General features: G+C 76.2%; 54 protein-coding genes and 1 pseudogene (2 of these 55 running past the window's edge). 24 read left to right on the top strand and 31 right to left on the bottom strand.

Annotated elements, in window-relative coordinates; genetic code table 11:
* From ACYQBY_RS12960 to ACYQBY_RS12950, 3 genes are all read right to left on the bottom strand, one after another.
* On the bottom strand, positions 1-433 hold the 5' portion of the coding sequence (locus ACYQBY_RS12960) for a metal ABC transporter ATP-binding protein (RefSeq protein WP_459644262.1). The gene continues 314 nt to the left of window position 1, outside the view; only the first 433 of its 747 coding nucleotides appear in the window; its start codon is at positions 431-433; its stop codon lies beyond the left edge, outside the window.
* Positions 430-1,392, bottom strand: a complete 963-nt coding sequence (locus ACYQBY_RS12955) for a metal ABC transporter substrate-binding protein (RefSeq protein WP_459644261.1) — start codon at positions 1,390-1,392, stop codon at positions 430-432. Before ACYQBY_RS12955 ends, ACYQBY_RS12960 begins: the two co-directional genes overlap by 4 nt.
* Positions 1,393-1,587: 195 nt before the next feature.
* Positions 1,588-2,574 (bottom strand): NADP-dependent oxidoreductase, encoded by a 987-nt coding sequence (locus tag ACYQBY_RS12950; protein WP_459644260.1) that lies wholly within the window; start codon positions 2,572-2,574, stop codon positions 1,588-1,590.
* 125 nt (positions 2,575-2,699) lie between these two features.
* Here ACYQBY_RS12950 and ACYQBY_RS12945 point away from each other — a divergent pair, with 125 nt between their 5' ends.
* The 3 genes from ACYQBY_RS12945 (at position 2,700) to ACYQBY_RS12935 (ending at position 5,623) form a co-directional block, all read left to right on the top strand.
* Complete coding sequence (locus ACYQBY_RS12945; RefSeq protein ID WP_459644259.1) at positions 2,700-3,065, top strand: winged helix-turn-helix transcriptional regulator; 366 nt, start codon at positions 2,700-2,702, stop codon at positions 3,063-3,065.
* Positions 3,066-3,125: 60 nt separating this feature from the next.
* Positions 3,126-4,244 carry a GGDEF domain-containing protein gene (locus ACYQBY_RS12940; RefSeq protein WP_459644258.1) on the top strand — a complete coding sequence of 373 codons (1,119 nt, stop codon included), beginning with the start codon at positions 3,126-3,128 and terminating at the stop codon, positions 4,242-4,244.
* Positions 4,245-4,345: 101 nt separating this feature from the next.
* Positions 4,346-5,623 carry an NYN domain-containing protein gene (locus ACYQBY_RS12935; RefSeq protein ID WP_459644257.1) on the top strand — a complete coding sequence of 426 codons (1,278 nt, stop codon included), beginning with the start codon at positions 4,346-4,348 and terminating at the stop codon, positions 5,621-5,623.
* 6 nt (positions 5,624-5,629) lie between these two features.
* Here ACYQBY_RS12935 and ACYQBY_RS12930 read toward each other — a convergent pair whose 3' ends face one another.
* Complete coding sequence (locus tag ACYQBY_RS12930) at positions 5,630-6,175, bottom strand: PadR family transcriptional regulator (protein WP_459644256.1); 546 nt, start codon at positions 6,173-6,175, stop codon at positions 5,630-5,632.
* 54 nt (positions 6,176-6,229) lie between these two features.
* Between ACYQBY_RS12930 and ACYQBY_RS12925 the strand changes: the two genes are divergently transcribed.
* Together ACYQBY_RS12925 and ACYQBY_RS12920 are read left to right on the top strand one after the other, a co-directional pair.
* Entirely contained in the window at positions 6,230-6,640 is a 411-nt protein-coding gene (locus ACYQBY_RS12925) for a hypothetical protein (RefSeq protein ID WP_459644255.1), read from the top strand.
* A 73-nt stretch (positions 6,641-6,713) separates the two neighbouring features.
* On the top strand, positions 6,714-7,580 hold the full coding sequence (locus tag ACYQBY_RS12920) for an alpha/beta hydrolase family protein (protein WP_459644254.1): 867 nt from the start codon (positions 6,714-6,716) through the stop codon (positions 7,578-7,580).
* A gap of 12 nt (positions 7,581-7,592) precedes the next feature.
* Here ACYQBY_RS12920 and ACYQBY_RS12915 read toward each other — a convergent pair whose 3' ends face one another.
* A complete protein-coding gene (locus ACYQBY_RS12915; protein ID WP_459644253.1) occupies positions 7,593-8,093 on the bottom strand; it encodes a winged helix-turn-helix transcriptional regulator in 501 nt (166 codons plus the stop codon).
* Between the two features lie 60 nt (positions 8,094-8,153).
* Here ACYQBY_RS12915 and ACYQBY_RS12910 point away from each other — a divergent pair, with 60 nt between their 5' ends.
* Together ACYQBY_RS12910 and ACYQBY_RS12905 are read left to right on the top strand one after the other, a co-directional pair.
* Positions 8,154-8,669 carry a nuclear transport factor 2 family protein gene (locus ACYQBY_RS12910; protein WP_459644252.1) on the top strand — a complete coding sequence of 172 codons (516 nt, stop codon included), beginning with the start codon at positions 8,154-8,156 and terminating at the stop codon, positions 8,667-8,669.
* Positions 8,670-8,751: 82 nt separating this feature from the next.
* Positions 8,752-9,636 (top strand): aldo/keto reductase, encoded by an 885-nt coding sequence (locus ACYQBY_RS12905; protein WP_459644251.1) that lies wholly within the window; start codon positions 8,752-8,754, stop codon positions 9,634-9,636.
* Positions 9,637-9,684: 48 nt separating this feature from the next.
* Here ACYQBY_RS12905 and thyX read toward each other — a convergent pair whose 3' ends face one another.
* Complete coding sequence (thyX, locus tag ACYQBY_RS12900) at positions 9,685-10,500, bottom strand: FAD-dependent thymidylate synthase (protein ID WP_459644250.1); 816 nt, start codon at positions 10,498-10,500, stop codon at positions 9,685-9,687.
* 141 nt (positions 10,501-10,641) lie between these two features.
* Here thyX and ACYQBY_RS12895 point away from each other — a divergent pair, with 141 nt between their 5' ends.
* From ACYQBY_RS12895 to ACYQBY_RS12880, 4 genes are all read left to right on the top strand, one after another.
* Complete coding sequence (locus ACYQBY_RS12895) at positions 10,642-10,983, top strand: MmcQ/YjbR family DNA-binding protein (protein ID WP_459644249.1); 342 nt, start codon at positions 10,642-10,644, stop codon at positions 10,981-10,983.
* Between the two features lie 324 nt (positions 10,984-11,307).
* A complete protein-coding gene (locus tag ACYQBY_RS12890; RefSeq protein WP_459644248.1) occupies positions 11,308-12,114 on the top strand; it encodes an ABC transporter ATP-binding protein in 807 nt (268 codons plus the stop codon).
* Positions 12,084-13,664 carry a hypothetical protein gene (locus tag ACYQBY_RS12885; RefSeq protein ID WP_459644247.1) on the top strand — a complete coding sequence of 527 codons (1,581 nt, stop codon included), beginning with the start codon at positions 12,084-12,086 and terminating at the stop codon, positions 13,662-13,664. Before ACYQBY_RS12890 ends, ACYQBY_RS12885 begins: the two co-directional genes overlap by 31 nt.
* A 136-nt stretch (positions 13,665-13,800) precedes the next feature.
* Complete coding sequence (locus ACYQBY_RS12880; RefSeq protein ID WP_459644246.1) at positions 13,801-14,565, top strand: ABC transporter permease; 765 nt, start codon at positions 13,801-13,803, stop codon at positions 14,563-14,565.
* 95 nt (positions 14,566-14,660) lie between these two features.
* On the opposite strand, the gene ACYQBY_RS12875 is transcribed toward ACYQBY_RS12880, so the two are convergent.
* The 8 genes and pseudogenes from ACYQBY_RS12875 to ACYQBY_RS12840 all read right to left on the bottom strand — a co-directional run bounded on the left by ACYQBY_RS12875 (position 14,661) and on the right by ACYQBY_RS12840 (position 24,929).
* Positions 14,661-14,864 carry a cold-shock protein gene (locus ACYQBY_RS12875; protein WP_459644245.1) on the bottom strand — a complete coding sequence of 68 codons (204 nt, stop codon included), beginning with the start codon at positions 14,862-14,864 and terminating at the stop codon, positions 14,661-14,663.
* Positions 14,865-15,115: 251 nt separating this feature from the next.
* A complete protein-coding gene (locus ACYQBY_RS12870) occupies positions 15,116-16,018 on the bottom strand; it encodes an MSMEG_6728 family protein (RefSeq protein WP_459644244.1) in 903 nt (300 codons plus the stop codon).
* Between the two features lie 193 nt (positions 16,019-16,211).
* A complete protein-coding gene (locus ACYQBY_RS12865) occupies positions 16,212-17,096 on the bottom strand; it encodes a metal ABC transporter permease (protein ID WP_459644243.1) in 885 nt (294 codons plus the stop codon).
* Positions 17,093-17,974 carry a metal ABC transporter ATP-binding protein gene (locus tag ACYQBY_RS12860; RefSeq protein ID WP_459644242.1) on the bottom strand — a complete coding sequence of 294 codons (882 nt, stop codon included), beginning with the start codon at positions 17,972-17,974 and terminating at the stop codon, positions 17,093-17,095. The genes ACYQBY_RS12865 and ACYQBY_RS12860 overlap by 4 nt, the downstream gene beginning before the upstream one ends.
* 11 nt (positions 17,975-17,985) lie before the next feature.
* Positions 17,986-19,104, bottom strand: a complete 1,119-nt coding sequence (locus tag ACYQBY_RS12855; protein ID WP_459644241.1) for a metal ABC transporter solute-binding protein, Zn/Mn family — start codon at positions 19,102-19,104, stop codon at positions 17,986-17,988.
* Positions 19,105-19,828: 724 nt separating this feature from the next.
* Positions 19,829-22,027 (bottom strand): annotated as a pseudogene (locus tag ACYQBY_RS12850) (heavy metal translocating P-type ATPase); the annotation flags it as partial.
* Positions 22,028-22,197: 170 nt separating this feature from the next.
* The gene (locus ACYQBY_RS12845) at positions 22,198-22,476 is read right to left on the bottom strand and encodes a DUF1490 family protein (RefSeq protein WP_459644240.1); all 279 of its coding nucleotides are present in this window, start codon (positions 22,474-22,476) and stop codon (positions 22,198-22,200) included.
* A gap of 188 nt (positions 22,477-22,664) precedes the next feature.
* On the bottom strand, positions 22,665-24,929 hold the full coding sequence (locus ACYQBY_RS12840; protein ID WP_459644239.1) for a hypothetical protein: 2,265 nt from the start codon (positions 24,927-24,929) through the stop codon (positions 22,665-22,667).
* A 92-nt stretch (positions 24,930-25,021) separates the two neighbouring features.
* Between ACYQBY_RS12840 and ACYQBY_RS12835 the strand changes: the two genes are divergently transcribed.
* Positions 25,022-26,296 carry a glycosyltransferase 87 family protein gene (locus tag ACYQBY_RS12835; RefSeq protein ID WP_459644238.1) on the top strand — a complete coding sequence of 425 codons (1,275 nt, stop codon included), beginning with the start codon at positions 25,022-25,024 and terminating at the stop codon, positions 26,294-26,296.
* A 70-nt stretch (positions 26,297-26,366) separates the two neighbouring features.
* The gene (locus tag ACYQBY_RS12830; RefSeq protein ID WP_459644237.1) at positions 26,367-26,675 is read left to right on the top strand and encodes a WhiB family transcriptional regulator; all 309 of its coding nucleotides are present in this window, start codon (positions 26,367-26,369) and stop codon (positions 26,673-26,675) included.
* A 108-nt stretch (positions 26,676-26,783) separates the two neighbouring features.
* On the opposite strand, the gene larC is transcribed toward ACYQBY_RS12830, so the two are convergent.
* On the bottom strand, positions 26,784-27,992 hold the full coding sequence (gene larC, locus ACYQBY_RS12825; RefSeq protein WP_459644236.1) for a nickel pincer cofactor biosynthesis protein LarC: 1,209 nt from the start codon (positions 27,990-27,992) through the stop codon (positions 26,784-26,786).
* Positions 27,989-28,708: a nickel pincer cofactor biosynthesis protein LarB gene (larB, locus tag ACYQBY_RS12820; RefSeq protein ID WP_459644398.1), complete on the bottom strand. Its 720-nt coding sequence runs from the start codon at positions 28,706-28,708 to the stop codon at positions 27,989-27,991. The genes larC and larB overlap by 4 nt, the downstream gene beginning before the upstream one ends.
* Before the next feature lie 179 nt (positions 28,709-28,887).
* Between larB and cls the strand changes: the two genes are divergently transcribed.
* Together cls and ACYQBY_RS12810 are read left to right on the top strand one after the other, a co-directional pair.
* Positions 28,888-30,354 (top strand): cardiolipin synthase, encoded by a 1,467-nt coding sequence (gene cls / locus ACYQBY_RS12815; RefSeq protein WP_459644235.1) that lies wholly within the window; start codon positions 28,888-28,890, stop codon positions 30,352-30,354.
* Positions 30,355-30,435: 81 nt separating this feature from the next.
* Positions 30,436-31,344 carry an alpha/beta fold hydrolase gene (locus ACYQBY_RS12810; RefSeq protein WP_459644234.1) on the top strand — a complete coding sequence of 303 codons (909 nt, stop codon included), beginning with the start codon at positions 30,436-30,438 and terminating at the stop codon, positions 31,342-31,344.
* A gap of 21 nt (positions 31,345-31,365) precedes the next feature.
* Here the strand turns inward: ACYQBY_RS12810 and ACYQBY_RS12805 are convergent, their stop codons facing one another.
* Positions 31,366-32,598, bottom strand: a complete 1,233-nt coding sequence (locus ACYQBY_RS12805) for a YibE/F family protein (RefSeq protein ID WP_459644233.1) — start codon at positions 32,596-32,598, stop codon at positions 31,366-31,368.
* A 116-nt stretch (positions 32,599-32,714) separates the two neighbouring features.
* On the opposite strand from ACYQBY_RS12805, the gene pheA reads away from it, so the two are divergent.
* Complete coding sequence (gene pheA, locus ACYQBY_RS12800) at positions 32,715-33,713, top strand: prephenate dehydratase (RefSeq protein WP_459644232.1); 999 nt, start codon at positions 32,715-32,717, stop codon at positions 33,711-33,713.
* Between the two features lie 33 nt (positions 33,714-33,746).
* Here pheA and ACYQBY_RS12795 read toward each other — a convergent pair whose 3' ends face one another.
* Positions 33,747-34,418, bottom strand: coding sequence for a MerR family transcriptional regulator (locus ACYQBY_RS12795; RefSeq protein ID WP_459644231.1), 672 nt, complete (start codon positions 34,416-34,418; stop codon positions 33,747-33,749).
* Positions 34,419-34,503: 85 nt separating this feature from the next.
* Between ACYQBY_RS12795 and ACYQBY_RS12790 the strand changes: the two genes are divergently transcribed.
* Positions 34,504-34,971: a DUF6194 family protein gene (locus tag ACYQBY_RS12790; RefSeq protein ID WP_459644230.1), complete on the top strand. Its 468-nt coding sequence runs from the start codon at positions 34,504-34,506 to the stop codon at positions 34,969-34,971.
* A 23-nt stretch (positions 34,972-34,994) separates the two neighbouring features.
* On the opposite strand, the gene ACYQBY_RS12785 is transcribed toward ACYQBY_RS12790, so the two are convergent.
* Positions 34,995-36,074, bottom strand: coding sequence for a diacylglycerol/lipid kinase family protein (locus ACYQBY_RS12785; protein WP_459644229.1), 1,080 nt, complete (start codon positions 36,072-36,074; stop codon positions 34,995-34,997).
* 136 nt (positions 36,075-36,210) lie between these two features.
* Between ACYQBY_RS12785 and serS the strand changes: the two genes are divergently transcribed.
* Together serS and ACYQBY_RS12775 are read left to right on the top strand one after the other, a co-directional pair.
* Positions 36,211-37,497 (top strand): serine--tRNA ligase, encoded by a 1,287-nt coding sequence (gene serS / locus ACYQBY_RS12780; RefSeq protein WP_459644228.1) that lies wholly within the window; start codon positions 36,211-36,213, stop codon positions 37,495-37,497.
* A gap of 363 nt (positions 37,498-37,860) precedes the next feature.
* Positions 37,861-38,730: an endonuclease domain-containing protein gene (locus ACYQBY_RS12775; RefSeq protein ID WP_459644227.1), complete on the top strand. Its 870-nt coding sequence runs from the start codon at positions 37,861-37,863 to the stop codon at positions 38,728-38,730.
* Positions 38,731-38,986: 256 nt separating this feature from the next.
* On the opposite strand, the gene ACYQBY_RS12770 is transcribed toward ACYQBY_RS12775, so the two are convergent.
* Together ACYQBY_RS12770 and ACYQBY_RS12765 are read right to left on the bottom strand one after the other, a co-directional pair.
* On the bottom strand, positions 38,987-40,024 hold the full coding sequence (locus ACYQBY_RS12770; protein ID WP_459644226.1) for a polysaccharide deacetylase family protein: 1,038 nt from the start codon (positions 40,022-40,024) through the stop codon (positions 38,987-38,989).
* Positions 40,025-40,192: 168 nt separating this feature from the next.
* The gene (locus ACYQBY_RS12765; RefSeq protein WP_459644225.1) at positions 40,193-41,164 is read right to left on the bottom strand and encodes a helix-turn-helix transcriptional regulator; all 972 of its coding nucleotides are present in this window, start codon (positions 41,162-41,164) and stop codon (positions 40,193-40,195) included.
* A 62-nt stretch (positions 41,165-41,226) separates the two neighbouring features.
* Between ACYQBY_RS12765 and ACYQBY_RS12760 the strand changes: the two genes are divergently transcribed.
* Together ACYQBY_RS12760 and ACYQBY_RS12755 are read left to right on the top strand one after the other, a co-directional pair.
* Entirely contained in the window at positions 41,227-41,631 is a 405-nt protein-coding gene (locus ACYQBY_RS12760; RefSeq protein ID WP_459644224.1) for a RidA family protein, read from the top strand.
* 23 nt (positions 41,632-41,654) lie between these two features.
* Positions 41,655-42,101, top strand: coding sequence for an SRPBCC family protein (locus ACYQBY_RS12755; RefSeq protein ID WP_459644223.1), 447 nt, complete (start codon positions 41,655-41,657; stop codon positions 42,099-42,101).
* A gap of 138 nt (positions 42,102-42,239) precedes the next feature.
* Here the strand turns inward: ACYQBY_RS12755 and ACYQBY_RS12750 are convergent, their stop codons facing one another.
* A complete protein-coding gene (locus tag ACYQBY_RS12750) occupies positions 42,240-44,507 on the bottom strand; it encodes an immunoglobulin-like domain-containing protein (RefSeq protein WP_459644222.1) in 2,268 nt (755 codons plus the stop codon).
* Positions 44,508-44,709: 202 nt separating this feature from the next.
* Here ACYQBY_RS12750 and ACYQBY_RS12745 point away from each other — a divergent pair, with 202 nt between their 5' ends.
* Entirely contained in the window at positions 44,710-45,525 is an 816-nt protein-coding gene (locus ACYQBY_RS12745; protein ID WP_459644221.1) for an HAD family hydrolase, read from the top strand.
* Positions 45,522-46,376, top strand: a complete 855-nt coding sequence (locus tag ACYQBY_RS12740; protein WP_459644220.1) for an HAD family hydrolase — start codon at positions 45,522-45,524, stop codon at positions 46,374-46,376. Before ACYQBY_RS12745 ends, ACYQBY_RS12740 begins: the two co-directional genes overlap by 4 nt.
* Here the strand turns inward: ACYQBY_RS12740 and ACYQBY_RS12735 are convergent.
* From ACYQBY_RS12735 to ACYQBY_RS12720, 4 genes are all read right to left on the bottom strand, one after another.
* On the bottom strand, positions 46,357-46,599 hold the full coding sequence (locus ACYQBY_RS12735) for a hypothetical protein (protein WP_459644219.1): 243 nt from the start codon (positions 46,597-46,599) through the stop codon (positions 46,357-46,359). The two genes, ACYQBY_RS12740 and ACYQBY_RS12735, sit on opposite strands and share 20 nt — an antisense overlap.
* On the bottom strand, positions 46,596-47,588 hold the full coding sequence (locus ACYQBY_RS12730; RefSeq protein ID WP_459644218.1) for a chymotrypsin family serine protease: 993 nt from the start codon (positions 47,586-47,588) through the stop codon (positions 46,596-46,598). Before ACYQBY_RS12730 ends, ACYQBY_RS12735 begins: the two co-directional genes overlap by 4 nt.
* A gap of 370 nt (positions 47,589-47,958) precedes the next feature.
* Positions 47,959-48,375, bottom strand: a complete 417-nt coding sequence (locus ACYQBY_RS12725; RefSeq protein WP_459644217.1) for a hypothetical protein — start codon at positions 48,373-48,375, stop codon at positions 47,959-47,961.
* Positions 48,376-48,377: 2 nt separating this feature from the next.
* On the bottom strand, positions 48,378-49,007 hold the full coding sequence (locus ACYQBY_RS12720) for a proteasome activator (RefSeq protein ID WP_459644216.1): 630 nt from the start codon (positions 49,005-49,007) through the stop codon (positions 48,378-48,380).
* A 166-nt stretch (positions 49,008-49,173) separates the two neighbouring features.
* Between ACYQBY_RS12720 and ACYQBY_RS12715 the strand changes: the two genes are divergently transcribed.
* Entirely contained in the window at positions 49,174-50,637 is a 1,464-nt protein-coding gene (locus ACYQBY_RS12715) for an AI-2E family transporter (RefSeq protein ID WP_459644215.1), read from the top strand.
* A gap of 73 nt (positions 50,638-50,710) precedes the next feature.
* Here ACYQBY_RS12715 and ACYQBY_RS12710 read toward each other — a convergent pair whose 3' ends face one another.
* The 5 genes from ACYQBY_RS12710 to ACYQBY_RS12690 form a co-directional block, all read right to left on the bottom strand.
* Positions 50,711-51,760: a LacI family DNA-binding transcriptional regulator gene (locus tag ACYQBY_RS12710; protein WP_459644214.1), complete on the bottom strand. Its 1,050-nt coding sequence runs from the start codon at positions 51,758-51,760 to the stop codon at positions 50,711-50,713.
* Positions 51,757-52,791, bottom strand: a complete 1,035-nt coding sequence (gene yjfF, locus ACYQBY_RS12705; RefSeq protein WP_459644213.1) for a galactofuranose ABC transporter, permease protein YjfF — start codon at positions 52,789-52,791, stop codon at positions 51,757-51,759. Before yjfF ends, ACYQBY_RS12710 begins: the two co-directional genes overlap by 4 nt.
* Positions 52,788-53,825 (bottom strand): ABC transporter permease, encoded by a 1,038-nt coding sequence (locus ACYQBY_RS12700; protein ID WP_459644397.1) that lies wholly within the window; start codon positions 53,823-53,825, stop codon positions 52,788-52,790. The genes yjfF and ACYQBY_RS12700 overlap by 4 nt, the downstream gene beginning before the upstream one ends.
* A 20-nt stretch (positions 53,826-53,845) precedes the next feature.
* Complete coding sequence (locus ACYQBY_RS12695; RefSeq protein WP_459644212.1) at positions 53,846-55,420, bottom strand: sugar ABC transporter ATP-binding protein; 1,575 nt, start codon at positions 55,418-55,420, stop codon at positions 53,846-53,848.
* Between the two features lie 153 nt (positions 55,421-55,573).
* Positions 55,574-56,394, bottom strand: the 3' portion of a protein-coding gene (locus ACYQBY_RS12690) for an ABC transporter substrate-binding protein (protein ID WP_459644211.1). 166 nt of this gene lie beyond the right edge of the window; the window shows 821 of its 987 coding nt (coding positions 167-987); its start codon lies beyond the right edge, outside the window — the gene reads right to left on this strand; its stop codon occupies positions 55,574-55,576.

Genomic DNA, 56,394 nt, shown 5'->3' with positions numbered 1-56,394 from the left:
GCCCACCGGAGAGGGTGCCGATCCGGCGGTCGGCCAGGTCGGTGAGCTCCACCCGCTCCAGGGCCGCGTCCACGGCGGCGTGGTCCTGCGCGCGGGGCCGGCGGGTGAGGCCCTGGCGCCCGTAGCGCCCCATCATCACGACGTCGCGGACGCTGACGGGGAAGTCCCGGTCGATGTCCTCGTCCTGGGGGACGTAGCCGATCACCTGCGCCCGCCGGGCCCGCGCGGGCGCTGCGCCCTCGACGAGGACCTCCCCGCCCTGGGGGCGCACGAGGCCGGTGATGGTCTTCAGCAGCGTGGACTTGCCGGAGCCGTTCATGCCGATCAGCCCGCAGACGGTGCCGGGCCGCAGGCTGAGGCTGGCGCCGTCGAGGGCGAGCACGTCGCCGTAGCGGACGGTGACGTCGCGCACGTCGACGGCGGGCGCGCTCACGGCGCCCGCCCCGTCAGGCCGGCGACGATGGTCTGCGCGTCGTGGCGCAGCAGGTCCAGGTAGGTGGGCACCGGCCCCTCCGGCCCGGACAGGGAGTCCACGTAGAGGGTTCCGCCGAACTGCGCCCCCGACGCCGACGCCACCTCGCGCATGGCCTCGTCGGAGACGGTGGACTCGCAGAACACCGCGGGCACGTCCCGGTCCTCGACGAACCCGATGACCCGGGCGACCTGCTGCGGCGTCGCCTGCTGCTCGGCGTTGACGGCCCACAGGTAGCGCTCCTCCAGGCCGGCGTCCCGCGCCAGGTAGGAGAACGCCCCCTCGCAGGTCACCAGCGCGCGCTGGTCCTGCGGGACGGTGGCCAGCTCGGCGACCAGCTCCTCGTGCACCCGCCGCAGCTGCGCGCCGTACTCCCCGGCGTTGCGCTCGTAGTCCGCGGCGTGGGCGGGGTCGAGCTCGGCGAAGGCGCCGGCCATGGTCTCCACGTACTCCACGGCGTTCAGCGGGGACATCCACGCGTGCGGGTTGGCGCGGCCCTCGTAGGCGTCCTCGGTGATGGACAGCGGGTCGACGCCCTCGCTGACGACCACGTGCGGGACGTCGGCGTCCTCGACGAACTGCCCGAACCACGCCTCCAGCCCGAGGCCGTTGTCGAGGACGAGGTCGGCCCCGGAGACCTTGCGGATGTCGGCGGGGGTGGGCTCGTAGCCGTGGACCTCCGCGCCCGCCTTGGTGATGGACTCCACGCGCAGGTGGTCCCCGGCCACGTTGCGGGCCATGTCGGCCAGCACGGTGAACGTCGTCAGCACCAGGGGGCGGCCGTCGTCGGGCGGCTCCGCCGAGGCGCCCGGCCCGGAGGCGCCGCACCCGGCGAGGGCCGCGGTGCAGACCAGGGCCGACGCCGCAGCGAGCAGCGCGCGCACCACCGGTTCGGCCCGCCCGATCCGAGAGTTCGGCATGCCGAAACCATAGCTCCGATCTCCTCGCCAGGCAGGTGGGCTCCGGGGGGTCCCGCCGGGCGGAGGCGGGGGGACGACCCTCCTTCGGAGCCGCGCCCGCCACGGATGGCGGAGCACCGGGAACGGTGCTGCGGCGGGGGCGCGGACCGGCCGGCGGGCGCACCGGTCCGCGCCCCCCGCGGTGCCTCCGGGGTGTCAGCCGACCGACAGGACCAGCTTGCCGCGGGTGCGGCCGGAGGCGATCCGGCGGTGCGCCTCCGCGGCCTGCGCCAGCGGCAGGACGTCCTCCACCTCCACGCGCAGGTGCCCGGCGTCGACCAGCTCCGCGAGGCGGGTGAGCGCGGCCCCGTCGGGCTCGACGAGGAACGCGCTGGTGCGCAGGCCGCGCGCCCGCGCCTGCTCCGCGAGCTCGGGCGCCACGCCACCGGGGACGGCCACGAGCAGCCCGCCCGGGCGCAGCACGTCGAGGGAGCGGGCGCCCGTGCCGCGACCGCCGCCGGTGTCGGGCACGAGGTCGACCACGACGTCCACGTCCCGCACGGCCTGCTCGAAGGGCTGCGCGGTGTAGTCCACGACGTCGTCGGCGCCGAGGGAGCGCAGCCAGTCGTGCTTGTCGGCGCGGGCGGTGCCCGTCACCCGGGCCCCGAGGTGCTTGGCGATCTGCACCGCCAGGTGCCCCACCCCTCCGGCGGCGGCGTGCACGAGGACGTGCTGCCCGGGCTGCACGTGCGCGGCGTCCACCAGCACCTGCCAGGCGGTGAGCCCGGCGAGCGGCAGGGCCGCGGCGGCGTCGTGGCCGAGGGTGCGGGGCTTGCGGGCGAAGTGCCGGGAGGGGGCGGTGACGTACTGCGCGTAGGCGCCGGCCTGCCGGGGGAACCACGGCATGCCGTAGACCTCGTCGCCCACCGCGAGGGTGTGCACGCCGAACCCGACCTGCTCGACGACCCCGGAGACGTCCCAGCCCAGGACGAAGGGCGGCTCGCCGAGGACCCCGGCCATGCCGCCGCCCTCGCGGGTCTTGGCGTCGACGGGGTTGACGCCGGCGGAGACGACGCGGACGAGGACCTCGGTGGGCAGCGGCTCGGGGCGGGGCACGTCGGCCTCGCGCAGGACCTCGGGGCCCCCGAGGGAGTCCTGGACGAGGGCGCGCATGGTGGTGGCGGACTGCGCGGTGGCGGTCATGGATCTCTCCTCCTGCGGCCGGTGCCGGCCGCGTTCGACGACGCGGCCGACGCTATGCCGCGGATAGTGGTTACCCGCAAGGGCGACTACTATCCCAGGGATAGCACGACCATCCGGGAGGAACCGTGACCACCGCCTGCACCACCGGCCGGCACGACCACCACGACGTCTACGCGGCCCTGTGCCCCTGCCGCGACGTCCTCGACCTGCTCGCGAGCAAGTGGACCACCCTGGCCATCGGGGCGCTGGAGCAGGGGCCGCTGCGCTTCGGCGAGCTGCAGCGGCGCCTGGACGGCGTGAGCCCGAAGGTCCTCACCAGCACCCTGCGGCGGCTGGAGGAGCAGGGCTTCTGCGAGCGCACCGTCTACCCGGCGGTACCCCTGCACGTGGAGTACGAGCTGACGGACCTCGGGCGCAGCGTCGCCGAGCCGCTGCGCGCGGTGCGCGCCTGGGTGGAGGACCACCTCGACGACGTCCGCGCGCCCGGCTGAGGTTCCCGGTGCACCCGTCCGGGTGCTCCAGCGCGGCCCGCCCCCTGCCGATGCGCAGGTGTGCCGTCCAGAACCCGAGCCGCCGCGTGGGCCCGCACCCTCGCGCGCTCGCTGGGGCCCCGGCACCGGAAGCTGGCGCGCATCTGGGCCGCCGTCTTCCTGCTGGCCACCACCGCGACCTCCCTCCTCACCGCAGCGCTCGGCGCCGAGGGCCCGGGGACCGTCGACCTCGGCACCGCCCTCGTCCTCGGTGCCGTGGCCGGCGCGCTGCTCCTCGTACGCGCCACCTGGTCCGCGCTGCTGTGCGTCCTGGCACCCCTCATCGGCTCCGCCGCCGTCCTCGTCCTCGACCTCGCCACCGCCGACGCGACCATCACGGGGCAGGTGTTCTTCTGCCTGCCCGTCCTGTGGGCCGCGAGCCAGCTCCGCCTCGGCGGGGTGGTCCTCGTCACCGTGTTCACCGTGGTGTGCGAGGCCGTCGTGGTCCTCACGCTCCTGCCGAGGACCCAGGCGCTCACCGAGCTGGCGTTCCTGACGACCGTGATGGTCCTGGCCGCCGGGGTGCTGGGCCGCGCCGCGCACGTCCAGGACCGGCTCGTGGACAAGCTGCGGCGGCAGGCCTCGGTGGACCCGCTCACCGGACTGGCCACCCGCCGCGTCCTCGACGACGCCACCCGGTCCGCCCTCACCGGCGCGCAGGCGGGCGAGGGCACCGCCCTGGTGCTGCTGGACCTCGACCACTTCAAGACGATCAACGACACGCACGGCCACCTCGGCGGGGACGCGGCCCTCGCGCACGTCGCGGCCATCCTCGCCGCGTGCTGCCGGGAGCAGGACGTCGTCGCCCGCATGGGGGGCGACGAGCTGGCGGTGCTCATGCCGGGCTGCGGCCACGGCGGCGCCACCCGCCGCGCGGAGCGCCTCGTCGCCGCCGTCCGCGAGAGCCCGGTGCGCCTGTCCGACGGCGTCCGCGTCGCCCTCTCCGTCAGCGTGGGCGTCGCGCACGTCCCCGAGCACGCCGTCGAGGCGCGCGAGCTGTACGCGGCCGCCGACGCCGCCCTGTACGTCGCCAAGCGCGCCGGGCGCGGCCGGGTCGGGCACCCGCCCGCCCCCGGCGGCACCACCGCCGGGGGAGCCCCCGCGCCCGCCGCGCGGCGCGTGCCCGCCTCCCGGGCCTGAGGGTCCCCCGGGACCCCGGGCGTCCCGAGGACTAGGTTGTGGCGGTCCCGGAGGGTCCGGGTGCTCCCGCCGGTCGGCGGTGGCCGAGGAGGCGGTGCGGCGTGGGCAGCGACGACACGCCGGGCAGGGCGCGGCGCAGCGCCCTGTTCGTGGACTTCGACAACATCTACGCGGGGCTGGCCGACACCGATCGCCGGGCCGCGGAGGCGTTCGCGACGGACCCGGACCGGTGGGTGCGGTGGCTCTCCAGGGGGGCCGACTCCAGCGGCCCCTTCGAGCGGCGGTTCCTCGTGCGGCTCTGCTACCTCAACCCCGTCGCCTACGGGCGATTCCGGCCGTTCTTCACCCGCAACGGGTTCCGCGTCGTGGACTGCCCGCCCCTGACGCAGCGGCAGAAGAACAGCGCCGACATCCACATGGTCCTCGACATCCTCGACGCCCTGGACCACCGCGGCGGGTACGACGAGTTCGTCGTCGCCTCCGCCGACGCCGACTTCACCCCCGTGATGATGCGCCTGCGCGCCCACGACCGGCGCACGGCGATCGTCACCGCCGGGCCCGCCGCGGCCGCCTACCGGTCCGTGTGCGACACCGTCATCTCCCCCGACGAGCTGGCCGCCGTGGTGCTCGCCCCCGGCGACGGCGACTCCCGCTCCACCACCCGCACCCCGGGACCGGCCGAACCCCGCCGCGGTGCGGGGGCTCCCGCCGAGCAGGCCGCGCCGCGCCGCGCTCCCGCCCCCGACGAGCGCATCCTGGAGGCCGTGCGCACCGCCGTGCGCACCGCACCCCGCCCCCTCGTCACCGCCGCGGCGGCGCAGGCCGCGCTCGGCGTGGACCCGACGCTGTCCGAGCGCGGCTGGGACGGTGCGGGCAAGTTCGCGGTGTTCCTCTCCACGTTCCTGCCGGACCTGCGCTACGTCCCGCACCCGCAGCCCGGCTACGTGTTCGACCCCAGCCGCCACACCGAGGCGGACGTGCCGGCCGGGGCGACGGAGCTGGCCCGCGGGGACCTCGCGCCGCTGCCCGCGCAGGTGTGCCTCGTCACGAACGCCCCGGCGCTGTCCAGCGCGCAGTACGCCGTGTTGTTCGAGGAGCTCGCCGCGGACGTCGCGGAGAACGGTTTCGACGCCGGGACGTTCAAGCGGGTCCGCGACCGCGCCCACCTGCGGGAGCAGCCGATCCGCCGCGCGGTGGTCTCGACCGTCGTGCAGGGCCTCGTCTACGCGGGGGACCGTCCCCGGGCGGGGATGAGCGCGCAGGACCTCGCCCGGGCGTGGCTGGCGAACCTGCAGGAGCTGTGCGCCAACGCGCAGATGCAGCTGGAGCCGCACGAGAAGCAGCAGCTGGAGGAATGGATCCTCGGCGGGCTGCGGTAGGGGTTCCTACTCCTCGCGGGGGCCGTCCAGCAGTTCCAGCGCCTCGCGCGCCCAGTCGGCCCGGGCCCGCGCGCCGTGCTGCCCCGCCAGGACGGTCACCAGGCGGAACCTGCCCGTGGTGGCGGCGTCGGGCTCGGCCTCGACCCGGCGGCGCAGCTCCTCGTAGCGGGCGCCGTCGCGCTCGGCGCCGGCGAGGGCCTCGGTGAGCCAGCCGCGCAGGGTGCCGGGGTCGACGTGGGCGCCGAAGAAGACGCGCAGCAGGAGGGGGTTGCGGGGGGCGGGCTGCTGGAACGGCTCGGCCAGCAGTTCGCGCAGCCGCCGTTCCCCCGCGGCGGTGATGCGGAACAGGTTCCCCGGGGTGGTGCCGCCGGGGACGTGCTCGACCATCCCCTCCGCCCGCAGTGCGGCGAGGGTGGGGTAGATCTGCCCGAAGCTCTCGTGCCAGAAGTGGCCGAGGGTCTCGGTGATCTCCGCGCGGAGCCGGTAGCCGGTCATCGGCTCGATCGACAGGGCGCCGAGCACCGCGAGCTGCGTCTGGGACCGTCGTGCCACACCCGAACGGTATCTGCTAGAGACAACCGCCGCTCCGGTGGGTATCTTCCAGATATGTCTGGTACCGCGAGCACCGATCCCCTCCCCGCAGGACCCGCCCTCCTCGCCGCCGCGCTCGCGGGCGGGGTGGCCGCCTTCCAGGTCGCCCTCGCCGCCGGTGCACCGTGGGGTGCCGCCGCCTGGGGTGGCGGGAACCCCGGGGTCCTGCCGCCCGGCCTGCGCGCCGCCAGCGCCGGCTCGGCCGCGGTCTACGTGCTCCTGGCCGCCGCGGCCGCCTCCCGGCGCTTCCCCCCGCGCGGGCGGCGCCGGGTCCTCGGGGTGGCGAGCGGCGTGATGGTGCTCGGGACGGCCCTGAACCTCGCCTCGCCGTCCGGGGTGGAGCGGGCGCTGTGGACGCCGGTCGCCGCCGGCCTCGCGGTCACGCTCTGGCTCGCGCGGGAGGCCGGCCCCCGGCGGGCGGGATGACCGCGCGACCGGCCGCCGCCGGGTTCCGGGCGGTCCTCCCCGCGACCGGTCCGCCCGCGCCAGGATGCAGCCCGTGACGACCCCCCTCGCGCTCGACCTCGTGGACCCGGCGCGGAGCGGGTCCGGACGCCCGCGCCCGCTCCGCACGACCCTGTGGCGCCCCGAGCCCCTCGGGCACCCCGGCCCGCTGCCCGTCGTGCTGCTCTCGCACGGCACCGGCGGCTCCGCCCGATCGCTGGCCTGGCTGGCGGAGGCGCTCACCGCGGAGGGGTGGGCCGTGCTCGCCGTCGACCACCACGGCAACAGCGACACCGGGGGGTACCTCGCCGAGGGCTTCGTCCGCACCTGGGAGCGGCCGCGGGACCTGAGCCGGGCGCTGGACCACGTCCTCGGCGCGGGGTTCGACGTGGATCCCTCACGGGTCGCCGCCTGCGGGTTCTCCCTCGGCGGCTACACCGCCGCCGCGCTGCTGGGGGTGCGGCTGTCCCGCCGGGCGTTCGAGGCGGTCGTGTCCGGGCGCGTCCCGGTGCCGCCGGTCCCGGAGTACCCCGGCCTGCTGGCGGAGGTGCGGGAGCGCTGGGGGCACGACCTGGACGGCCTGCTCGCCGGCTGTGACGACGACCTCGCCGACGACCGGGTGCGTGCCGCCGTCCTGATCTGCCCGAGCACGGGCCGCTTGCTGGACACCGGGAGCGCGGGTGCGGTCCGCAGGCCGGTGCTGGTGCTCTCCGGTGGCGCCGACGACATCGCGCCGGTGGAGAGCGACGCCGCCGTCTACGCCGCCGGGATCCCCGGGGCCCGGCACGTGTTGCTGGGGCCGGCCGTGGGGCACTACGACCTGCTCGACGCCGCCACCCCGGCCACGCGCACCCCCGTCCACCGGCGGGCCGCGCACCTGGTGGTGGAGTTCCTCTCGCCCGTCCGTTCCGCCGGTGCCTGACCGGCCCCCGCCTCAGGTGGTGCGGGGCCGCAGCACCGTGCCCAGCAGCGCGGTGCCGGGGCCCGGGCGCGCGCCGGGCCCGGGGGAGACGGAGACCTCGTCCGCGGACAGCGCCCCGCCGCACCCCGAGCAGCACACCACGGCCGTCGCCGTCGCCCCGCAGGCCTCGTGGTGGACCAGCACGGGAGGTTCCCCGCCGGAGAGCCAGCGGTCCCCCCAGGCGGTGAGGGCGAGGAGCACGGGCACCAGCTCGCGCCCCGCCCCGGTCAGGACGTAGCGCGAGCGGGGCGGGTTGTCCTGGTACTGCTCGCGGGCCACGACGCCCCCGGCGACCAGGGTGTCGAGCCGGTCGGTCAGCAGGTTGCGGGAGATCCCGAGGTCGGCCACGAGCTGCTCGAACCGGTCGAGGCCGAGGAACAGGTCCCGCAGGACCAGGGGGGTCCACCAGTCGCCCACGACCTCCAGGGACCGGGCCAGGGAACAGTGCATCTCCGCGAAGCTCTTCTGCCGCACTCCCCCAGGGTAGTACGTTGCAGCATTGAACTCAGTTGCCGCGCCGACCCAGGGGGAACCGTGCCCGAGCAGGACGACCGGTCCGACGTGATCGACCGCTGGTGCCGCGCGGGGGAGGCCGGTGACGTCGACGCCGCCGCGTCCTGCCTCGCGCCGGACGTCGAGTTCGTCTCCCCCCTCACCGCCCGCCTCCGCTTCACCGGCCGCGGGGAGGTGCGGGACCTGCTCGCCGCCGCGTTCGGCGCCCTCGAGGGCCTGCGCTTCCACACCCGCCTCGACGGTTCCTCCCCGGACGGGAGCACCCACGCCCTGTTCGCCCGAGCCCGCGTCGGCGGCCAGGACCTCGAGGAGGCCCAGCTCCTCCGGCTCGACGGGGCGGGCCTCGTCCGCGAGATCACCGTCTTCGGCAGGCCTCTGCCCGCCCTCACCGCCCTGATGTCCACGCTCGGGCCCCGCCTCGCGCGCGGTCAGGGCCGCCCCGGCCTCGCCGCCGTCCTCACCGCCGCAACCCTGCCCCTGCACACCGGCGTCCTCCTGGGCGACCGGCGCGTCGTGCCCCTCACCGCCCCGCGCTGACCCGCTCCCGGCCCGGACCCGCCGTGCGCCGGGTTCCCGTCCGGGGGAGGCGTCCCGCGCGCGGCGGTGGTAGGAACCGTGCATGGAGACCCGGCGCCTCGGCCGCCTCGGCCACGACAGTTCCGTCCTGATCTACGGCGCCGCGGCGCTCGGGGCGGTGGACCAGGACACCGCCGACCGCTCGATCTCCCAGGCCCTCGCCGGCGGGATCAACCACTTCGACGTCGCCGCGAGCTACGGCGACGCGGAACTGCGCCTCGGGCCGTGGATGCCGCGCATCCGCGAGCGGATCTTCCTGGCCAGCAAGACCGGCGAGCGCGACGCCGACGCCGCCTACGCGCAGATTAACGCCTCGCTGGAGCGGCTCCGCACCGACCGGCTGGACCTCCTGCAACTGCACTCCGTCGGCGACGCCGCCGACCTCGACGCCGTCACCCGGCCCGGCGGTGCCCTCGAGGGCGCGGTGCGCGCGCAGGAGGAGGGCCTCGTCGGTGCCGTCGGCATCACCGGGCACGGCCCCGTCGCCGCGCGCACCCACCTCCAGGCCCTGCGGCGCTTCCCGTTCGCCACGGTCCTCACCCCCCTGAACCCCGTGCTGTGGCGCGAGGCCACGTGGCGGGAGGACTGGGCTGCCCTCGTGGAGGAGGTCCGGCGCCAGGACGCCGGGCTCATGACCATCAAGACGGTGGCGCGGCGCAACTGGCCGGGCCTGGCCCCCGGCGACGACGCCTCCGGCCAGGAGTGGTCCACCTGGTACGAGCCGTTCACCGACGACGGGCGCATCCGTGCCGCGGCGTCCTGGGTGCTCGCCCACGAGGAGGTCACCGGGCTCGCCACCGCCGGGGACGTGCGGCTGCTCGGCCCGCTGCTGCGCGCCGAGGCCGACCGCGTGGACCCCGCGCAGGCGGAGGAGCTCCTCGCGCAGGACCCCGCCTACGCCTCGCCGTTCGTCACGATGCCCTGGTGACCCCGCCGCCCCGCCGCTCCCGCCGCCGGGTCCGGTCCAGGGCCAGGTTCAGGGGGCGACCCGCCCGTACTCCGTGAAGGCCGCGTGGGTGAGCGGCATCAGCCGGGCCCAGTGCGCCTCCATCGCCTCCGCCACCACCTCGATCTCCCGCTGCGGGTACGACGGGAACGAGGAGTTCGGGTGGGTGGTCCGCAGGGACAGGAAGTTCATCAGGGCCCGCGCGTTGAGCGTGACGTACATCGAGGAGTACAGGTTCAGGGGCAGGACGATGCGCGCGACCTCCCGCGCCACCCCCGCCTCCAGCATCTCCCGGTACGCCGCGTAGGCCTGCACGGACTGCCGGTGCACCGCGCGGTGCACGACCTCCCGCTGCGCAGGGTCGCCCTCGACGAACGTGTAGTGGCCGGGCTTGCCGACCTGCACGAGCCTGCGGTCGTCCGCGGGCACGTAGAACACCGGCTGCAGCTCGCGGTAGCGGCCGGACTCCTCGTTGTAGGAGGCCATCCGGTGGCGCTGGAACTCGCGGAAGACGAACAGCGGCGCGCGCACGTGGAACGTCAGGGAGTTGTGCTCGAACGGCGTGCCGTGCCGCGAGCGCATGAGGTAGCGGATGAGCCCCGCGGACCCCGTGGCGTCCGCGTCGACGGCGGCCAGGCTGGCCTCCCCCTGGGTGGACACCCGCGCGGCGAACACGACGTCGGCGTCGCGCGCGGCGCCCCGGACGAGGTCGACGTCCACGTCGCTGCGGAAGGCGATCGCCGCGTCGGGCACGGGCGCGGGGTCGCCCGCGGTGACGTCCCGGGGCTCGGTGTCCTCGGAGGCGCCGGGCGGCACCGCACCGGCCACGGGGTCGCTCGTCGTCATGGCGCAGGCTCCTCGGGAGGGGACGGGGCGGGGACGGGGCGCCGGTGGCGCCGGCCGTCCGGACGGGTCGCGACCACCGTAGCCGCCCGGCACGACGGTCCCTGGCGCCGTGTCCGACCCGCGCGCCAGGATCGCCGTGTGATGACGGACGCGGAACTGCGCGAGCTCGCCCTCGGCCTGCCCGGAGCCGAGGAGGTCGAGACGTGGGACCACCCCACGTTCCGGGTGCGCGGGAAGATCTTCGCGATCAGCGGGCGGGACGGGACCAGCGTGAAGGCCTCCCGGGAGGACCAGGCCGCGCTCGTGGCGCAGGACCCGGCGACGTTCGCCCCCGCCCCGCACGTCGGCCGGTACGGCTGGGTGCTCGTCCGGCTCGACCGCGTGGATCCGGAGGAGATGCGCGAGCTGGTCGTCGACGCCTGGCGCAGGACCGCCCCCCGCGTCGCGGTCAGCGCGTACGACGCGCAGACCCCCGCCCGCTGACACCGGCACCGCCCGCCGGCACCGCCGCGGCGGGTGGCTGCGCGCGGGTGGAGACCCCCGCCCGTGCTGCCACCACCAGGCACACCAGCGCCGCCGCCGGCACCTCCCACGCCGCCGCCTCCAGCGCCCCCGGCGCGAGGGCGCCGCGCTCCACCGGACGGAGCACCGCCGTCCCCGTGCCGCGGGCCCCACCCGGGTGCGTGAGCCACGCCGTTCGTCGGATGGGCGCCCGCCCCCGCGCCGATAGCGTCGTGTCGTGCCGTGCTGGGCCGCGCCGTGCCGGGCGGAGCGGGGCGGGGACCGACGAAGGTGGACGGAGCGGGCATGGACGAGGCCACGACCACGACCCCGGGGGCCGGGCGCGCACCCGCCCTGAGCCTGCGGGGCCTCACGAAGCGGTTCGGCGCGAAGGTCGCCGTCGACTCCCTCGACCTCGACGTCCCCAGCGGCTCCTTCTACGGGGTCGTCGGGCCCAACGGCGCGGGCAAGACCACCACCCTGTCCATGGCGACGGGGCTGCTGCGCCCCGACGCCGGCCGCGCGGTCGTGCTGGGCGCCGACCTGTGGGCCGACCCCGTCGAGGGCAAGCGGCGCCTCGGCGTGCTGCCCGACGGGGTGCGGTTGTTCGACCGGCTCACCGGGGCCGAGCTGGTCCGCTACGCCGGTCTGCTGCGCGGCATGGACCGCGCCGTCGTCGACGGGCGCGCCGCCGAGCTGCTGGACGCCCTCGGGCTGCGCGAGGCCGGAGCCACCCTCGTGGCCGACTACTCCGCCGGCATGACGAAGAAGGTCGCCCTCGCGTGCGCCCTCGTCCACGCCCCCCGGCTGCTCGTCCTCGACGAGCCGTTCGAGGCCGTCGACCCCGTCAGCGGCGGGACGATCCGGGAGATCCTCACCGGGTTCGTCGCGGGCGGCGGCACGGTCGTGCTGTCCAGCCACGTCATGGAGCTCGTGGAGCGGCTCTGCGACCACGTCGCCGTCGTCAGCGCGGGCCGGGTCCTGGCCGCCGGCCCGCTCCGGGACGTGCGGGGCGACGGCACGCTGGAGCAGCGCTTCGTCGACCTCGTCGGTGGCCGGTCCGACCTGGCAGGGAGCCTCGCGTGGTTGCGCACCTCGTCCGCCTCAAGCTGACCCTCCTGCGCAACGGCTTGCGCCGCAGCCCGTGGCAGGTCGTCGCCCTCGTGCTCGCGGGCCTGTCCGGGCTGTGGCTCGTCGGGCTCGCCGGGGCAGGGCTCGTCGCGCTGCGCTGGGTCCCCGTGGACGTGGCCGCGGCCGTCGTGACCCTCGCCGGCAGCCTGCTCGTGCTGGGCTGGGCCGTGGTGCCGCTGCTGGCGTTCGGTGTCGACGAGACCCTGGACCCGGCGCGGTTCGCGACGTTCAGCATCCGCCGCGCCCCCTTCATGACGGGCCTGCTCCTCGCCGGTGTGGTCGGCGTCCCCGGCATCGTCACCCTGGTGCTCGGCCTGCTCACCGCGGTCACCTGGTCACGCTCCGGGCCCGCCGCCGCCCTGGCCGTGGTGTGCGCCGTGCTGGCCACCCTGACCGCCGTGGCGGCCTCCCGGGCGACCACGACGGCCGCCGCGGCGCTGCTGAGCACCCGCCGTGCCCGCGACGCCGTCGTGCTGGTCGTCGGCCTGCTCCTCGTCGGCCTGGGGCCCGCCCTCAACCTCCTCGGCGCGCGGGCCGTGCAGTACGTGGAGGTGTTCCGCACGGCGGCCGGCGTGGCGGGCTGGACGCCCCTGGGCTTCGCGTGGGCGGCGCCCGCCGACGCCGCCGCGGGGCGCTGGGGGAGCGCCCTGCTGCGCACCGCGCTGGCCGCCGCGACCCTGGCGCTGGTCCTCCTCGCGTGGTCGGCGGCGCTCACCCGTGCCGAGGGCAGGCCCGCCGTCGGCGGCCGCCGCGCCGGTGACGTGCGGGCCGGCAGCGGTGACCGGCTGCTGGCGCGGCTGCCCGCCACCCCGGCGGTCGCGGTCGCCGCCCGCTGCCTCGCCTACTGGCGCCGCGACCCCCGCTACCTCATGGCGGGCGCCTCGGTGCTCGTCCTCCCCCTGCTGCTGGTGGTGCTGCCCCTCGGCACCGGGATCCCCGTCGGGCCGGTCGTGACCTGGGCGGGGCCGGTGACCGCCTTCGCCCTCGGCTGGGCCCTGCACGACGACGTCGCCTACGACCACTCCGCGTTCTGGCTGCACCTGTCGGCGGGCCTGTCCGGGCGGGACGACCGGCTCGGGCGCGTGCTCGGCGCCGCCCTGTGGCAGGTGCCGCTCGTCCTCGTCGTCACCCTGGCGGGCACCGCCGTGGGGGGCCGCTGGGACCTGCTGCCCGCCCTGCTGGGGCTCGCCGGTGCCGTCTACTGCGCGGGCCTGGCCGTCTCCAGCGTCTCCAGCGCCCTCGCGCCGTACCCGGTGTCCGCCCCGGGTGCCAGCCCCTTCGCGACCCCGCGCGGGGCGGCGGTGGCCACCCTCGTCGCGCAGAGCATCACGACGGCCCTGGTGACGCTGCTCGCCCTGCCCTCGGCGGTGCTCGCCGTGCTGGCCGTGACCACGGGGGCGTGGCTGGGCTGGCTGGGCCTGCTCGCCGCGCTGGTCCTCAGCCCGGTCTGGCTGCGGCTCGGCGTGCGCCGCGGCGGCGCCCTCGTGGACCGCCGAGGCCCCGAGCTGCTCGCCGCCGTCAGCCGCTCCTGACCAGCCGCTCCTGATCAGCCGCTCCTGATCAGCCGCTCCTGATCAGCCGCTCCTGAGCAGCCGCTCCTGACCAGGCGGGCGGGCGGGGCGGGTGGGCGGCGTGGGCGGGCCGGAGGGGCACTGACAGCATGCGGGCGTGCCCGCCGGCAGCGCGCCCCTGGAGGACCTCTGGCCCCTGGCCGTCGCCCTGCTGCTCCTGACGGCCCTCACCCTGGTCGTCGGCCGGGCCGGCGGGCTGCGCCAGGAGCGGGACGTGGCCGTGGCCGTCGTGCGGGCCACGGTGCAGGTGCTGGCCGTGGGCCTGGTGATCGGCGTCGTGCTCGCCACGCCCGCGCTGGCGCCGGCGTACCTCCTGCTGGCGCTCGGCGTCGCCTCCGGCACCGCCGCGCGGCGCCTCGACGGCCTGCGGCGGACGTGGCCGCTCACCGCGACCGCGATCGGAGCCGGTGCCGCGGCGGCCGCCGTGCCGGTGCTCGCCGTGGGGGCCCTGGGGTGGAACGCCCGGGACGTCGTGCCGTTCGTCGCCCAGCTCGTCGGGGGCGCCATGACGGCCACCACCCTCGCGGGCCGCCGGCTGCTCGACGACGCCCGCCAGCAGTGGGACGTCGTGGAGGGCTGGTACGCCCTCGGCGCCACCGCCCGGCAGGCCACCGCGGACCTCGCCCGCACCGCTGCGGCGCGCTCCGTGGTGCCGGCCCTGGACCAGACCCGCAGCGTGGGCCTCGTCGTGCTCCCCGGCGCGTTCGTCGGGCTGCTCCTCGGCGGGGCGCACCCGCTGGAGGCCGCCCGCGTGCAGCTCCTCGTCCTCGTGGGGCTGCTGGCCGCCGAGACCGTGGCGGCGGTCCTCGTCACACGGCTGCTGGCCCGTCACCTGACCGTGCGCCCCGCGGAGCGGGACTGACGGACGGGAGCGCGGGCCGGGCCGCTGCAGGGGGCCGGGACGGCGAGAGGCCCCCGTCCGGTCGGACGGGGGCCTCTGCCAGGTGTGTCAGCTCGTCAGAGCGCGTTCACCTTGTCGGCCTGCGGGCCCTTCTGGCCCTGCGTGACCTCGAACTCCACGCGCTGGTTCTCCTCCAGCGAACGGTAGCCGTTGCCCTGGATGGCGGAGTAGTGGACGAAGACGTCGGGGCCCCCACCGTCCTGCTCGATGAAACCGAAGCCCTTCTCGGCGTTGAACCACTTGACGGTGCCCTGAGCCATGCTGATCTCCATCTGTCTTGCCGGTTGTATCAGAGCCGCCTTCTGCGGCTCCGGGCTGAGTGGGTACGCCACCCTGCTCCCGGCCGTACCGAGTGCAGATGACGCCCGCAACACACTCCGCGGGCGTACGAAACGATCGAGGAGCTGCGCTAGCTGCAGCCAATTGGACGCTAGCACAGCGATCCGGGCTGCGCGAGGTGTCGGAAGGGCTGCTTTTCGTCACCGGATCACCTGTTCAGCTGATCTCCACCTCAGGCGTCCACGAGCACCGGGAAGAGCGAGCGCGGGTCCTGCAGCGCCGCCGGGGGCACCACCTGGGAGCGCTCGGCCCGCCCCAGCCAGCGCACCGCCCGCCGGTGCGGCGGCCACCCCGCCCGCGGGTCCACGAAGGAGTAGTCGCCCACCACCTCGCCCAGCAGCAGCGCCTGCTCGCCCTCGATCGGCACCGCCACCTCGTCGCCCGGCGCCAGCTCCTGCACGAACGTCGCGAGCTGGCGCAGCTCCTTGCCCGGCCGGCGCTTCGGCTCCCGCTCCCGCAGCAGCGCCCGCAGGCCCTCCGCGTCCAGGCCCGAGGCGTCGCTGTCCACACCCGAGCCGTCGCCCAGCCCCACCACGCCCTCCACCAGGAACGTCGCCAGGACCGCCAGCTGGTCCGGTCGCACCACCCACACCGCCCGGCCCGTGCGCTCGCGGGCGGGCGGCTCGGGGCCGGGTTCGGGCCAGAAGTAGTCGAGGTCGTCGGCCTCCTCGTCGCCGAAGACGGGCCGGTACAGCTCCGGGGCCTTCTGGATCAGCTTGGAGCGGTGGCTGGCGTGGACCCGCTCGTCCCCCAGCCACACCGGCATCAGGCCCTCGTCGGCCAGCTCCCGCTGCGGGCGGCCCACGACCTCCGGGGCGAACTCCGCGATGAGCCGCTCCGTGGAGTCGGCGTGCCCGAACCTGGACCACGCCTCGACGCACGCCAGGCCGTAGGCCACCAGCGCGGGCGTGCAGCCCCGCCACATCCGCACCGCCGGGTGGTTGGCCCAGCCGTAGTCCGGCAGCTCCAGCGCCCGCAGCACCTGGAGGGTCTCCACCCGCTGCTTGCCCAGGCGCGGCTTGTCCAGCACCGCGGCGCTGCGGGCGAAGTCGGGGTAGGGGAGGAACGTCTGCACCCCGCCACCCTGCCGCGCCCCGCGCCCGGCCGCTCGGCGGACCTGGCGGGCCCCGGGTGCGCCCCGGGCGTGCCCTTCTCCGGGTTCGGGTGGGCTCAGGAGGGCCCGGCTGCGCCCATACCCGGAGAAGGGCGGGCTGGACGTGGCCCGGGAGCGCCCGAACCCGGAGGAGGGCGGGGACAGGTGGGGCGGGTCAGGCCGGCCGGCCCGCGGGCAGCACGACGGTGCGCGGCACGCTCCGGCGTTGCGCCCGGCCCACCACGCGGCACACCACGTAGATCAGGAACGACACGGTCGTCACGTACGGGCTGATCGGCACCGAGGAGCCCAGCGACAGCAGCGTCCCGCCCAGCATCGCCGTCAGCGCGAACAGCACGCTCAGCACCGGCACCACCACCGGGGAGGCGCTCACCCGCACCGCCGCCGCCGCCGGCGTCACCAGCAGCGCCAGCACCAGCAGCGCCCCCACGACCTGCACGGACATCGCCACCGCCAGGCCCAGCACCACCATGAACGCCGGGGCCAGCGCCCGCACCGGCACGCCCCGGGCGGCGGCCACCTCCGGGTCCAGGCTCGCGAACAGCAGGGGCCGCCACGCCAGCGCCAGCGCCAGCACCACGACGGCGCTGATCCCGCCCAGCCAGTACAGCTGCGGCTCGGCCACGGCGACGACCTGCCCCGTCAGCAGCCCGAACTTGTTCGCCGCCCGCCCCGGGTACAGCGCCAGGAACAGCACGCCCAGGCCCAGCCCGAACGGCATGAGCACCCCGATCGCGGAGTTGCGGTCGCGGGCGCGCACGCCCAGCACCCCCAGCAGGACCGCCGCGACGATCGAGCCGACCACCGAGCCGAGCACCACGTCCGCGCCGACGAGCAGCGCGAACGCCGCCCCCGCGAACGACAGCTCGCTGATGCCGTGCACCGCGAACGGCAGGTCCCGCGCGAGGACCATCACGCCCACGAGCCCGCCGACGAGGCCGAGCAGCGCCCCGGCGACCAGGGAGTTCTGCACCAGCTCCAGCAGGGCCCCGTAGTCGGAGAAGTCGAACAGCGCGCCCCACACGCCCGCCGCGCTCACCGGCCGCCCCAGCCGTCGCCCGGCAGCTCGCCTGCGGCCGGCGGCAGCCCGCAGTGCGGGTGCTCCGACGGCGCGGCGCCGCCCACGACGAGGAGCCGGCCGCCCGAGCGCACCACCTCCACGGGGGAGCCGTACAGGTCCGAGAGCACCTCGCTCGTCATGACCTCCGACGGCGTGCCCACCCGGAACCGCCCCCGGGCCAGGTACAGGACCCGGTCGACGTAGGGGAGCACCGGGTTGATGTCGTGGGTCACGAACAGCACGGCGGCGCCGGTCCGGCGGCGGCTGCGGTCGATGAGGGCGCTCACGGCCTGCTGGTGGTGCAGGTCCAGGGACAGCAGCGGCTCGTCGCACAGCAGCACCGCGGGGTCGGCGAGCAGCGCCTGGGCGATGCGCAGGCGCTGCTGCTCCCCGCCGGAGAGCAGGCCCACGGGCGTGCGGGCGTAGGCGGTCGCACCCACCGCCTCCAGGGCGGCGTCGACCCGGCGCGCGGCGGAGCGGCTGGGCAGCCACGGACCCCAGCGGTGCCCGTCGATGCCGAGGCGCACGAAGTCCCGTGCGCGCAACGGGGTCGTCGGGTCCAGGCCCTTCTGCTGCGGCACGTACCCGATGCCCGGGCCGCCGCGGCGCACCGGCCGCCCGGCGATCGTGGCCGTGCCCGCGGCGAGGGGCTGCTGGCCGAGCAGCACCCGCAGCAGGCTCGTCTTGCCGGACCCGTTGGAGCCGAGCACCGCCACGAACTCCCCGGGGGCGACGTCGAGGTCGAGGTCGTCCCACACCACCCGCTCGCCGTAGCGCAGCGTGGCCCCGTGCAGGCTGAGGGCGCCGCCGTGGCCGGTGGCCACCGCGGGGCGGTGCGGCGCGCTCGTGGCGCTCACGGGGCCGGCGCTCACGGGGCGAGGGCCTTGCCGAGGGCGTCGAGGGTCTCGCCCATCCACGTCGTGTAGTCCCTGCCCTCCGGGAGCGTCTCGGTGACGGGCACGACCGGCACCCCCGCCGCGCGTGCCGCCTCCTGCACCTGCTCGGTCTGCGCGCCGGAGGTCTGCTCGTTGTACACGAGCGCCTGGACCTGCCGGTCGCGGACGAGCACGAGGGTCTCCTGCAGGACGGCGGGGGCGACGTCGTTGCCCTCCTCCATCGCCTCGCCGAACTCCGCCGGGGTGCGGTCCTCCAGGCCGAGGGCGGCGAGCATGTGCACGGGCAGCGGCTCGGTCACGGCGACGGCCCTGCCCTGGACCCGCCCGCGCAGCTCCTCCTGCCGCTGCTCCAGCTCCTCGAGGCGCTCGGTCAGCTCCCGGCCGTTGGCCTCGAACGTGGCGGCGTCGGCGGGGGAGGCCTTCGAGAGGGCCTCGACGAGCTCCTCGGCGACGTGGTGGACGGTGTCGAGGTGGTACCAGACGTGCTCGTTGACCCCGCCGTGCCCGTGGCCGTGCTCGTCCTCGGCGTGGCCGGGCTCCTCGGCGTGGCCGGGCTCCTCGTGGCCGGGCTCCTCGTGGCCGGGCTCCTCGTGGCCGGGCTCCTCGTGGCCGGGCTCCTCGTGGCCGGGCTCCTCGTGGCCGGGCTCCTCGGCGGCGGGGGCCTCGCCGGCGTGCTCGCCGCCGTCGAACAGCTCGACCGCGGTGATGACCGCCTTGCCCTCGGTGCCGACCGACTCGAGCATCGTGTCGACGAACGGGTCGTACCCGCCGCCGTTCTGGACCACGACGGCGGCGCGCTTGAGGGCCAGCTGGTCGCGGGTGGTGGCCTCGTAGGAGTGCGGGTCCTGGGCCGGGTCGCTGATGATCGAGACGACCTCGGCGGCGTCCCCGGCGATGGTCTGCGCGATGTCGCCGTACACGTTCGTGGACGCCACGACGGAGAGGCGCTCCGCCGGCGCGGAGGAGCCGCCCGCCGCCGTCCCCGGGGTCGACCCGGACCCGCCGCAGGCGCCCAGCAGGAGGGTTCCGCCGAGGGCGAGCGCGACGGCGGCCGTGCGGCGCGTGCGGGGGGGACGGGGTGCCGCGGTCATGGGACCAACCTCACAAGATCGGAAATCATTACCATCAGCATAGTTCGTGGCACCCCGTGCCGGACCCCCCTTCTCACTCCTCCGCCCGCCCACCGGTGCGCCCCTCGGCCGGCGGCTGCGCACCCGCCGCCGCTGCCGCGCGCAGCACCGCGCGCCGCAGGACCGCCGGGGACAGCCGGGCGTTCTCCCCGGCGGCCGTGCGCACCCGGCCGCCCGCCGTGAGCGCCGGGAAGAGGGCACCGGAGCCGTGGCCGCCGGCCGCGAGGTGCGCCCGCCAGGCCTGCACGGCGGCCACCGCCGGCTGCCCGGCCGGTTCCGCGGCCGCGACCCGCAGCTCCTCCGCCGGCCCGGTCTCCCGCCGGAGCCGCACCCGCAGCCCGGCGTCCTCCACGGTGACGTCCACCACGTCCAGCGCGGCGAGCTCCGCACGGGTCAGGCCGGTGCGGCGCGCCAGCTCGAACGCCGCCGCGTCGCGCAGGTCCGCGGGTGCGGCCCCGGGCGCCGTCCCCGCCCCGGCCACCGGTGCGGGCGCCGCCTCATGGGCCGCGGCCACCGCCTCGCGGGCCGCGGCCACCGCCCCGGGCGCCGCCTCGTGGACCGCGGCCACCGCCTCGGGCGCGGCCTCGACCGCCGTGTGCCGCACCACCGGGTCGTGCCGCTCCAGCGGCTCCACCGCGGCGGGGGCCGCCTCCACGGGCAGCTCCCGCGCGGCCGGGCGCCCCGCGGGGAGCTGGTAGCGGATCAGCCGGGCCGAGTTCAGCGCCACGAACACCGACGAGGCGTTGTGCGCGATCGCCGCCAGCACCGGCGACAGCGAGCCGGCCGCGCCGAGGGCCAGGCCCACGCCGTTCACCGCGATGGAGGCGCCGTAGTTCTGCCGGACCAGCCGCAGCGTGCGGGCCCCGAGGTCGCGCAGGTGCAGCACCCGGCGCAGGTCGTCGCCCACCAGCGCCACGTCCGCCGTCTCCACCGCCACGTCCGTGCCGGACAGGCCCATCGCGATGCCCAGGTCGGCCAGCGCCAGGGCCGGGGCGTCGTTCGTGCCGTCGCCGACGACCGCGACGACGTACCCCTGCTCCTTCAGCTCCCGCACGACGTCCTGCTTGTCCTCCGGCATGACCTGCGCGCGCCACTCGTCGATCCCCAGCTCCGCCGCGACGGCGCGCGCGGTGTCGGGGTGGTCGCCGGTCAGCATCACGATGCGCCGGACGCCGGTGCGGCGCAGCGTGTCCAGGACCTCGCGGGACTCCGGGCGGACCTCGTCGCGCAGGCTCACCAGGCCGGTGAGCACCCCGTCGACCGCGAGCAGCAGGGGGGTCTCCGCCGCCGACTGCAGGCGGGACACCCAGCCGCGGGCCTGCTCGTCCACCTCCACGCCCTCGCGGTCCATCAGGCCGGGGCTGCCCAGCAGCAGGACCCGCCCGCTGGCCAGGACGCGCATGCCCAGGCCGAGCAGGACCTCGCACTCCTCGTGGGTGGGGATGAGGATGTGGCGCTCCTCCGTGGAGCGGATGACGGCCTGCGCCAGGGGGTGGCGGGAGTGCACCTCGGAGTTCGCGGCCTCCGCGAGGACCTGCTCCGGGGTCCAGTCGTCGCGGAACGACACGACGTTCGTGACGACCGGGCGCCCGACGGTGAGGGTTCCCGTCTTGTCGAACACGAACGCGTCGACGCGGCCGGCGGCCTCCAGGTGGGAGCCGCCCTTCATGAGGATGCCGCGGCGGGCGCCGTTGCCGATGGCCGCGCTGATGGCGGTCGGCGTCGCCAGGCCCACCGCGCACGGGCAGGCGATGAGCAGCATCGTCATCGCGCGGCGCACGTCCCGAGTGAGGACCCAGGTGAGGAACGCCAGCGTGAAGGAGGCGGGGACGAAGCGGCGGCTGAACGCGTCGCCCACGGTCTGCACGGGGGCGCGGTCGGCCTGGGCGTGCTCGACGCGGGAGATGATCCGGCCCACGGCGGTGTCGGAGCCGGTGGCGGTGGCGCGCACCACGAGGCGGCCGCGCAGGTTCACGCTGCCGGCCAGCACCGGGTCCCCGGCGCGGCGCTGCACGGGGATGTTCTCGCCGGTCAGGGCGGCCTGGTCCACGACGGCCTCGCCCTCGACGACCTCCCCGTCGACGGGGACGGTGGAGTGGTCGTGGACGACGACGAGGTCGCCGACGGCGAGGGCGGACAGGTCCACCTTCTCCTCCACGACGGTGCCGTCGCGCCCGGTGCGCTGCACCCACGCCTCCGTCTCGCTGCCGGACAGCAGCTCGGAGATGGCCCGGCGCGTGCGGCGCAGGGTGAGGTCCTGGAGGTACTCGCCGATGTTGAGCAGCCACAGCACGGTGAGGGCGACGACGTTCTCGCGCAGCAGGAGGCTGGCGACGGTGGCGGCGCTGACGAGGGCGTCGGTGCCCGCCGAGCGCCGCCCCACGAGGGCGCCGAACGCACCCTTGAGGAACGGGTAGCCGGAGAAGACGGTCACACCGGTCGCGACCAGCCGGGACGTGGGGCCCAGCAGGGGCGGGCGGCCGAAGGCGTAGCGGCGCACGCCGAGCAGCAGCAGCGCGAGGCCGCCGACTCCGATGCGGGCCACCTCGCCGTTGTGGACGTCGGCGGAGCGCGGCGGGCGCGGCGCCTCCGCGTCGGCGGCCAGGTCCGTGGCGGCCACGGCGGCCTCCAGCGCGGCGGCGAGGCGCGCGGCGTCGGTGAGGTCCGGGTCGAAGTGGACGACGACGTTGCCGGTCACCGGGTGCGCCCGCACGGCCCGCACCCCGGGTGCGGCGTCGAGCGCGGCCTCGGCCGCGACGGCACGGGCGGCGGAGCGCCGCAGCCACGGCACCTCGAAGCGGGCCCTGCCCCCGGCGTGTGCGACGGTCCGGACGGTGTGCGCCGGCTCCTCGTGCGGGGCGGGTGCGGGGGTGGGCTCGGGCACGGGTGCTCCTGGCGGGCACGGCCCGGCCGCCGCCCGCTCGGGCGGGGGCGGCGGGGCCTGCGTGGACGGTGGGGTGGGCGTCCGGCCGCCGGTCGGGGTGGGCGTGGCCGGGGCCGTCGGTGCGGGTGGGCGGCCGGGGGCCGTCGGTGCGGGTGGGCGGCCGGGAGCCGTCAGTGCTGGTGGTCGTGCCCGCCGGCGGCGGGGGTGCGGACCGGGACCTGCTCGCCCAGCTCGTCGTAGGCCTGGGCCACGACGTCACCGGCGGCGAGGCGGGTGCGCTCCACGCCGGTCTCGGCCACGCGCGCGGCGCGGATGCCGACCTTGGTGGCGCCCACGGCGACGCGGCGCAGCGCGGCGGGCCCACGCCCGTCCCCGAGGGCCTTGACGAGCCCGGCGGAGACCGCGGCCGTGGCGAGGAGATGGCCGAGGGGAGCGACGACGGGGACCACGGGAACCTCCAGGGTGGTGCGGAGCGGTGCTGTGCACCACCAGGGTCGCACCCCGGTGGGGCCGGTGTGGCGCGGTCGCGCGGGCCGCCGACCGGCCGGACGGGTGGCCTGCACCACACGTGGGACCGTGCGTGACGGCCGGCCGACGGGGCGCCACGGGAGCCGTCCCCGCGCGGTGTGCGGGCCCCTCAGCCCGCGGTGGGCGCCGGGCCGGGGGCGGTGCCGCCCGCGGCGGGCTCCTCCAGCTCCAGGGTCCGCACCGACGCCGCGATGAGCAGCGGCAGCGCCAGCATGGCCCCCACCGCGGGCACGGTCGTGCCGGAGTCGTTGACGGCGAACCCGATGGCGAACAGCACCAGCAGCGCGGTGCAGCCGGGCCGCAGCGCCGGGTGCCGGTCGTAGGCGCGCTGCAGCGCGCGCACGCCGAGCGCGGAGGGGCGCATCAGCACGAACGCCACGAACGCCGCCGCGAACGGCAGCACCAGCGTCAGCGTCGAGCCGACGAGGATGGAGAGGTTCTGCAGGGCCTTGCGCTGCACGACCTGCCAGGCCCCGCCGTCGAGGACGGTCTGCACGAAGCGGCCCAGGTGGGTGCGGTCCTCGGCGGGCCCCAGCCAGTCCACGACGGAGATCAGGGTCAGGACGAGCACGGTGCCCGCGCCGATCGCCACCGCCCGCGCCCAGGACACCCGCACCCCCGCCACGAGCAGCGCGAGCAGCGCGAAGGCGGGCAGGATCGCGGGCGGCCCGCCGAAGTCGCTGCCCACGACCCCGTCGACGTAGGTCGCGACGACGCCGAGCACGGCGACGGCGAGCACGGCCGCCCGGCGCCGCCCGTCCCGCAGCAGCCGGTCGGCCAGGGCCGTGGTGAGCAGCAGGGAGCCGGTGGCGAACAGGGCGAACTGGGTGTTGCCGAGGCCGTAGAAGCGGCCCGCGACGACGGGCTGCAGGCCGATGAGGCTGGAGGTGCTGAGCCGCGTGCCCGTCGCCACGTCCACCGCGAGCAGGACCGCGGTGGCGGCGCCGACGACGGCCACCGGCCCGAGGGGGTCCCGGCGCCAGGGCCCGGCCAGCGCCAGCGCCGAGAGCCCGGTGACGAACAGGGCCACGGCTGCCGACACCGCCACCAGGTGGGCCGCGGTGCCGTCGCCGGCGCGCCACCACGGCAGGAGGTTGGCGAGGAACGTCGCGGCGGGCACGGTGCCGCACACCACGGCGACCCGCCGCATCCACGCCAGCACCCGCCGGCGCCCGAGCCGGCCCCCCCAGCGGCGGCGCACCACGAGGGTCGCGGCGGCGTACAACACGATCTGCGCGGTGACCAGGGCGGTGAAGAACGGCGGCACCAGGGGCTGGACGGCCTGCGCCGCGAGGTCGAGGTCGAGGACCTTGCGCAGGCGCCCGGCGGAGCTCTGCGGTGAGCCCGGCTGCGGGTTCACGGGGGAGCCCACGAGGGTGCGGGTCAGCTCCGGCGCGGCCTGCGCCCAGTCCGGCCCCAGGGTGAGGGCGAGCAGGGTGGGCGTCAGGTCGGTGGTCTGGACGATGCCGTCCTGGCGGGTGGAGCGGCTGCCCAGCAGCGCCTCGGCGTAGCCGCCCTGCGGTGCCGGCCCGGTGGCGGCGGCGAACTGCAGGTGGGCGGTGCGGCCGGCGTCGGCGAGGGAGACGGTGAGCACCGTGGCGCCGGGGGCCTGCTCGCGGACGGCGTCGAGCACCGCGCCCACCCGGGCGTCGACGGCGGCGACCTGCTCGGCGAGGGACGCGGCCGGGGGCTCCTCGTCCCGGGGCAGGTCGGCGGGGTCGCGCACCACGCCGGCGTCGACGACGAGCAGGCGGGTGCCAGCGGCCAGCTCGGCGCGCACGGCCCCGGCGAGCGCGTCGGGGGTGGTGGCGGCGGGGCCGGGACCGGTGACGTCGGGGGTGAGGCCGGTGGGGTCGGCCAGCGCGAGGGCCGCCCCGGGGCCGAGGGCGGCCGCGGCGACCTCCCCGCGCTGCAGGACCTGGCCGAGCAGGCCCGGCTGCGCGCTGAAGGTGCCGGCCGCGGCGATCCGCCGGTACTCCGGCACGTCGGGCTGGTACCCGTTCACGGCGGGGACGACGTCGGCGCAGGGGGCGGTGCGGTGCCCGGCGGAGTCGCCGGCGAAGCCGGTGGCGCGGCGCCCGGCGGACAGGCCCAGCCAGCCGTCGACGGGGCAGGCGGCGGTGAAGACGCTGCGGACGGCGACCGTGCCGATGGCGCCGCCGGGCACGAGGCCGTGCAGGGCGGGGGTGCGGCGGGCGTCGACGTCGGCCCAGCGCACGCCCGCGAAGCCGACGAGGACGACGGGCCGGTCCGCGGGCGCGGCGGCGGCGGGCGGCAGGGCGCCGGGCAGCAGGGCGGTGGGCAGGAGCACGGCGAGGAGGGCCAGCGCGGCCGTCAGCAGGCGGGCGAGCGGCGCGGGCGGTCGCGAGGGCACGCAGTCAGGCTAGGTGGCGCCCCGCGCGGCGCCGGGCCGCGGAGCGGCGGTGGCGGGGTGGGTGCTGTCGAGGTCTCGAGGAGAATCCCGCGGTGACCAGGACACGAGGGACCGGGACGGGCGCCGCCGCGGCGGGTGCCACCGCGGCGCGCGGGCGCTGGCTGTGGGCGGGGCTGCTGCTGTTCCTCCTGGCGGCCGCGCCGGTGGTGCACCACTACCTCGTCGCCTACCCCGAGGACCAGTGGCAGGTGGACCTGGAGGTGTACCGGGAGGCGGGCCGCAGCCTCCTGACGGGCCGGCCGGTGTACGCCTACGAGACGGAGGTGCCGCAGCTGCTGCCCTTCACGTACCCGACGTTCTCGGCGGTGCTGGCGGTGCCGCTGGCGCTGGTGCCGTTCGGGGTGCTCGGGTGGCTGTGGACGGCGCTGCAGCTGGCGCTGCTGTGGTTCACGGTGGGCATCGCGTTCCGGCCGCTGCTGGCGCGGGCGGGGGAGCGCGCCGCGCTGGCGCAGGGCGCGGTGTGCGCGGTCGCCGTGTGGTTCTCCCCGGTGGGGGAGGGCATCCGGTTCGGGCAGGTGAACGCCCTGCTCATCGGGCTGTGCCTGCTGGACGTGGCGCGCGGGCGGGTGGGGCGCCTGTCGTGGCCGCGCGGTGTGCTGGTGGGCGTCGCGGTGGCGATCAAGCTGACGCCGGGGGTGTTCCTGGTGCACTTCGCGGTGACGCGGCAGTGGCGGGAGCTGCGCAACGCGGTGGCCGCGGCGGCGGGTGTCACCCTCGCCACGTTCCTGCTGGCGCCGGAGGCGTCGCTGACGTTCTGGACGGACGCGCTGTTCTCCTCGGAGCGGCTGGGCCCGAACGCGGGGTCCTCGAACCAGTCGCTGCGGGGGATGGTGCTGCGCCTGTACCTGTCGCCGGGGGCGACGCAGGCGGTGTGGCTGGTGCTCGTGGCGGTGGCGGCCGTGCTGGGGTTCGCGGTGGCGCGGCGGATGTACCTGGAGGGCTCGCGGGTGGGGGAGGTCGCCGCGTGCGGGCTGGTGGCGGTGCTGGTCTCGCCGGTGTCGTGGCTGCACCACGTGCACTGGGGGGTGGTGGCGCTGGGGGCGCTGGTGGGTGCGGGGCTGGTGCGCCGCCGGGTGGTCGTGGCGGCGGTGGGGGCGGTCCTGCTGTGGTGCCCGTGGCCGTGGTGGGGGGCGAACCTCGTGGCGCGGCCGGAGGTGCCGGTGGTGCTGGCCCGGCTGGTGCAGAACGGGGACCTGCTGTGGACGGTGGCGGCGCTGTGGGCGATGCACCGGCTGGTGCGGGGCGAGCACAGAGATCACCAGGACCGAACGGTTTCGACCAATGCGTCACTGGGAGCACTCAGCTAGTGACTTTGCGTTTAAGTTGCGTGACGCTGGGGCACTAGGAGCCCGACGCCGAACCGAAGGGGTGATGAACGTGCCCGACCTGTCCCGACAGCTGCGGCCCACGAGCGACCAGTGGGAGTGGCAACTGCGCGGGGCCTGCCGCTCCGCGGACCCCGAGGTGTTCTTCCACCCCGAGCTGGAGCGCGGCGCCGCGCGCCAGCGCCGGGACGCCGAGGCCGTCGCGGTCTGCAACCGCTGCCCCGTTCTCGACGCGTGCCGCGAGCACGTCCTGAAGTACCGCGAGCCCTACGGGGTCTGGGGCGCACTCACCGAGGAGGACCGCGAGCGGATGTGGTCCGCGCGCCGCCGCGAGGAGCGCCTCACCCGCCGCGCCGGCTGACCGGCCCCCACCCCTCTCCGGGAAGGACCCCCTCCTTCGCCGCGGCTGCCACCGCGACGACGGAGAGGGTCCTTCCCGCGTTCCGGGCCCCGGTGCCGGGCGCGGCCCTCAGGGCAGCAGGTCGCGCGCCGCCGCCGTCGCCCGCGCCAGCACGTGCCGCTCCGGCACCCCCAGGGCCCGCGCCGCCGCCGCCACGTCCTCGAACTCCGGCTGTGCGGTGAGCACGCGCCCGTCCCGCTCGGCCAGCTTCACCCGCACCGGCTGCCCGTCCACCTCCACGCCCACCCAGCGCCGCGGCAGCGGGTGCTTGCGCACCGGCGCGGAGCGCAGCCCGATCGCGCTCGTCGAGCCCAGCACCACGTCCACCGCCGCCTCCACCGACGCCGGGTCCACCAGCACCCCCAGCGTGTGGGCGGGCCGGCCCTTCTTCATCAGCACCGGCGTCAGCCACGCGTCCGCCGCGCCCGCCGCCAGCAGCGCCGCCAGCACCCCCGGCCACAGCCTCGGGTCCAGGTCGTCGACGTTCGTCTCCAGCAGCACCGCGTCCTCGCCCGGGAGCAGCACCGCGTCCTCGCCCGGCGGGAGACGCCCGGCCGGCCCGCCCTGCGCCTCCCCCACGAGCAGGCGCAGCACGTTCGGCTGACCGGGCAGGTCCCGGCCCCCCGCGCCGCAGCCCTGCCGCGCCACGCGCATCGGCGGCTGCGGTCCCCACGCGTCCGCGTGCGCCGCGAGCAGCGCCGCGCCCGTCGGCGTCGTCAGCTCCACCTCCACCGGCCCGCCGTACGTGGGCGAGCCCAGCAGCAGCTCCACCACCGCGGGCCCCGGCACCGGCAGCCGCCCGTGCGCGGCGCGCACCGTCCCGCCGCCGAGGGCCACCGCCGAGACGTGCACCGCGTCCAGGCCCAGGTGCACGAACCCCGCGCAGGCCCCCACCACGTCGGCGACCGCGTCCAGCGCGCCCACCTCGTGGAAGTGCACCTCCTCCGGGCTCGTGCCGTGCACCCGCGCCTCCGCCGCCGCCAGCCGCGCGAACACCCCGTGCGCCCGCACCGCCACCGCCCCCGGCAGCGGCGCCGCCTCCAGCAGCGCCCGCACGTCCGCCCACGTGCGGTGCACGGGGGACTCCGCCGCCTCCACGTGCACGCGGGTCGCGGCCAGGCCCGCCCGCCGCACCTCCTCCGCGCGCAGGCGCACCGGCTCCGGCGCCACGGCGTCCACCGCCTGCGCCAGCACCTCCAGCGGCACCCCGCACGCCACGAGCGCGCCGAGCACCATGTCGCCGCTCGCCCCGGACGCGCAGTGCAGCCAGCCGATCACCGCCGCTCCCCCGGGGCGGTGCCCGCCGCCCGCGCCACCCGAGCCGCGTGCACGCCCGCGCCGAACCCGTTGTCCACGTTGACGACCACCACCCCCGGCGCGCAGGAGTTCAGCATCGCCAGCAGCGCCGCCAGCCCACCCGCGCCCGTGCCGTACCCGGTCGACGTCGGCACCGCCACCAGCGGAACCCCCACCAGGCCCCCGACGACGCTGGGCAGGGCGCCCTCCATCCCCGCCACCACCACCAGGCAGTCCGCGGCCGCCAGCTCCTCCCGCACCGCGAGCAGGCGGTGCAGCCCCGCCACGCCCACGTCGTCGATGCGCCGGACCCCCGCGCCGTGCACCCGCGCCGTCAGGGCGGCCTCCGCGGCGACGGGCCCGTCCGACGTGCCCGCCGCCACGACCAGCACCCGCCCCGCCGGCTCCGGCAGCGGTCCCAGCACCGCGGTGCGGGCGAGCGGGTCCACCACCGCGGCGGGCAGCTCCGCGCGCACCGCCTCCGCGGCGGCGGCCTCCAGCCGCGTGGCCAGCACCGCGCGGTCCGGGTGCGCGGCGGCCAGCGTCCCCAGCAGGTGCACCACCTGCCCCGGGGTCTTGCCCGGCCCGTACACCACCTCCGGGTCCCCGGTGCGCCGCGCGCGGTCGGTGTCCAGCCGGGCGAAGCCGAGGTCGTGCCCACCCGGCTCGCGCACGGGTCCGGAGGCCGGGTCGTCCACCACCCGCCGGACTCTAGACGGGCGGCGGGAGCGCGGGGTCGCTGGGCCGGACAGGTGCCGCGGCCCGCGCCGCTGCGCCGCGGGGGTGGGCTCGGGTGCGGCGGCAGGAGCCGACGTGGCACGCTCGACGGGCCGCGCAGCGCGGTGCTGCCGCGGACGGGAGGACGGGGAACCACGACGTGACCGAGAACTGGGTCCTGACACTGCTCCTGCCGGGCCTGGTCATCGCCGTCGACGTCGTCATCCGCACCGTCGCGGTCGCCGTGGTGCCCGTGAACCGGCGCCCGTCCTCCGCGATGGCCTGGCTGCTGGCCATCTTCTTCCTCCCCTACCTCGGGGCGCTGCTGTTCCTGTTCATCGGCGACCCCAAGCTGCCCAGGGGCCGGCGCCGCAAGCAGCGGGAGATCAACCGCCTCATCCTCGACGCCACGCGCGGCATGGACCTCGTCGCCGACGACCACCCGTGGCCGCCGTGGCTGCCGAGCATCGTGCAGCTCAACCGCAACCTCGGGTCCATGCCGCTCGTCGGCGGCAACCGCGCCGAGATCGTCGACGACTACGACGCCGCGATCCGGGCGATGGCCGACGAGGTCCGCTCCGCCCGGCGCTACGTGCACGCGGAGTTCTACATCCTCGCCCGCGACACCACGACGGAACCGTTCTTCGAGGCCCTCGCCGACGCGGTGCGCCGCGGCGTGGTGGTCCGCGTCCTGTTCGACCACATCGGGTCCCTGCGCATGCCCGGGTACCGCCGCACGATCCGCCACCTCGACGAGATCGGCGTGCAGTGGCGCCCGATGCTGCCCGTGCAGCTGCACCGGGGCCGCTACCAGCGACCGGACCTGCGCAACCACCGCAAGCTCCTCGTCGTCGACGCGGAGGTCGCCTGGGTCGGTTCCCAGAACATGGTCGACCGCAGCTACAACCACCGCGGCAACCGGCGCCGGGGCCTGCAGTGGCAGGACCTCATGGTGCGGATGGAGGGCCCGGTCGTCTCCGGTGTCGACGCCCTGTTCCTCACCGACTGGTACAGCGAGACCGACGAGCTCCTGGAGCAGGAGATCGAGCCGGTGACCCTGCCCGCCGGGCCCGCGTCGCTGCAGTGCCAGGTCGTGCCCAGCGGCCCGGGTTTCGAGGGGGAGAACAACCTCCGCCTCTTCAACGCCCTGCTGTACAGCGCGCAGCGGCGCATCTCCATCGTCAGCCCGTACTTCGTGCCCGACGAGTCGATGCTCTTCGCCATCACCACCGCGGCGCAGCGGGGCGTGGAGGTGGAGATGTACGTCTCCGAGATCGGGGACCAGGTCCTCGTGCACCACGCCCAGCGCTCGTACTACGAGGGCCTCCTGCGCGCCGGGGTGCGCATCTTCCGCTACCCCGCGCCGTACGTGCTGCACGACAAGCACCTCGTCATCGACGACGAGGTGGCGGTGGTGGGCTCCAGCAACATGGACATCCGCTCCTTCATCCTCGACCTGGAGGTGTCGGTGATGGTGTGCGGGCGGGCCTTCGTGGAGGACCTGCGCCGCATCAGCGACGGGTACCGCGCCCGCAGCACCGAGCTGTTCCTCAAGGAGTGGCTGCAGCGGCCCCGCCGCCACCAGCTGCTGGAGAACGTGGCCCGGCTGACGTCCGCGCTGCAGTGAGCCGGGCGCGGCCGGCCGCACCGGGCGCGCGCGGCCGGAACGCGGTGGACGCCGCGGTGCCGGTGCGGCGATGCTCGGGGCGTGGCACAGGAGACCGGGCACCAGCGGACCGGGCACCGGGAGACCGAGCACACCGTCCGCGCGGCACCGGGCGTGGAGCTGTGGGCCGCCGAGCGCGGTGACCCCGGCGCACCCGTGCTGCTGCTCGTCATGGGCGCCAACGCCAGCGCGGCGACGTGGCCGGAACCCCTCCTCGACGCCCTCGCCCGGCGGCACCGCGTGGTGCGCTACGACCACCGCGACACCGGCCGCTCCAGCCGCGTCCGCGAGCCCTACGCGATCCGGGACCTGGCCGCCGACGCCGTCGCGGTGCTCGACGCCCTGGGTGTCGAGCGCGCCCACGCGGTGGGCATGTCGATGGGCGGCACCCTCGTGCAGCTGCTGCTCCTGGACTTCCCCGACCGCCTGCGCAGCGCCACGGTCCTCGCCACCTCGGCGCTCGGGGCAGGTCTGGCGAACCCGGCCGGTCCGGGTGCCGACGGCCTGCCCGGGCCGGATCCCCGGCTCCTCGCGATGTGGGGGGAGCTGGGCGTCGAGCGGGACGAGGAGCAGGAGCTGGCCTGGCGCGTGGAGCACTGGCGCCTCCTGGACGGCGCCGGGCCGGGGTTCGACGCGGAGGAGTTCCGCGCCCTGGAGCGGCGGGTCGCGGAGCACGCCGGGACCTGGCGCTCCCCGTCCGCGCACGCCCTGGCGGACCCGTCGGGGCTGGACCGGGCGGCGGAGCTGGCGGGGGTGCGCGTCCCGGTGCTGGTCGTCGAGGCGCCGCTGGACCCGGTGAACCCGCCGCCGCACGCGCAGCACCTGGCCGCCGCGATCGGCTCGGCCCGCCTGGTGACCGTCCCCGGGATGGGGCACGCCCTGAGCGGCCGGGTCACCGGGCCCCTCGCGGACGCGGTCTGCGCCTTCACCGCGGAGGTGGACGGCGCCTGATCCGGCGGGCCGGGCGCCGGGTCAGGTGTCCTCCACGTCCCCGGCCGGGGTGGCGGCCCGCGCCACGGCCGCCGCGGCCAGCGCCGTGGTGAACGGCACCGCCAGCGCCAGCGCGGCACCCGCGACGGCGGTGCGCACCACCTCCTCGGCGATCGCCCCGGACGTGAGCACCTGCCCCAGCGGCCGGCCGTACAGGTGGATCAGCAGCAGCGTCGGCAGCGCCGCGCCCGCGTAGGCGAAGGCCACGGTGTAGACGGTGGAGGCGAGGTGGTCCCGCCCGACGCGCATCCCGCTGCGCACCAGCACCCCGAACGTCGCCCGCGGGTCGTGGGCGCGGACCTCCCACACCGCGGAGGCCTGCGTGATGGTCACGTCGTTGAGGCTGCCCAGCGCCGCGATGATGATCCCCGCCAGCACGAAGCCCCGCAGGTCCACCCCGCCCGCCAGCAGGGACACCGTGTACGAGTCCTCGTCGCCCAGGCCGCGCAGCTGCGTCGCCGACACCGCCGCGCCCGCCAGCAGCGCCGTCAGCGCCACCCCGGCGACGGTGCCGAGGTAGGCGGCCGTGGTGCGGGCCGAGACGCCGTGGGTCAGGTACAGCACGACGCACATCACGGCGGTGGCGGCGCTGAGCGCGACCACCGCGGGGGAGTGCCCCGCCAGCAGCGACGGCACCACGTACCCCAGCACCGCGGCCCCGCCGAGGCCGAGCCCGGCCAGCGCCGCCAGGCCCCGGCGGCCGGCGACGGCGACGGTCAGCAGCGCGAACACGCCGAGGACCACGCCCAGGGGCAGGCGGCGGTCGAAGTCCTCCCAGGCGTGGACGGCCGGCTGCCCGTCGGCGGCGGGGTAGAGGGCCAGGGTCACGGCGTCCCCGGCGCCCAGCCCGCCCCGCACGACGAGCCCGGGGACGGGGACCTCCACGGTGCCGCCCGCGCCGGGGCCGTCGGTGAGGCGGACGCGGGCCTGCGGGCAGTCCACGACGGCCGGCACCTCCCCGTCGGGGAGGCGGTCCTCCGTGGTGCCGGTGCACTGCTCCTGCCGCACCTGCTCCACCCGCCCGTGCACGAGCCGCTCCCCGACGTACGCCGTCGCGGCCTGCGCCCCCGCGCGCCCGCGGTCCTCGCCGGGCCAGGTGGCGACCACCCCGGCGGTGGCCGCCGCGACCAGCAGCACCACCAGGACCCCCAGCACCCAGCGCACACCCCGCGGCACCCGCAGCGCGGGCGGACCCTCCCCGTGACCGGCTCCCATGCACCGCATGATCCCGCCCGCGGCGCCGGACGTGCCCGTGCCGCGCCCCGGCGGGCCGCTCCGCCGGCCGTGGAACCCCGCGGACCGCGCCGCGGGTGCGGCTAGCCTCGTCCCCCGTGCCGACTCCCGCGACGCCCGCCCCCCTCCCCGACGAGCCCCTGCGGTACGCCTTCTTCGGCCCCGTCGGCACGTTCACCGAGGCGGCGCTGCGCACCGTCGTGCCGGTGGGGACCGCCCCCGCCGACCCCTACCCGAGCGTGGACGCCGTCATGGCGGCCGTCCGCTCCGGCGCCGCCGACGTGGGGGTCGTGCCCATCGAGAACTCCGTGGAGGGCGGGGTGTCCGCGACCCTCGACGGCCTCGCCGCCGGGGAGCCCCTCCTCGTCGTCGGGGAGGTCGTGCTGCCCGTCACGTTCGTCCTCGCCGCCCGGCCGGGCACCACGCTGGCCGGCGTGCGGACGGTGAGCACCCACTCCCACGGCTACGCGCAGGTCCGCCGCTGGCTGGAGGCGAACGTGCCGGGTGTGCGCTACCTGCCCGCCCTGTCCACCGCCGCCGCGGCCGCGGGCCTCGCGGACCTCGGCGTGGGGGAGGAACCCGCCTACGACGCGGCGGTGTGCGCGCCCATCGCCGCGGAGCGCTTCGGCCTGGACGTCCTCGCCGAGGACATCGGCGACACCCGGGGCGCCCAGACCCGCTTCGTGCTGCTCGGCCGGCCCTCGGCCGACGGCGCCCACCGCACGCTGCCCGCCCCGACCGGCGCGGACAAGACGTCGCTCGTGGCGTTCCTGCGCCACGACCACCCCGGCGCGCTGGTGGAGGTGCTGGAGCAGTTCGTGACCCGCGGGGTGAACCTCTCCCGCATCGAGTCCCGCCCCACCGGTGACGCCCTGGGCCGCTACTGCTTCTCCATCGACTGCGAGGGGCACGTCGCGGAGTCGCGCGTCGGGGAGGCCCTGATGGGGCTGCACCGCGTCTGCGAGGGCGTGCGGTTCCTCGGCAGCTACCCCCGCGCCGACGGCCGGGCGCCGTCCACCGGCCCCGGGCCGGTGGAGGAGTCCTTCGCCGCGGCGGAGGAGTGGCTGCGCCGGGTGCGGGCCGGCCGCTCCGGCTGAGCCGCCGCGCGACCGGGTCCGGCCGGGACGCCCTCACCCGAGGAGGTCGTCCAGGTGGGCGCAGGCGCGCAGCAGGGCCCGCGAGCGGGACGTGGTGCTCCGGTCGCGGGCGGCGAGCACGGAGGGGAGGTCGCCGCCGAGCCGCAGGTGCGGCACCAGCTCCCGCAGCGCCTCCACGCCGTGGCCCGCGAGCCGCAGCTGCTGCACGACCCGGGCGTCGCGCACCTGCGCGGGGCCGTAGCGGCGGTGGCCCCGCCCGTCGCGGCCGGGCGCGAGCAGTCCCGCGGCGTCCCAGTGCCGCAGCGTGGAGGTCCGCACGCCCAGCGCGCCGGCGAGCTCGGAGACGGTCATCGAGTCCTCCGGGCGCTCGTCGAGCACCGGCTCCGCGCCGATCGACGCCGCGGCCGACCGGGCGGCGGCGAGCAGGCGCCGCTCGGCGTCGAGGCGGGCGTGCGCGGCGTCGAGCAGGCCCAGCACCTCGGCGACCGGCCGGTCCCGGACGGCGCGCAGGACGTCCGCGGCCTCCGCGGGGCCGGCCGCCTCCGCCAGCGCCCGGTACGCCAGCGCGGACCGCACGTGCACCCCGGTGTGGACCCGGTAGCCGGACGGCGTGCGCCCCGCCGGCGGCAGCACGCCGGTGCGCTCCAGCCTGCGCACCTGCTGCACGGAACACCCGGCCAGGCGGGCCACGTCACCGGTCCGCACGACGGCCCGTGCAGGCTCGGCGCGGCCGGGGAGCACGGCGGAGCGGTGCAACCCTCCACGAGCGCGTGAAGCCCACACTCGAAGCATGGACGAGGAGGAGCTCATCGGGTACGTCAGGTCGCTGGGGGACGTCGTGGTCCAGCGCCCCACCGCGGGGGACGGCAGCCCGCCGATCGCGTGGGGGGACACGTTCTTCTGGTTCTCCCCCGACGGCCGGCTACCCGGCGCCGGGCAGCCGTTCGCCACGGTCGTGACCAAGGACTACCCCGGCGAGCCCGCCTGCGGCCTGGACGCCCCGGGGATCTACCGGGTCAACGTCCACGCCGGCGCGGAGGCCTTCGCGGCGCACTGCGGCCACGGCCCGCGGGAGGCGCCCCCGGCCGGGACCGACCCCTGCCGGCGGGACGTCGTGCTGCCGCACCCGGCATACGCACGGCTCGGGTGGGTCTGCGTGGTGAACCCCGCGGAGCGGTCGGCGGCCGCGACGCGGGACCTGCTCGCCACCGCGCACCGGCTGGCGCGGCTGCGCCACGAGGGGCGCGCCGCGCGCTGAGACCCGCCGCGCGCGGGGCCCTCTCAGGCCGGCGGCGGCCCGGGCAGCCGCACCAGCAGCGCCCCCGGGTCCACCTGCGCCACGAGGCGGCGCGCCCCGCCGACCGGGTCGCCGTCCACCTGCGCCTCCGTGGGGGAGGCGCTGACCACCTGGAGGCGGCGGCAGCGCAGGTGCTCCACCCGCGGGTGCCCGCGCCGCGCCCCGGTCACCACCCGCCACGTCACCGCGGCCCACGAGACGATCCCCCGCGGGGAGAGCACCACCGCGTCCAGCCAGCCGTCGTCCACCCGGGCCTCGGGCATCAGCGTGATCCCGCCCAGCAGCCGCCCGCAGTTGCCGACGATCACGGCGCGCATGCGCCGGGTCTTCGGCAGCCGCCCGTCCACCTGGATGCGGATCTTCGTCTGCGGGCCCCGCAGCGCCCGCAGGCCCGACAGCACGTAGGCGGCGGGGCCGATGCGGGCCTTGAGGTCCTCCTCCGCCCCCGCCATGACCGCCGCGTCGAAACCCATCCCGGCCATCACGAGGAACACCTCCTCGTCGGGGTCGCGGTCGCGGCCGCTGCGGTCCACCAGCAGCCGCCCCACGTCGATCGGGTGGTCCCCGCCGGTGAACGTGATCTCCAGCGCCCTCGTCAGGTCCGCGAAGGGCAGCTCGAGGTTGCGGGCCAGCAGGTTGCCCGTGCCCGCCGGCAGCAGCCCCAGCGGCACCCCCGAGCCGGCCAGCACCCCGCCCACCGCGCGCACCGTGCCGTCACCCCCGCAGGCCAGGACGATCTCCACCCCCGCCGCCAGGGCGGTGCGGGTCTGCCCGCGGCCGGTGTCCTCGGCGGTCGTCTCCAGCCACAGCGGCGGCTCCCACCCGCGCGCGGCGAAGGCGGCCTCGAAGTCCGTGCGCAGGGCGTCGAGGCCGAGGGGGAACTTCGTGGGGTTCACGACGACCGCGGCCTGCCGCCGCGGCCCGGGCGGCGGCGGCGGCAGGGGCAGCGGGGAGGGCCGCGGGGGGCGCGGGCGCGCGTCGGCCACGCCCACCAGCAGCACCACCGCCGCGAGGACGAGGAGGCCGAGGAGCGTCAGGTCCGCACCAGGGCCGACTGCGATCACGACGACGACGGTACCGGCGTGGCAGGGGTGCGCCCGGCGGAGGCCGTGGCCCGCGGCAGCCGGGCCACGGCGTCGGGGTCGCCGGGGCCGCCGGAACCCGACTGCCGCGGAGCCGGCCGCTCGGTAGGGTCGTCGCGTGATCGACCTGCGCCTGCTGAGGGACAACCCGGACGCCGTCCGCGCCAGCCAGCGCGCCCGCGGCGAGGACGAGGCCGTCGTGGACGCGGTGCTCGCCGCGGACGTGCGCCGCCGGGAGTCCATCGCCGAGTTCGAGCGGCTGCGGGCGGAGCAGAAGTCCCGCGGCAAGGACGTCGCGAGGGCGAAGGGCGAGGAGAAGCAGGCCCTGCTGGCGGAGGTGAAGGAGCTCTCCGAGCGGGTCAAGGCCGCGCAGGCCGCCTCCGACGCGGCGGGCACGGAGTTCGAGCAGCTCCTGCGCACCGTCCCGAACGTCGTGGAGGACGGTGTCCCCGCCGGCGGCGAGGACGACTACGTGGTGCTGCGCGAGGTGGGCGACCGGCCGCCGCTGCCGGAGGGCCTGGAGCGCTGGCGCGACCACCTGGAGCTGGGCGAGTCCCTCGGCGCGATCGACATGGCCCGCGGCGCGAAGGTCAGCGGCTCGCGGTTCTACTTCCTCACCGGCGTCGGCGCCCGCCTGGAGCTGGCGCTGCTGAACCTCGCCGTCGCACGCGCCGTGGCCGCCGGGTTCACCCCGATGATCACCCCGACGCTGGTGAAACCGGAGGTCATGGCCGGCACCGGGTTCCTCGGCGCGCACGCCGAGGAGATCTACCGCCTGGAGGCCGACGACCTGTACCTGACGGGCACGTCGGAGGTCGCGCTCGCCGGGTACCACGCCGAGGAGATCCTCGACCTGTCCGCGGGTCCCCGGCGCTACGCCGGCTGGTCGGCCTGCTACCGCCGCGAGGCCGGCTCCTACGGCAAGGACACCCGCGGCATCATCCGCGTGCACCAGTTCCACAAGGTGGAGATGTTCTCCTTCTGCCGCGCCGAGGACGCCGCCGCCGAGCACGGCCGGCTGCTGGCGTGGGAGGAGGAGATGCTCGCCGCGATCGAGGTGCCGTACCGGGTCATCGACACCGCGGCGGGGGACCTCGGCTCGTCCGCGGCGCGCAAGTACGACTGCGAGGCGTGGATCCCGTCGCAGGAGGCGTACCGGGAGCTGTCGTCGACGTCGAACTGCACGACGTTCCAGGCGCGCCGGCTGAACGTCCGCGAGCGCGTGACCGGTGAAGACGGCACCGCGGCGGGAACCCGGCCGGTGGCGACGCTCAACGGGACCCTGGCCACGACGCGCTGGCTGGTGGCGGTCCTGGAGAACCACCAGCAGCCGGACGGGTCGGTGCGGGTCCCGCAGGCGCTGCGGCCGTTCCTCGGCCTGGACGTGCTGACGCCCGCAGGCTGAGGCCGCGGGGCCGGGGCCTCGGGCGGAGGCCCCGGGCGGAGGCCCCGGGGCCGGGGCCCCGGGGCCGGGGCCGGCGCTCGGCCCCCCTGTCCGCTGCGCCTTACCCCGCCCATCTCCGGGTTCGGGCGTGATGAGTGGGCCCTAAGCCCGCCCATCTCCGGGTTTGCGCGCGCACCGGGCACTCCCACCCCGCCCTTCTCCAGGTTTGGGCGGGAACCGAGCACTCCCTGCTCGCCCATCTCCGGGTTCGCGCGGTCAGGCGGTGGTGGCGGCGAGGGATCCACAGGGCTCCGGGGGCGTGGTTCGTCCACGGGGGCGCTGCCGTCGCGACACGTGCGCGCCGTCCGGGATCGACCCTGCGCTGTGCACACCTACCTGATCGACGAACTGCCCCGGCTCTTCCGCGGCGCCGACGCCGTCGCCCACGGGGCGCTGACCAGGTCCCAGCTGCGCAGCTCGGCGGTGCAGCGGGTCGTCCGAGGCGTCTACGCGCGCCCCGGCACCTCGCTGACCCACGAGCTGCGCTGTGAGGCCATCGGCCTGCTGCTGCCCCCGGCGGCGATGATCACCGGGCGCTCCGCTGCGACGGTCCTCGGGGTCCCGCTGGCACGCCGGGACGACCCGGTGGAGGTCCTCGTCCCCGAGGGCACCTCCCGCGAGCTGCCCACGGGGATCACGGCGAGGCGGGCGACGCGGGTGCCGCGGGGCGAGCCGTGGTCGACGACGTGCCTCGCCCCGTCGCTGCGCATGGCGTTCGACCTGACGTCCCGTGCCCCGCTGCCGGATGCGGTCGCCTCCCTCGATGCCGTCGTGCGGGCCGGGTTGGTGGACGTGCAGGCCCTGCGGCGGTACCTCGACGCGCTGCGGGACCCGGGTGTCCGGTGGGCTCGCCGTGCGGCCGAGCTGTGCGACCCGAGGGCCGAGTCGCGGCCGGAGTCGGTCCTGCGAGTGGTGTGCGTGCTCGCGGGGATCCCCGTCACACCGCAGGTCGTCGTCCGGAACGGCGGCAGGGTCGTCGCCCGGGTGGATCTCGGGGTGGTGGGACGGCGGGTGGCGATCGAGTACGACGGCGGCTGGCACGCGCTGCGGGAGCAGTTGGAGGTCGACCGGCGCCGGCTGGGCGAGCTGCGGGAGGCGGGGTGGGAGGTCGTGCACGTCACGTCCTCGATGCTGTCGAACTTGGAGGAGGTCGTGGCCTCGGTCCGCAGCGCCGTGCGCCGGGCGGCAGGCTGACCGACGCGACCGGGTCCGCGCCCAAACCCGGAGATGGGCGGGAATGGGAGGCTCCTCTCCCGCCGAAATCCGGAGATGAGCGGGAATGGGAGGCTCACCTCCCGCCGAAACCCGGAGATGGGCGGGAATGGGAGGTCCACCTTCCGCCCAGACCTGGAGATGGGCGGGGTGGGGTGGCGGGTCCGCGCCAGGACCCGGAGGAGGGCGGGCTCCGGTGCGCCCGGACCCGCCCTCCTCCGGGTGCAGCCGTCGTGCGTCAGCCCGCCGCGCAGCTCACCGCGGGTCGGGCGGTGGAGTTGCCGTTGTGCATGACGGTGAACCCGAAGGTGTTGCCGCTGCCGTTGGGCCGCACGGTCATCACGTAGCCGGAGCTGTCCCAGCTCGCGGTGCCGTTCCAGACGGAGGACACCTTCTGCGGGGAGGTGAGCCGCACGGTGGCGACCCAGGAGTTCGTGCCGCTGACCGTGACGGAGCCGTTGTACCGGTCCCCGTACGTCGCCGAGGTGGTGTACGCCGCGGAGCAGGTGCCCGCCGTCGGGCCGGGCGACGTGGTGGGCGTCGGGCTCGGCACAGAGTCCGGTGCCACGGCGCGACCCGTGGAGGGGGAGATCATCCCGGCGCACAGGCCGCGGGTGCCGAGGTTCCGGACGATCTGGGGGATGGCGTCGACGGTGGTGCGGTAGCCGTCGTGCAGGAGCATGACCTGCCCGGCGGTGAGGCGGTCGGCGGCGGCGACGATCTGGGCGGTGCCCGCGCCGTTCCAGTCCTGGGAGTCGACGTCCCACAGGACCTCGCGCAGGCCGTGCTGCTGCTCCACCGACCTCAGCGTCGCGTTGGTCGCCCCGTACGGCGGGCGGAACAGCTTCGGTGCGGGCGCGCCGGCGTTCTGGATCGCCGTCTGGGTGCGGGAGATCTCCGACGCCATCTGCGAGGAGCTGAGCCTCGTCATGTCCGGGTGGGTGTAGCTGTGGTTCCCGACCCACATCCCGGCGCCGACCTGCGCGCGCACGAGGGAGGGGTTGGCCGCGGCGTTCTGCCCGGTGTTGAACAGGGTGGCGCGGGCGCCGGCGCTGCGCAGCGCGGTGAGCAGCGCGTCGGTGCTGCCGGCGATGGGCCCGTCGTCGAAGGTGAGGGCGACGTACCCGGTGCACGTCGCGGCCGCCGCGGGGGTGGCCGCGTCGGGGACGGCGGCGGGGAGGACGACGCCCGCCGCCAGCGCGCCGGCCGCGGCGAGGACGGTGGCCCTGCGCACGGCCGGTCGACGGCGGACCCTTGCCCTGAACTGTTCGAACACGTCTGCTCCTTCGCAGGGGCGTGGCCGGGGCACCGGGCCACGGGGGACGGCCGGGACGGGGCCGCTCGTCGTCGAGGTCCGCGGGCCCGGCGGTGCCGCGGGTGCGGCACAGGGGAACCCTGTCCTTTCCGGAAGATTTCCGCAATAGTTCCGGCCGCGGCGGTGCTGTCAGGAGCCCGGGCGTCCGTAGCGCTGCGCGAGCCAGCGACCCAGGCCGGCGAGGCGGTCGGCCAGCTCGGGGGGTTCGAGCACGTCGAAGTCCACGTTGCGCTGCACCAGCCAGCGGGCGGCCCAGTCCAGGTCGTCGGTGCCGAGGGTGAGGACGCACTCGTCGTCGCCGTCGTCCTCCACGCGCCCCACCGTGGCGGGCACGAGCCGCCGGGCCAGGTCCCCGGAGGTGAACAGCCGCACCCGGACCCGGTGGCGCCACGGGCCCTGCGCCAGCGTCTCCGTGACGAACGCCGGGGCGTCCCGCGGTGGCGGCGGGACCGGGAACCGGGTGCCCAGCGGGAGCGCGCCGCCGATCCGGTCCAGGGCGTGCACCCGCCAGGACGGCTCCCCGCGCGTGCACGCCACGAGGTACCAGCGGCCGGCGGTGAGGACGAGGCGGTGCGGTTGCACGTCGCGGGCCCCGCCGGCGCCTGTCCCTTGCCGGCGGGTGCGCAGGCGGACCGCCTCGCCCGCGCGGCAGGCGAGCGCGAGCGTCACGAGGACGTCCGGGTCGGCGGCGCGCGGGTCCCCGCCCTCGGTCCCCGCGGCCGGCGTCTCGGTGGCGGCCAGCGCCTCCAGGCGGGGGCGCAGCCGCCGGGGCAGCCCTCCCGTGAGCTTGGCGAGCGCCGTGACGGCGGCGGGCCCGAGGTCCGCCACCCCGGTCGTCGCGCGCAGGCCCACGGCGACGGCCAGCGCCTCGTCGGCGTCCAGCACCAGCGGCGGCACGGCCGAGCCGGCCGCGAGGGTGTACCCGCCGGAGCGGCCCGGCTCGGAGTCGATCCGGTAGCCGAGGTCCCGCAGGTGCGCGACGTCGCGGCGGGCGGTGCGCTCGGTGACGCCGAGGCGCCGCGCCAGCTCCCCGGCGGTGGTGCCGGGGCGGGCCTGGAGGACGGCCAGGACCTCCAGCCGCCGTCCCGTCGCGCTGCTCACCCGGGCAAGTCTCCCCGCGAACCCGGACAGGAACGGACCGGGTTCGCCGCTAGCGTGCGGGCATGGACACGATCACGAGACTCCGCCCTGAGGGACTCGTCCGCAGTCCCGCCTTCAGCCACGTCACCGTCGTCCCGCCCGGCGCGACGACGATCCACGTCGGCGGGCAGGACGCCGTCGACGCCACCGGCGCCCTCGTCGGCGGGGACGACGTCGCCGCCCAGACGGCGCGGGTGGTGGAGAACCTCCGCACCGCCCTGGCCGCCGCCGGCGCCGGCCTCGCCGACGTCGTCACCTGGAACGTCCTCGTCGTCGACGGCGTCGACCTCGGCGCCGCGTACGCCGTGGTCGCCCGCGCGCTCGACCCGGACACCGACCCGCCCCTCGTCACCGTCGCCCGCGTGGCCGGCCTGGCCCTGCCCGGTGCGCTCGTCGAGGTCTCCGCCGTCGCGGCGGTGCTCCGGTGAGCCGGGACGGCGGGGGTGTCGACGTGAGCCGGGACGGCGGGGGTGCCGCCGCTCCCGTGGGTCTCACCCAGGACGCCGGCTGGCAGATCGGTGTCTCGAGGACCGTGGACCACCCCGTCGAGGAGGTGTGGGGTTTCCTCACCTCCCCCGCCGGCCGCGCGGTGTGGCTCGGGCACGGCGTGGACGTCCTCGACGGCAGGGGCCGGGCGTACCGGACCGCGGACGGCACGGCCGGGGAGGTCCGCAGCCTGCACGACCACGACCGCATCCGCCTGACGTGGCGGCCGGAGGGCTGGGACCACGACAGCACCGTGCAGGTGACGGTGCGCGCGGCCGGTGCGGGCCGGACCGTCCTGCGCTTCCACCAGGACCGCCTCGCCGACGCCGCCGAGCGCGCCCGGCAGCGGGCCCACTGGCGGGCGGTGCTGGGGTCGGTGGTCGCGGCCCTGGACGCGGCCGCACCGGGCTGACGGGTCCGGACCCGCCCGGCGCTCGGGCCCTGCACCCGGGCGGCCGGGGAGGGCGACGTTCCACCGACACCGCCGACGGGCGTGCCGCCGCGGGGTTCCCGCCGCGGCACGCCCGTCGGGTCGTGCGGGTGGTCCGGCTCAGCCGCCGTGCGCGGCGCGCAGCCGCTCCAGCTCCGCCTTCGTCACCGGCAGCACCGTGCCGTGCCGGGGGGAGGCGGGGAGCTGGTAGTCCTGCGCGAGGCTCCACCGGCCGGAGGCGAGGTCGGTGGTCTCGAACGGGACGTACCCGCGGCCGCCGAACTCGTCGATGAACAGGTACCACTTCTCCTCGGTGTTCGACCTGAACACCGTCGGTCCCTCGCCGCGGTCGATGCCCGGGTTCGCCGGGGTGGTCTTCCCGATGCACTCGGAGACGAGGTCCCACGAGGTGTCCAGCAGGTCGGTGGACCTCTCCTGCACGAGGAACTTGCCGCAGGGAGCGCCGGGGCCGGCGTTCCGCTCGTCCTTGGTGATGCGGTGGTAGGTGCCGTCGTGCTCGATCACGGTGGAGTCGATGACGGAGTAGCCGGGGTCGTTCCACACCTTCGCCGGGGAGAACGTCCGGAAGTCCCGCGTGGTGGCGTACATCATCCGGTTGTGCGTGCTGCCGGTGTGCCCCGGGTCGTCCTCGGCGTAGAGCTTCGACGCCCAGAACACGACGTACGCCCCGAGCCCCGCGTCCCAGTACGCCTCCGGTGCCCACGTGTTGCCCGCGGTCTCCGGGGAGACGAGGACGTGGCGCTGCTCGGACCAGTTCACGAGGTCCGTGGACTCCCACACCTCGACGTACCTGCTGCCGGTGCGCTGGGAGGCGTCCCAGTTCCCGTTGCCGTTGATCTTCAGGTCGGTGGCGACGAGGAAGAACCTGTCGCCCTCGGGGGAGCGGATCAGGAACGGGTCGCGCACGCCCCGGTCCCCGAACTCCGAGGTGAGGACGGGCCTGCCGCCGCCCAGCTCGTCCCAGCGCAGCGCGTCGTTGCCGCGGCTGGCGGCGAAGTACACCTGCTCGCCGGTGGCGGTGCCCTCGCCGGTGAAGTAGGCGAACGCGTAGCCCTCCAGCGGCTCCTTCCGCGGCGAGGGCAGGACGGTGACGCGGAACGTGCGCTTGGTCTTCGTCCTGCCCAGGCTGACGAACGCGTGCAGGTTGGTGCGCGCCCGCTCCTGCCCGGCGGCGGGCCGGGTCACCTCGCCGGTGGGGGTGACGAGGCGGTGGTCGCCGGACTCCCAGCGCACGCTCGTGCCGTGCAGGCCGGTGGTGGGCAGGGTGAGGTTGCCGCGCACGGCGTCGGCGTCCCACACCACCAGGGCCGCGGCGGCCTCGGCGACCTTCTGCTCGTCGCTGATGTCCTGCGGAACCGTCACGGGAAAGCTCCTCGTCGCCGATTCCCGCCCGATCGCGGCGGTCGCCGTCAGCGTGATGGTCGCGTCGCCCGCCCCGTGCGGCGGCCGGGTCACGACGCCCGCGGTGGAGACCACGGACGGGCTGCTGGAGGTCCAGGTGAGGCGGGTCCCGTTCGCGCCCGCGACCGGCAGGGTCAGGTTCGCGGTCGCGGTGCCCGGCAGGCCGAGCGCGGCGAGGTCCCCGGACACCCGCTCGGCGTCGGTCAGCGGGCCGAGCCCGCGCACCTCGTCCGCGGTCAGGGCGCGGTCGTAGATGCGGAAGTCGCGGACCTGGCCCTTCAGGTACCGGTCGCCGGTGTAGTTGGAGCGGCCGATGTGGTTGCGGGTGGTGCGCCCGCCGCCGATCGCCCCCGGGGTGGTGGTGACGCCGGTGCGGCGCGCCACCTCGACGCCGTCCTCGTAGAGCACGGCGGTGCCGCCGGCGAGGGTGTACGTCAGGGTCTTCCAGGTGCCCCGCGCCAGGTCCCGCCCGGCGCTGACGGTCTGCTCGGTGGACCAGTTCCCGGTGGCGATGGAGGTGCGGTAGGCGTTCCCGGTGGTGAACAGGTAGCCGTCGCCGTACCAGTCGGTGGTGTTGCCCAGGCCCCACACGAAGTACGGCCCCGCCTGGTCGGGGGCGATCCACACCTCGGTGGAGACGGTGACGGCGCCCAGGCCGCGCAGCACGTCGTCCGGCAGCTTCACGTGGTCGTCGACGCCGTCCAGGCGCAGCCCGTCGGCGCCGAGGCGCGCCGCGCCGCCCGCGACGGTGCCGTGGCGGCCGTTGCCGGAGGTGTCCTGCACGGCCGTGCCGCCGGTCTCCTCCAGCTCGTACTCCAGCACCAGGCCGGCGTCGAGGGCGGTCGCCGCGGTGGCGGCCGTCGTCCCGGCCGCGCTCGCGGGGGCGGGGGCGGTGAGGGACGTGGCGACGAGCGCGGCGAGGACGAGGCCGGGGGCGGCGCGCCGGGGACGGGATGTGGCGGTCATGGAGGCTCGCAAGGGGAGGAGGGTCACGGCGGTGGGACCTGCCCGGGCGCGGCGGAACCGGCACGCGCGGCGTGCGGCGGAGCGTCCGCGCTCCCGGGTGTTAACGCAAACATCAGCAGACGGGACCGGGGGTGTCAACCGTCCGGCGCCCCGGCCGCACGCCCGGCGCGAAGCCGCACCGGCCGCTCGTTAGGGTCGGACGGTGACCCTCCCGCGGTTCGTCGCCCTCGACCTCGACGGCACCGTCCTCGACCACGACGAGCGGCTCTCCGACCGGGTGCGCGAGGCCGTGCAGGCGCTGGCGGCCACCGACACCCACGTCGTCGTCGCCACCGGCCGCTCCCTGCACGGCGCCCTGCCCGTCCTGGACCGCCTCGCCCTGCTGCGCGGGTACGCCGTCTGCAGCAACGGCGCGGTGACCGTCCGACTGGACCCGGCGCAGGAGAAGGGCTACGAGGTGGTGTCCCTGCGGACCTTCGACCCCACCACCGCGCTGGAGCTGCTGCGCGAGCACCTGCCGCACGCCCTGTACGCCGTGGAGGTCCTCGGCCGCGGCTACAAGGTCACCGCCCCCTTCCCCGACGGGGAGCTGACCGGCGAGGTGCAGGTCGTGCCGTTCGAGCAGCTGTGGGCCGAGCCCGCCATGCGCGTCGTCGTCCGCAGCCCCGAGCACACCCCCCAGCAGTTCCTCGAGATCGTCGACCGCGTCGGCCTGCACGGCGTGGCGTACTCGGTGGGCTGGACCGCCTGGCTGGACCTCGCGCCCGACGGGGTCACCAAGGCCAGCGCCCTCGACGCGGTGCGCTCCTGGCTCCACGTCGACAGGGCGGACACCATGGCCGTCGGCGACGGGCGCAACGACATCGAGATGCTCACCTGGGCCGCGCGCGGTGTCGCCATGGGCAACGCGCCCGAGGAGGTGCGGGCCGCCGCCGGCGAGGTCTGCGGAGACGTCCTCGACGACGGCCTCGCCGAGGTCCTGGAGGAGCTGCTGGAGCGGGCCCGGGGCGCGGCGTGAGCACCCCCGTGGCCGCCTCCGACGCCGAGCGGGCCCTCGCCGGGCGGCTGCGCGTCGTCGCCACCGACATCGACGGCACGATCGTGCCGCACCACGCGGGCGTCTCCGAGCGCACCCTGGCGGCGTTCCGGGCGTGCGGCGAGGCCGGCGTGCGGGTCGTCTTCGTCACCGGCCGGCCCCCGCGCTGGCTCGTCCCGGTCGCCGAGCAGGCCGGGCTGACCGGGCAGGCCGTCTGCGCCAACGGCGCCGTGGTCTACGACCTCGCCACCCGCGCGGTGCTGCGGCTGCACCCCCTCGCCCCCGAGGTCGTCCTGGAGATCGCCGGGCGGCTGCGACCGGTGCTGCCCGGGGTCGGGCTGGCGGTGGAGACCACCCTCGGTTTCCGCCGCGAGCCCGGCTACGTCACCACGTTCGACACCGGCGCCGAGCGGGAGGTCGCGGAGCTGCCCGTCCTGCTGAAGGACTGCGCGCCGGTCGTGAAGGTGCTCGCCAAGTGCCCCGGCACCAGCAGCGACGAGATGCTGCGGCGGGCCCGGGAGGTGCTGGGGGGGCTGGCGAACGTCACGCACTCCAACGCCGCCGCCTCCCTCGTGGAGATCATGGCGCTGGGCGTGAGCAAGGCGTCCACCCTCGCGGAGGTGGTGCGCGACCTCGGGGCGGACGCCACCGGTGTCGCGGCGTTCGGGGACATGCCGAACGACCTGGAGATGCTCGCGTGGGCGGGGCGCGGCTACGCGATGGCCGACGGGCACCCGGACGCGCTGGCGGCCGCCGACGACGTCGCGCCGGACTGCGCCGCCGACGGCGTGGCGCAGGTGGTGGAGCGGCTGCTCAGCTTGCGCGAGCGCTGATGCGCCCCACCACCGCCACCGTCACGGGCACCCCGTCGACGGAGGACGGCACGTCGGGCAGGTCGTGGCCGGAGACCACGTTCACCTTCACCGCGTACCGGTCGCCGCCGCGGGTGATCCCGACGCCGTTGACGCGCGAGTCACCGGCCAGCATGTCCCGCACGTGGGCTTTCGCCGCCCTGGCGGCGGATCTGCCGAAGGGGTCGTCGGGGGAAGGGCTCACAGCACCAGTGTGGCACCCAGGCTGTCGAGCACAAGGCCGATCGGGTTGCAGAACGTCAGGCCGGTGCCGTCCTCCCCGCCCGTCTCGCTGCCCGCGAACAGCAGCCCGACGGCCTCGCGGGTGTCCGGCCGGTACACCAGCGACCCCGAGTCCCCGCCCGCGGAGAACGCCCCACCGGTGCCCGTGACCTCGATCTGGCCGTCGAAGACGATCGGCCCCACCGGGTACTCCACGGCCACGTCGTCCAGCTCGATCGCCGTGATGCGCCCCGAGGTGCGCCCCGTGGTGCGCCCGACCTTCTCCACCTCCACCTCGTCGTCCGGCTCGCACCAGCCGGTCAGCCGGCCCACCGGGTACGACGGGTCGATCGCCTCGTCGTCCGCGCCCCGCACGCCCTCCAGCAGCGCCACCGCCGCGTCGACCGCCCCGCCGCTGCTCAGCGGCACCGCGTGGGTCAGGATCCCCACCCGGTCGCCCGCGTCGCCGCCGTCGTGCGGGCCGGGCTGCAGCACCGGGTCCCGCAGCGCCGCGCGGTCGGAGTCCGCGAGGACGTGGTTGTTGGACAGCGCGTAGACCCCCGGCGTGCCCGCGAGCGTCACGAAGGCGCCCAGCGTGCCGGCGGTGACGTCGCGGTGGGCGAAGGAGAGCCCCGGGTGCAGGGGGCGGGTGCGCTGCTGCATGGCGCCCGCCGTCCAGGTGCGGCCCTCCACCGGGGCGGTCAGGGCGCGCACGACACCCACGTGCCGCACGTCCACCTCGTCGGCCGCGCTGGTGCCGGCGAGCTCGCGGGCGCGGTGCAGCAGCGCCTCCCCGCGCGGCCCCGCGTAGCGGACGGCGACGCCGTAGCGGGGGCTCCCGTCGGGCCGGTGGCCCAGGACGCTGATCCCCACGGCGGCCGTGCCGGGCTCCCGGAGGGCGTAGGGGGTGGCCTCGGGGGAGGTCGCCTCCCGCAGCCGCTGCTTGAGCTCGCGGGCCGAGTCGATGTGCATGCGCCCCTCCGGGAGTGCGGACCTGTGCGTGCGGAGCGCCGGGGCGTCCGCTGTCGGGATCCACCCTGGCACCCGCCCCGGACACACGCCGCGTGACCCGCCCTCGCCGGAGCGTCGGACCCCTCACCCGTCCGGCTCAGCGCCCGCGCCCGTCCCGCGCCGCGCCGCCGCGCCCGAGGGGGACGTTCCGCCGCGCGACACCGGCGCGTCGCACGCGCAACGTCCCCTTCGGACCTCGCGCCGCGCCCGAGGGGGACGTTCCGCCGCGCGACACCGGCGCGTCGCGGGCGGAACGTCCCCCTCAGGTTCCGCGCTCAGCCCCCGACGAGCTGCTCCGCCCGCTCAGCCCCCGACGAGCTGCTCCGCCCGCTCAGCCCCCGACGAGCTGCTCCGCCCGCTCGACGGCCCGGCGCACCGCGGCCAGCCGCGCCGGGTCCGCGGACCCCTCGTCCGCCACCCGCGCCATCGCCGCGGCCTCGGCCGCCTGCGCGCACGCCGTCGCCGTGCGCGTCAGCCTGCGGTGCAGCTCCCCCAGCTCCCCGCCGGGCACCGTCAGCTCCACCGACGGGGCCTGCGCCTGCGCCTGCACACCCAGCGCGCGGGCGCGCCGCGCCACCAGGTCCACCCGGGGCAGGAACTCCTCCAGCGCGGCGCGCGTCGGCCCCGCCGGGCACCCGTCCACGACCTGCTCGTAGCGGCGCACCGACCGGTCCACGGTGTGCGCGGCGCGCGCCCACACCCCCTCCCCGAGCGGGTCGGGAGGCCTGCGCCAGAACGCCCAGCGCACGCTCAGAGGTACTGGCCGGTGCCACCCTGCTGCCGGCGTGGCATCGCGTCACCCGGGCCGACGGGGCCGGGCCCACCCGGCCCACCCGGCCCGGCCGGTGCGGCGGGCCCGCCGGGCAGCATCCGCCGCATCTCCGCGAGCTGGGCCTGCGCGGCCATCTGCTGGGCGAACACGGCCGTCTGGATGCCGTGGAACAGCCCTTCCAGCCAGCCCACGAGCTGGGCCTGCGCGACCCGCAGCTCGCTCTCGCTGGGGGTGGACTCCCCGAACGGCAGGGCGATGCGCTGCAGCTCCTCCACCAGGTCGGGGGCCAGGCCCTCCTGCAGCTCCGCCAGGGACTGCTCGTGGATCTGCGCGAGCCGGGCGCGGCCGGCCTCGTCGAGGGGAGCGGCGCGGACCTCCTCCAGCAGCTGCTTGACCATGCTGCCGATGCGCATGACCTTCGTGGGGGAGGGGACCATGTCCGCGGGCCCGGTCTCGGGGCCCTCCGGGACGCCGGTGCCCTGGGGGGTCACCACCACGACGCGCTGCTCGCCGGCGCCCTCCCGGGCGGGTGCCCCGGCGGCGGGGTCCGGCCCGGCCTGGGGGGCGTGGGTGCGGTCGGACTGCGGTTGCTCGGACACGGGCGTCATCCTGCCCGCTCCCCGCCGGGAACGCCGCCGGAACGCCGGGCCGTGCCCGCCCGGCCGCCGCGTGGCAGGCGGCCGCCGGGTCCCCGGCGACGCGCGGGCCGCGCTCCTGGGACGATCGGCGGGCGGGCACCGGTGCCCGTGGGCGGTGGAGCACGAGGAGCGGAACATGCTGAGGCGCCGGCACCTGCCCGGACGGCGGCAGGAGGGCAGCGGGAAACCGCAGGACGGCGGCATCCCGGTCGCGGGGGAGGGCGCCCCCGACGCCGTGCCCACCCCGGACCCCGCGCCCGCCGGGGCGACGGCGGCCGTCGTCGTGCCCGGGCTGTGGCTGCCGGAGGGGCGCGGCATGCTGGACCGCTCGCTCGCCCGCGTCGCCACGTGGAGCCTGCGGCTGCTGGCGGTCACGGCCGGGTTGCTGCTGCTCGGCTACGGGCTGAGCCAGATCTGGAACGCGGTGCTGCCCGCGGTGCTGGCCGTGCTGCTGGCGACGATCCTGTGGCCGCCGGTGCGGCGCATGCGGGCGGTCATGCCGGACGCCCTCGCGGCGGGCCTGGCGGTCCTCGGCATCCTCGGCATCCTCGGCGGCCTCGTCGCGATCATCGTGCCGCGGATCGCGGGGCAGGTGCAGCTGCTCGCCGGGCAGGTGGGCGGGGGGCTGGAGACGATCCAGCGCTTCGTCAACGACCCGCCGCCGGACCTGCTGGCGCGCCTGCCGGTCGCGGTGGACACCGAGCAGCTCGCCGAGGCCGTGGACACGCTGCTGGTGCGGCTGCAGTCGGGCGTGGAGGAGGTCGCGCTGGGGGTCCTCGGCGGGCTGTCCAGCATCGGCAACGGCATCGTCACCGCGGTCCTCGCGCTGGTGCTGTGCTTCCTGTTCCTCAAGGACGGGCCGAAGTTCGGGCCGTGGCTCTCGGCGCAGGTGGGCACCCGCGCCGGTGCGCACCTGCCGGAGCTGCTGGGCCGGATCTGGACGGTGCTGGGGGACTACATCCGCTCCCAGGCGCTCGTGGCGCTCATCGACGCGGTGCTCATCGGGCTGGGCCTGGCGGTCCTCGACGTGCCGTTCGCGCTGCCGCTGGCGGTGCTGGTGTTCTTCGGCGGGTTCCTGCCGTTCATCGGCGCGATCCTCACCGGGTCCCTCGCGGCGCTGGTGGCGCTGGTGTCGCACGACTGGGTGCGCATGCTCGCCGTGATCGCGCTGGTGCTGGTGGTGCAGCAGCTGGAGAGCAACGTGTTCCAGCCGTACCTGGTGGGGCGGATCGTGTCGCTGCACCCGGCCGTGGTGATCATGGTGGTGACGGCGGGCGGCACGTTGCGCGGCATCGTGGGGGCGTTCCTGGCGGTGCCCACGGCGGCGGTGGTGGCGGTGATCTACCGCTACATCCGGGAGACCAGCTCGGCCAGGTTGCAGGCCGCGGGCGCGGCACCACCGGGCCCGCCCGCCGAGCCACCCGCGGGGTCGTCCGCCGGGCCGTCCACGCAGCCGTCCACGCAGCCGTCCACGGGGCCGTCCACGGGGCCGTCCACGGGGCCGTCCACCGGGCCGTTCCCGGAGCCGTCGCCCGCACCGGTGCCGGTGCACCCGGCCGGGGTGGAGCGGCCCTCGGGCGGGCCGCTGCCGCAGGCCTGAGGGCGGGGCGCACGACGGCGGGGGTGCCGCGGCGACGTCGCCCCGGCACCCCCGCCGTCGTGCGGGAGCCGCCTCAGCCCGTGCGGCGCGCCGTGCGCGGGGCGGCCGTGCTGGCCCGGACGACGAGCTCCAGGGCGGCGGGCCGGGGGGAGTCCAGGGTGATCCCGCGGATGGCGGCGTCGAGCGTCTCGACGGCCCGGCGCCCCACGGTGGCGATGTCCTGCCGGATCGTGGTGAGCGGGGGCACGAGGTAGGCGGAGACGGGGATGTCGTCGAAACCGACGATGCTGACGTCCTCGGGGACGCGCAGGCCCGCCTCAGACAGCGCCCGCAGCACGCCGATCGCCAGCTCGTCGTTGGCGCAGAACACCGCGGTGACCCCGGGGCTGGCGGCGATCCGCATGCCGGCGACGTACCCGCTGGCCGCGGACCAGTCGCCGCGCACGGGCTCGGCGGGGCGCAGCCCGGCGGCGGCCAGCTCGGCGCGCCAGCCGTCCTCGCGGACCCTGGCCTCCACCCAGTTCAGCGGCCCCGCCACGTGCATGATCTCGGTGTGCCCGAGGTTGAGCAGGTGCCTCGTGGCCAGCCGCGCGGCCTCGTACTGCTCGGGGTTGGCGCGGCGCCGGTCCGAGCCGTGCTCACCGGCGGCGACGACGAACGGCACGCCGACGTCCTGGTTGCGGGCCAGCTCCAGCGCCTCGTCGTGGCCGGCGATCATGATGATGCCCTCGACGTGCTGGGTCAGGAGGTGCTCGACGGCGTCGGCGAGCTCCTGGCGGGAGATGGTGTCCAGGCCGGTGGAGCTGACGAAGTACCCCGCCGCGCGGGCCGCCTGCTCGATGGTGCGGTGGATGTTGCTGGGACCCCACAGGCCACCGTCGGTGCCGATGACACCGACGGTGGCGCTGCGGGTGGTGACCAGGGCGCGGGCGGCCTTGTTCGGGCGGTACCCGAGGCGCTGGATGGCCTCCTCCACGCGCTGACGGGTCTCGGGGCGGATGTGGTCCATCCCGTTGATGACCCGCGAGACGGTCTGGTGGGACACGCCGGCCAGCCGCGCCACGTCGGCCATGACGGGCGGGCGGCGTGTGCCGCCGCCCGCCGCGGTCCCGTTGGTCCTCACCGCCGTCGCCCGAGGGCGAAGCGCTGCAGGACGATGAAGGCGAGCAGCAGCACCCCGATGAAGATCCGCGTCCACCACGAGCTGAGGGTGCCGTCGAAGTCGATGAGGATCTGGATGGTGCCCAGGACGAGGACGCCGAGCAGCGAGCCGAAGACGTACCCGACCCCGCCGGCGAGCAGGGTGCCGCCGATGACGACCGCGGCGATGGCGTCCAGCTCGGTGCCCACGGCGTGCAGGCCGTTGCCGGACAGCAGGGTGAAGCTGAACAGCAGCCCGCCGAGCGCGGCGCAGAACCCGCTGATGGCGTACACGCCGACCTTGACGCGGCTGGTGTCCAGGCCCATCAGCATGGCCGAGTTCTCATTGCCGCCCACGGCGTAGACGGTGCGGCCGAAGCGGGTCAGGTGCAGGACGTACGCGGCGACGAGGAGGACGACGAGGGCCACGACCACGCTGTACGTGATGGTGACGTCCCCGGGCAGCTCGATGAAGCCGAAGGCGAGGGACTCGAACGTCTCGTCCTTGATGGAGATCGACTCGTTGCTGATCATCAGTGCCAGGCCGCGGGCGAGGAACATCCCGGCGAGGGTGACGATGAACGGCTGGATGTCGAAGCGGTCGATCATCAGGCCCTGCAGCAGGCCGAACACCAGGCCCAGGAGCAGGACGCCCGCGATGACGAGGGGGGCGGGCAGACCGGCCTGCAGGCCCCACGCGGCCACCATCGTCGACAGGGCCACGACCGAGCCGACGGACAGGTCGATGCCGCCGGTGAGGATGACGAAGGTCATGCCGACCGCGAGGACGAGCAGGAAGGCGTTGTTGACGAACAGGTTGGCGATCGTCTGGGGGGAGCCGAAGTTCTCGTAGCGCGCCGCGCCGGCGGCGAACATGACGACGAAGAGGGCGAGGGTCGCCAGGACCGGCACGAGCCGGGTGGGGATGCGGGTCCGGGTGGCGGTGGTCTTCGCCGCGGGCACCACCGGGTCGGTGGTGGTCGCCGGGGTGGGAGTGGTCACGTTGGTCCTCATCGCTGGCCCACCTTGGAGGTCGCGGGAGCAGGGGCGGCCGCCACCGGGGTGGGGGTGGTGGGCGTGCGGCGGCGGACGAGCAGCGCCCGGAACTTCGGGGCCTGCATCAGGCAGACCGCGATGACGACGGCGGCCTTGAACACGAGGATGGCCTGCGGCGGGATGCCCAGGTTGTAGACGGTGGTGGTCAGCGTCTGGATGACCAGCGCGCCGAGCAGGGTCCCGGCGAGGGAGAACCGCCCGCCGGCGAGGGAGGTGCCGCCGATGACGACGGCGAGGATGGCGTCCACCTCGATCCACAGCCCCACCGCGTTGGCGTTGGCGGAGTTGACGTTCGAGGTGATCATCAGGCCGGCGATGCAGGCGCACAGGGCCGCGAAGACGTACACGGTCCACACGATCGTGCGGGAGCGGACACCGGCGAGGCGGCTGGCCTCGGGGTTGATGCCGACCGCCTCGATGAGCATGCCGAGCGCGGTGCGGCGGGTGAGCACGGCCAGCACGACCAGCACGCCCAGGCTGACGAGGATCGAGACCGGCAGCACCAGGAAGCCGGCGCCGAGCACCGAGAAGGTGTCGTTGTTCACGGTCTTGATCTCGCCGTCGGTGACGAGCATCGCGAGGCCGCGGCCGGCGGTCATCAGCACGAGGGTCGCGATGATCGGCTGGATGCCGATGACGGAGACGAGGAAGCCGTTCCAGACCCCCAGGACCGCGCACAGCGCCAGGGCCACCAGCATGCCGGTGAGGGCGGCGCCGGAGCCGGCGGAGGTCCCGATCCAGGTGCAGGCCACCGCGCCGGCGATGGCCGCGATCGCGCCGACCGACAGGTCGATGCCGCGGGTGGCGATGACCAGCGTCATGCCGAGCGCGACCAGGAGCACCGGGGCGCCGTTGCGCAGGATGTCGATGAGACTGCCGTACAGGTGCCCGTCGCGGACGGTCACGCTGAGGAACGACGGGCGCTTGGCGACGTTCACGACGAGCAGGACGAGCAGGGCGACGACCGGCCAGAGCAGGCCGTTGGCCCGCAGCCGGGCGATGGGGTTGCTGCTCACGATGCGGTCCTCTCCAGAGCGGTGTTCTCCCCGCCGGCGGCGATGAGCGACATGACGTCCTCGACGGACGCCCCGTGCCCGGGCAGCTCGGCGATCTTGCGGCGGTCGCGCAGGACGACGATGCGGTCGGCGATGCGCAGGACCTCCTCCATCTCGGCGGAGATGAACACCACCGCCATGCCCTCGGCGGCGAGGTCGGTGACGAGCTTCATGATCTGGGTCTTGGCGCCGATGTCGATGCCGCGGGTGGGCTCGTCGAGGATCAGCAGCTTGGGCTCGGTGACGAGCCAGCGGGCCAGGATGACCTTCTGCTGGTTGCCGCCGGAGAGGTTCTTGATGAGCGCGTCGGGGTTGGCGGGACGGATGTCGAGCGCCTCGATGTACTTGGCGATCAGCTCGTCCTTGACGCGCCGGGGGATGGGCCGGGCCCAGCCGCGGGAGGCCTGCATGGCGAGCACGAGGTTGTCGCGGATGCTGAGGTCGGCGATCAGCCCCTCGCCCTTGCGGTCCTCCGAGGCGAACGCGATCCCGGCGGCGATGGCGTTGCGGGGGTTGCGGACGCTCACGGGGCGCCCGTCGATCTCGACGGTGCCGCGGTCGGCGCGGTCGGCGCCGAACAGCAGGCGGACCAGCTCGGTGCGCCCGGAGCCGAGGAGCCCGGCGAGGCCGACGACCTCGCCGGCGTGGACGTCGAGGTCCACGGGCTCGATGGAGCCGGCGCGGGCCAGGCCCCTGGCGCTCAGGACGGGCACGCGGTGCTGGACGGTGTCGTTCTGGGCTGCCTCGCGGGCGATGGCGTCCAGCTCGCCGAGCTCGCGGCCGATCATCGCGGAGATGAGGTCCAGGCGGGAGAGCTGGGACGTGAGGTACTCCCCGACGAGCTTGCCGTTGCGCAGCACGGTCATGCGGTCGGAGATCTCGTAGACCTGCTCGAGGAAGTGCGAGACGAACAGGATGGCCGTGCCGGAGTCGCGCAGGTTCCGCATGATGCGGAACAGCTCGGCGACCTCGTCGGCGTCGAGGCTGGAGGTGGGCTCGTCGAGGATGAGGACGCGGGCGTCGACGGCCACGGCGCGCGCGATGGCGACCAGCTGCTGGATCGCGATGGGGTAGGTGCTCAGGGTGGAGCCGGGGTCGATGTCCAGCCCCATGCGGGTGAGGACCTCGCGGGCGCGGGCGCGCATGGCGCGGCCGTCGATGGCACCGGCCCGGCGGGGCTCGCGGCCGAGGAGGATGTTCTCCGCGACGGTGAGGTTCGTGCAGAGGTTCACCTCCTGGTACACGGTGGAGATGCCCGCGGCCTGGGAGGCTGCCGGGCCGGAGAAGGTGACGGAGGTGCCTCCGACGCGGATCTCGCCGGAGTCGGTGGAGTAGACCCCGGTGAGGGCCTTGATCAGGGTGGACTTGCCGGCGCCGTTCTCGCCCATGAGGGCGTGCACCTCGCCGGGCAGCAGGCGGAAGTCGACGCTCTGCAGGGCCTTGACGCCGGGGAACTCGATGGAAATGCCGCGCATCTCGACGACCGGCTCGCCGGTCGCCGCCGGCCTCGTCGCCGTGGGGGCCTCGATCATGGGTCTACCTTCGCTCAGGACTGGTACCGGCCACCACCACCGCCTGCTGACGGTGGTGGTGGCCGGGGCTCGGGGCCGGGCGCCGGGGGGACCGGGCGCCCGGGTGAGGGGCCCGGCTCCGGCCGCGCGGGGCGGGGAGCCGGGCCTCCGTGCTCAGTACTTGCGGGTGGGCAGGGCCTCCTTGGCCTGCTCCTGCGTGAAGGTGGTCTCCTCGGTGACGATGCGCTTCTCGAGCTCCTCGCCGTCGACGACCTTCTTGGCCGCCTCCATGAGCTGGTCGCCCAGGAGCGGGCTGCACTCGACGATGTAGTTGATCTTCCCGTCGGCGAGGGCCTGCATGCCGTCCTTGACCGCGTCGATCGTGATGATCTTGATGTCCTGGCCGGGGACCTTGCCGGCGGCCTCGATGGCCTCGATGGCGCCCAGGCCCATGTCGTCGTTGTGCGCGTAGACGACGTCGATGTCCGGGTGGGACTTCAGGAAGGCCTCCATGACCTCCTTGCCGCCGGAGCGGGTGAAGTCGCCGGTCTGCGAGGCGATGACCTTGATGTTCGGGGAGGCCTTGACGACCTCCGCGAAGCCCTCCTTGCGGTCGATCGCGGGGGCGGCGCCGGTGGTGCCCTCGAGCTCCACCACGTTCGTCTCGGTGGAGCCGACCTCCTTGACCAGCCACTCGCCGGCCTTCTTGCCCTCCTCGACGAAGTCGGAGCCGATGAAGGTCTCGTAGAGGCTGTCGTCCTCGGAGTCCACGGCCCGGTCGGTGAGGATGACCGGGATGTTGGCGCGCTTGGCCTCCTGCAGGACGGTGTCCCAGCCGGTCTCCACGACCGGGCTGAAGGCGATGACGTCGACCTTCTGCTGGATGTAGGAGCGGATCGCCTTGACCTGGTTCTCCTGCTTCTGCTGCGCGTCGGAGAACTTCAGCTCGATGCCGGCGGTCTTGGCCGACTCCTGGATGGACTTCGTGTTCGCCG

The sequence above is a fragment of the Kineococcus anabasis genome (assembly GCF_054590795.1).
The sequence above is the reverse complement of the archived record's forward strand: the minus strand, read 5'-3'. Positions and strand labels throughout refer to the sequence as shown.

Bases quoted from the DNA above. Each gene is read 5' to 3' on its own strand.
- ACYQBY_RS12715 (WP_459644215.1), top strand. From the start codon at position 49,174: ATGCTGAGGCGCCGGCACCTGCCCGGACGGCGGCAGGAGGGCAGCGGG.
- ACYQBY_RS12955 (WP_459644261.1), bottom strand. From the start codon at position 1,392: ATGCCGAACTCTCGGATCGGGCGGGCCGAACCGGTGGTGCGCGCGCTG.
- ACYQBY_RS12890 (WP_459644248.1), top strand. From the start codon at position 11,308: ATGGACGAGGCCACGACCACGACCCCGGGGGCCGGGCGCGCACCCGCC.
- yjfF (WP_459644213.1), bottom strand. From the start codon at position 52,791: ATGAGGACCAACGTGACCACTCCCACCCCGGCGACCACCACCGACCCG.
- ACYQBY_RS12805 (WP_459644233.1), bottom strand. From the start codon at position 32,598: ATGGGAGCCGGTCACGGGGAGGGTCCGCCCGCGCTGCGGGTGCCGCGG.
- thyX (WP_459644250.1), bottom strand. From the start codon at position 10,500: ATGACGACGAGCGACCCCGTGGCCGGTGCGGTGCCGCCCGGCGCCTCC.
- ACYQBY_RS12695 (WP_459644212.1), bottom strand. From the start codon at position 55,420: ATGATCGAGGCCCCCACGGCGACGAGGCCGGCGGCGACCGGCGAGCCG.
- ACYQBY_RS12875 (WP_459644245.1), bottom strand. From the start codon at position 14,864: ATGGCTCAGGGCACCGTCAAGTGGTTCAACGCCGAGAAGGGCTTCGGT.
- ACYQBY_RS12760 (WP_459644224.1), top strand. From the start codon at position 41,227: ATGGACACGATCACGAGACTCCGCCCTGAGGGACTCGTCCGCAGTCCC.
- ACYQBY_RS12905 (WP_459644251.1), top strand. From the start codon at position 8,752: ATGGAGACCCGGCGCCTCGGCCGCCTCGGCCACGACAGTTCCGTCCTG.
- ACYQBY_RS12750 (WP_459644222.1), bottom strand. From the start codon at position 44,507: ATGACCGCCACATCCCGTCCCCGGCGCGCCGCCCCCGGCCTCGTCCTC.
- ACYQBY_RS12950 (WP_459644260.1), bottom strand. From the start codon at position 2,574: ATGACCGCCACCGCGCAGTCCGCCACCACCATGCGCGCCCTCGTCCAG.
- ACYQBY_RS12790 (WP_459644230.1), top strand. From the start codon at position 34,504: ATGGACGAGGAGGAGCTCATCGGGTACGTCAGGTCGCTGGGGGACGTC.
- ACYQBY_RS12855 (WP_459644241.1), bottom strand. From the start codon at position 19,104: ATGACCGCGGCACCCCGTCCCCCCCGCACGCGCCGCACGGCCGCCGTC.
- ACYQBY_RS12925 (WP_459644255.1), top strand. From the start codon at position 6,230: ATGTCTGGTACCGCGAGCACCGATCCCCTCCCCGCAGGACCCGCCCTC.
- ACYQBY_RS12895 (WP_459644249.1), top strand. From the start codon at position 10,642: ATGACGGACGCGGAACTGCGCGAGCTCGCCCTCGGCCTGCCCGGAGCC.
- ACYQBY_RS12730 (WP_459644218.1), bottom strand. From the start codon at position 47,588: ATGCACATCGACTCGGCCCGCGAGCTCAAGCAGCGGCTGCGGGAGGCG.
- ACYQBY_RS12720 (WP_459644216.1), bottom strand. From the start codon at position 49,007: ATGACGCCCGTGTCCGAGCAACCGCAGTCCGACCGCACCCACGCCCCC.